Raw genomic sequence first — 57,671 nt, 5'->3', positions numbered from 1 at the left:
AAAATCTGTATTCTGAGCATAACAAGTGCTGGATAAAATTATTAATAGTAATAAAAAAATATTATTCATAATTAGTTGATTGTTAGATAGACTGTACTTCCTTTTATTTCTTTACTTGGATTTAAACCAATTTCTTTTAAATATTTAAAAATTTCAAGCGCAAATTTATTTGGGGAATAATTATTTTGATTTTTATCTTTAAATGGTATTCTAACGTCGTCAAAGATCATTTTTAAATTAGTTGTTCCTTGAATATGATAATTATTGTTAAAAGAATTAGAGGAAAACCATTCCTCTAAAACGTCAGATAGAGCCAATTCATCATTACCAATAGGGCTTGCCATATTATAGATTGAGTTTTCTGCAAAAGAAAAATCTATCAATATTGAACGACCATTTTTAATAATATCAGTAAATTTTAAATTTATTGTAGCGATAAACTCTTCCATACATTTATCCACAGCTTTTGAAATTAGTCTACCAATATCGCCTGTTTCAAATTTCCCAGAATTACTAACTTTGTTAGAAAGAGAATTACCCGTTGAAGTATCATAGGAAGAAATAATAACACTGGCACTAGTGCCAGCGTTATCACTTTTTGTATCAACCTCTGCAACTACATAAATATCACAACCTGCCATTTCAATTATTTTAGATTTAATATCATTTTGGTTATCCGAAGTAAATATTTGATTGTCTTTTGCAGATTTCAATTTACCAACGAAATCAACAGTAGTGTAGCCACGAGTATCAAAACCCTCTTTGATTTTTGTAATAGCAATCCGACTATTAATATTTTCATCTAAAATTGTTCTTAAATCTTCTCCATCTTTTGTGAAGGGAATTACCATTATTTTGGGTAATGGTATTATAGTCTGAGCAAAATTTATTGATGATGATAACACAACAATAAAAAGTGATATTATTATTTTCATAAATTTATTCGGTAGTTATTTCACATTTTAGATTTACACCAGCTTCGGATTTTGTTGAAATAGCTCCACCACCATTAATAACGGTACAGATTGAAAAGTTCTCGTCTTCTACTTTTTCAACGACAATTTGTCCGATTTCTTTTTTTCTAGGGATCTTTTTTCCATCAATCATTAAAGAGGTTAATTCAAAAACTTTTAGAGTGGTTTGTGGTTTTAATCCAATTCCAGTTCCACCAGAAATTAAAACCTTAGTAGCTTCATTTAAAGAGTTTTTTTCTTCGATATTTGCTATTGAAGCTATAATTTTAAAATTGTCTTTTATGAATTTTTCAATATTTGGCTTAATAGCTTTTAAAGCATCATCGTAACCATTCTTTCCTTTTCCCTCTGCAGAAAATTTTTCAGAAGCCATGATTTCTCCTGTTGAAACATCAATGATTTTAATACTAAATGAAATTTTAGCTTTTCTGCTCGGTATTGGAAAACCGCTAATCCCACTAATTTCACTCTGTTTTTCTTCAAATAATGCTTCTGAAACATTGCCAGTCACTATATAGCTTGCACCCATGGATTTTGACTGTTCAACGGTTTGTCCATCAATATAGTCCTCACTTTTTTGAGTTGTTTTTTCGTTTTTAATCAATGCCATTTTTTCTCTCTCAACTAACGTAAACCTTTTTGCATTTAAAAAAGCGTTTGAGACAGCATCTTGAATTGCAATTACATTAACATCTTGGATGTAATTATTTCGATTACTATTACTGTTAGATGTAATATTAAAAGGCATTATTCCGACAATGGTTTTTGTTTGTGAAAAAGCCGTAAGGGTTAATAATATTGAAATTGAGGTTAAGTAAATTTTTTTCATTGTTCTTTTTTATAAGGTGTTTATAATTATTTATGAGTTTTGTAAAGGATTAATAAATGTTCAGTAACATATAATTTATTGTAATATTTGAGGAGCAATATTTAGTTTGTAAATAGACTAAACTTTTTGAAGATTTTATTACGGGAATCCGTAAAGAAATATTTTATATCCAGGTTGTTAATATTGATTAAATGAAGTTAGAATGCTTTGTGTTTTTTAAGATAATGGATTAAAGCATATACAATGGTGAATCCTAAATGAATGCACGATGGAAAAGTACAATATAAGAAGGTGTTTCTTGGAAGTTCCTTCGTACTTCAAATATCAACCCTCGTCAATCTAATATAAGAAGTGAGAAGTATGATATATGAAGGTGTTTCTTAGAAGTTCCTTCATATCTCAAATATCAACCCTCACAAATCTGAAATAAGAGGTTAGAGGTATTATATAAGAAGATGCTTCTTAGAAGTTCCTTCATACCTCAAATATCAGACCTCACAAATCAACCCTCAAACCTCGTAAATCAAATATCATAAATCCATTTTTTAAAGCTATATTTGTGCTCAAAATAGACAATAAACACATTATAATATGTCAGACGATAAGAAAGTAATATTTTCGATGTCGCGGGTAAGTAAAACTTACTCCAGCACGAATAAGCAGGTTTTAAAAGATATTTACCTGAGTTTTTTCTACGGTGCTAAAATTGGTATCTTAGGTTTAAACGGTTCGGGTAAATCGTCTTTATTAAAAATTATTGCCGGAGTTGATAAGAACTACCAGGGTGATGTTGTTTTTGCACCAAATTATACTGTAGGGTATCTGGAGCAGGAGCCGCAACTGGATGAAAACAAAACGGTTATTGAAATCGTTCGTGAAGGTGTTGCCGAAACGGTAGCAATTCTGGATGAGTTCAATAAAATCAACGATATGTTCGGTTTACCGGAAGTATATGAAGATGCCGATAAGATGCAGAAGCTGATGGACCGTCAGGCGGAACTTCAGGATAAGATCGATGCAGTAGGAGCATGGGAACTGGATACCAAACTGGAAATCGCGATGGATGCTTTGCGTACACCGGAGCCGGATACCCCGATTAAAGTATTGTCAGGAGGAGAGCGCCGCCGTGTGGCTTTATGCCGTTTGTTATTACAGCAGCCGGATGTATTGTTACTGGATGAGCCTACCAACCACCTGGATGCGGAAAGCGTACTTTGGTTAGAGCAACACTTACAACAATATGCAGGAACGGTAATTGCCGTAACCCACGACCGTTATTTCCTGGATAACGTTGCCGGATGGATTTTAGAACTGGACAGAGGTGAAGGTATTCCATGGAAAGGAAACTATTCTTCCTGGTTGGATCAGAAATCAAAACGTATGGAGCAGGAAGAAAAAGTTGCTTCAAAACGCAGAAAAACATTAGAACGTGAGCTTGACTGGGTACGTCAGGGAGCCAAAGGACGTCAGACCAAACAGAAAGCGCGTTTACAGAACTACGATAAATTATTGAACGAAGATCAAAAAGCATTGGATGAGAAATTAGAAATCTACATCCCGAATGGTCCTCGTTTAGGAACCAATGTGATTGATGCTAAAAATGTAGCAAAATCATTTGGGGACAAACTATTATATGAAGATTTAAACTTCACCTTGCCACAAGCGGGAATTGTAGGGATTATCGGTCCGAATGGTGCCGGTAAATCGACCATCTTCCGTATGATCATGGGTGAAGAAAAACCGGATAGCGGTGAATTTGTAATTGGAGAAACAGCTAAGATCGCCTATGTGGATCAGTCACACTCGAATATTAATCCTGATAAATCCATCTGGGAGAATTTCTGCGACGGACAGGAGTTAATCATGATGGGTGGCCGTCAGGTAAACTCAAGAGCATATTTGTCCCGTTTCAACTTTGGCGGTAGTGATCAGAACAAAAAAGTATCGACACTTTCCGGAGGAGAGCGTAACCGTCTGCACTTGGCAATGACCTTAAAAGAAGAAGGAAACGTATTGTTACTGGATGAGCCAACGAATGATCTGGACATCAACACACTTCGTGCTTTGGAAGAAGGTTTGGAGAACTTTGCAGGATGTGCCGTGGTGATTTCCCACGACCGTTGGTTCCTGGACAGAATCTGTACGCATATCTTAGCGTTTGAAGGCGATTCTCAGGTATATTTCTTTGAAGGAAGCTTTACAGAATATGAAGAGAACAAGCGAAAACGTCTGGGTGGTGATTTAACGCCAAAACGTATCAAGTATAAAAAACTGATCAGAGGATAATAAAAAAGAGGCTTATTAAGCCTCTTTTTTTATGCATACCGTTATAATGTCTACAATGGTGATATCTTTTCCGGTAATGGTTTTTTTAGCGTAGCAGTTCTTGTTTTCCCGCTCAATTTCAAAACCTGTTTTTTCCAATAGGCCGTTTAAAACAGCTTCATTGTATAGTGAAAAACCTTCCTGTACAAAATCCACACCGGCAAGTGCCCGTTCCGGACGGTAGCCGATATACAGTTTTCCGCCCGGTTTTAAAATGCGGTATATCGCGTTGAGGTAATCCGGCAAAGGTTCCCAGAAATAGATCGTGTTCAACGCAACGATACTGTCAAACTGATTTTCGGCATAGAATGTGTCTTTGGCATCGCCGCATTGCAGCTTTATTTGCTGTTTAGTGATTTGTTCGGCGTTATTTTTAGCCGCTTCGGCACACATTACATCCGAATAATCCAGACCGTACAAAGTAACGTTTGTGTGTGGCTTAAAAAACTCCGGAAAGTGCCTGCCATTGCCAAAACCGATTTCCAGTATGTGATCGTTTTCCTGAATTTCCAGCAGGGCAAATAAATCCAGGTAAAGTTGTTTGTTGGATGTATTCATATCATTCCCGACAGTAATGCCGTTTTCACCTTCCGGTTTGCGTAACTGCCTGCCTGTTTCATTTGGTTGTAGGGGTTTCATAGGTTGTTTTTTAGAACCATAAAAATAAGAGTGACCAAACAGAAGGGACTTATAAAATTCCGGCAAATTTGTATAAGATTTCAGGATATAAAAAAGTCCGCTGTATAGCGGACTTTGTATTTTAAAATTTCATTTTCTGTATTCTTACGGCATTTAAAATGGCGAGTAATGCCACACCAACGTCAGCAAAAACAGCTTCCCACATGGTGGCTAATCCTCCGGCACCTAAAATCAGCACAACGGCTTTCACAATAAAGGCCATGCTGATATTCTGCCAGACGATCTGCCTGGTTTTTTTACCAATGGATATGGCGGTAAATATTTTTGTAGGCTGATCGTTCTGAATGACAATGTCGGCCGTTTCTATCGTAGCATCACTGCCCAGACCGCCCATGGCAATACCGGCATCGGCTAAAGCCACTACAGGAGCATCGTTAACACCATCGCCCGCAAAAGCCAGTTTCAGGTTTTGTTTTTTCAGTTCTTCCACCTTTCGGACTTTGTCTTCCGGTAGTAAATCACCGTGGGCAGCATCAATATTCAGCTCCCGGGCAACAGCATCAACCACCGCCTGTTTATCGCCCGAAAGCATTACCGTTTTAATATTCAGACGGTGCAGGCTGTCAACAGCCGTTTTGGCATCCTCTTTTATTTCATCGGCAATCAGGAAATAACCCGCATATTGCTCATTTATCGCAATAACGATAATGGTATAGGGCGTATTTTCAATAGCGGTATCATAAGCAATACCAAACTTTTTAAGCAGTTTTACATTACCGGCAAGTATGGTTTTACCGTTTGCTTTACCTTTTAAACCGTGTCCGGCAATTTCTTCCACATCGGTAATGGTAACGCCTTTTTCCAGTCCGTTGGCATATTCAATAATGGCAGTTCCAACCGGATGGGTCGATTTCGTTTCGAGTGCTGCGGTGTACTGTATCAATTCCTTTTCCGAAACGGTAGCTGCCACCACCTTTTGCACTTTAAAAACGCCTTTGGTCAATGTTCCGGTTTTATCCATCACGACTGCCTGAATGGAAGCCATTACGTCCAGAAAGGTAGAGCCTTTAAAGAGGATGCCGTTTTTGCTGGCAGCGCCAATTCCGCCAAAATAGCCTAACGGAATGGAAATAACCAGCGCACAGGGGCAGGAAACCACTAAGAAAACCAGGGCGCGGTACAGCCACTCGTTAAAAACATAATCGGACACGAAAAGCATCGGCAACAGGCAGATCCCAATGGCTAAGAAAACTACTATAGGCGTATAGATCTTTGCAAACTTGCGGATAAATAACTCTGTAGGTGCTTTTTTAGCAGTGGCATCCTGAACCATTTCCAGGATTTTGGACAGTTTACTGTCGGTATAAGCGGTAGTTACTTCTACTAAAGCAATCGTGTTGAGGTTGATCATTCCGGCCAGTACCGTTTCTCCCTGCTGTTTGGAATCGGGCTTGCTTTCCCCGGTTAAAGCTGCGGTATTAAACGTAGCCGAAGCGGAAAGCAGTTTCCCGTCCAAAGCCAGTTTTTCTCCCGGTTTTAACTGAATGATTTCTCCAATCTTAATTTCCTCCGCTTTTTTACTGACCACATTGTCATCAACGATTACGGTAGCTGTATCCGGACGCTGATCCAATAAGGCTTTAATATTCGATTTGGCACGGGTTACGGCCAGAGTTTGAAACAATTCGCCTATAGCGTAAAATAACATTACCGCTACACCTTCCGGATACTGTTTGATATAAAAAGCACCCAAAGTGGCAATGGACATCAGAAGGAATTCCGTAAAAATGTCGCCTCTTTTTATCGCGGTGAACGCCTCTTTTAAAACCGGTAATCCCACCGGTAAATAGGCAAGGATATACCAGCCGATGCGTACCCAGCCTGAAAAGACTGCTATAGGGAAATAGTTGTCAATCCCGATGGCAATCATTAACAGCACAAAGGAAAGGATAGCCGGCAGGAACATTTTCCAGCCGCCATCGCCATCGTGACTATGGTCGTGATCATGATCATGATCGTGGTCATGATGTTTTTTTGAATTTACTTTTTCATCAACCGCACAGCATATTTGTTCGGCTTCTGAATGATATTGGTGTTCTTTTTTCATAATTTTCGGTATTATGAATGAGTACTTGGAGTTGTCCTAAAGTTAACAAAAATGTTTCCTTTATGCTTTACAACAACCGTCTAAATTTTCATATCCTTTCGGATCGGCTTTGATATCATCAGCATCATAACCCAATAAACTGATTGCGGTTTTAATGCTGTTTAAATCGGTTTTTTTAGAATTATAAATAACCGTGATCGTCATTTTGGTCTCATCTAATGTAATCATCTGTATTCCTTTGTGGCGGATTAATTTCTTTTCCAGCAAACCGCCGCAGGTTTCACATTGTTTGCAATGATCGCAAACGATAGCAGTTTTTATAACAGCTTTCTGAACCTGGGCTTTGGCCGTTAAAGAGGAAAAGGATAGGAACGCAACTACTAAAATACTTTTTAAAAATGGTCTCATTGTTTAGGTTTTTATCGTTATAAATTAAAGAAATCGTCTTACTTTTTGTTTGTACAGGCTGTATTCCGAAGCATGCTGCTGTGTCAGAAAGACTTCTTCCAGCCGGACCTGTATCTGGATCATAAAATAGGTCATCAACGTGCAGAAGAACGTAATAGCATTCGGAAGAATTAAAAACAACCCGAAAACACTGATAATCATTCCCAGAAAAATAGGATTCCTGCTGATGCTGAATAAACCGTTCGTACGCAGGGTTGTTTTATGCGTTTCATCAATGCCAATGCGCCAGGACGTACTCATCTGATACTGGGCGATTGCAATCCAGATCAGCGAAACGTGAATAAGCACTAAGCCGGTTAGCTGCAGACTGGAATGCTCCAGAAACAGGACAGGTGATGTAAACAGGTAGGTATCGGAACCAAATGAAAACAACAGCACCGCAACAAGCAGCAGTCCGATTAATATTTTCATGACACCGCCGATATAATCGTGAGCCGAATCGCTTTTACCGAAAGTAACCGGATTAATCCCGGTTTGCCGGTATGTTTTGTAAGTAGGCACTAAAAAGCTTACCAGTAAATACAGGACCAAATATAGGGGCAGATAAAATCTGAGAAATGTTATCATTGTCGTTCTTTTTTAGTGTGAATGGCCGCCGCCGCCTTCATTTTTAATTAAATGGCTTTGTAAATAATAGGCACCTTTTAAAACAATTTTAGCCTTCGGGTCTATTTTTTGCAACGGAGTAACCTGGATGTACCCTAACTGGGAAGTACCCGTTTTAATTTCAACCCTTTGGAAATGAAATGTCTTTCCTTCGTTGTCATCATGTTGGTGGCCGTCTTCATGCGAATGTCCTTTTTCGCTGTCGTGGGCCGCTTCTTCATGACCTTCTTCCAGGACAAACATAAATTCACGACCGTCGGCTTTTACGATGGCTTCCACCGGAAGCGACTGTACGGCATTGGTTCCGATGTCGATTAAAGCATTTACATACATACCCGGAATCAGTGCATTTTTTTCATTGTTGATATCGGCATGAACAGCTACCGATTTGGTTTCATTTTCAAAAGCTTTACCAACGCTGAAAATAGTTCCTTTTATAGCGGTATTGTTCTGATTTGTCAATACCAGCTGAACGTTTTGTCCCTGTTTTACTTTGTGCAGATCTTTTTCATATACCAGCAGATCCACATGCAATTTGGAATTGTCAACGATACTTAATATCGGTTTACCTACTTCGACATTACTGCCGATCTTAACATTGATTTCGGTGGTATAACCTGAAATGGGCGCCAATACCGGAACCGAAGTTACCGCAGTATTTCCCGATTGAATGTTCAACACACCTAACTGTTTTTGAAGGGAGTTAAAACGCGCCTTTTCAATTTGATATTCGGCCTTTGTTTTCTGGAAAACCTTTTTCGAATTGACTTCTTCTTCGCTCAGCGTTTTTTGTCGGTTAAACTCCTGACTTAAAAATTCCAGATTGCTTTTTGAAGTCAGGTAAGCCTCCTGTAATTTAGTGAATTCAGGACTTTCTATAGTGGCCAGTACCTGTCCTTTCCGAACATATTGCCCTTCAATAACCGTAATGGTCTTTACCACACCCGGCATGTGCACGGAAACATCCGCCTGGTTTTGCGGCGGCAGTTTGGTATAACCGTTGGCATTAATAACCTCACTCAGGTTTTTTAAGGCATAAGTTCCCAATTCTACATTGGCAGCCTTAAACTGCGCCTCGTTTAGTTCGACTTCTTTGTTAACAGTAGCCGCTTCTTTTCCGGTAGTTTTCTCCGTACCGTGTTCATGACCATCGCCTTCCGTATGGGTATGGCGTAAGGCGAAATAGAGGACAAGGCCGATGATCGTTAATCCGGCAATGTTTAAATATATTAGATTTGATTTTTTCATCGTCTTAATTGTTGATTAGGTATTGAATGTTGATAGCCGTCTGGTTGAAATTATGAATCGCATTGCTGTTGTTCAGCTGGATGTTCAGTGCGGTTTCAATGCTTTGCACATATTCCACATAGGAGATATCGCCATTCTGATAGGCTTTGGTTGCATTATTACTGATTTTCGTTGCATTGGGCAAGGCGGTGTTTTTGTAATAATCCACTAAAGACTGATAGGTTTGCAGTTCCTGGATTTGCTGTTGGAACTGGCTTTTAAGCTGATTTTCCAGATAGGCAGCATTTTTTTTCTGAACATCGATATTCGTTTGGGCTGCTTTTGTTTTAGCGATGGAACTTCCGGCAAAAATAGGCAATGCCAATCCTACCGAGAATGTCTGAAAACGGGGAGAGGCATCATAATAAACCGCCTGTCCGTTTACTTCCTGGTTTCCGGTGATGGACTGAATGGCATAACCGGCAGTGATATCGGGAAATAAGGTTGCTTTTTCCACTTTTTTGAAAGCCTCTGCGATATGTACCTGTTTTGCTGCCAGCTGTATTGCGCTGTTTTGCTTGATCATTGAACTGTCGGCAACACTTAAAGCAGATAAGGCAACAAAAGCAGTATCGGCAGGAGTGAAGTCGGTATCCCGGTTGATCAGCGCTTTTATTCTGGATTTTTCAACCCATATTTTGGCATCATTCTGTTTGATTAACTGCTGCAATTCCTGTTGTTTGGCAATGGCGACGGTTTTTTCCAGCGAATTGGTTTCACCGGTCTGAAACTTTAGTGAAGCAGCTTTGACAAACTTTTCCATCAGCTTGTTTTGGTTTTCCAGCAACTGATTCTGTTTGGTATAATACAGCATCGCATTCCAGGACTGACGGATATTAAAAGTTGTTTCCTGCTTGGTCACTTTCACTTTTAACTGTCCGGCAGCGTTGTTTTCATTCAGCAGGCTCTTTTTGGCGCCATACTGAAACGGATTAAAGCTCTGTGAAATACTGAAACTTTTATCTTTTGCATTCGAATTGATTTGTCCAAATGTACCCGATACTTCTGTTTTGGGAATTTCAAAAGCAGAACCTTTCAGCTGTGCATGCATTTTGCTTTCCAGTTCGGAAGCCTGAATGTTCAGGTTGTTTTTGGAACCCAGTTCAATCGCCTGTTTTAGATCCAGTGGCTGTGCTGTCTGCGCGATGCTTTTTGACGGGAGGAGGAAGAGGCAAAAGGTAAATAGCAAAAGGCAAGAGGCAATTGGCAAGGAGTAAAAAGCAAAGGGCAAGGGGCAAGGGGCAAAGCCGGAACGGGAATAAATAGGATAATTCCGGTTCGTTTTGTGCTCATTGTTTTGCGCAGATTGGTCTTTGTGGATGTTTCTTTGCCAATGGTCTGTTTTTATATTGAATATCTTTTTCATTGTTTAATATTTTTGAGGATTGTTTATCATGTGATGTAGCAATCGTCCGACTTCTTCATTTTTGGATAGTAAGGCTGCTTTTATTTCTTCTTTCAGGTAATTACAGGAAAAGGCAAAATCGATCCAGACGGAAGTTTCGGAATTTTCCATATCGCAATCGGAAAGTTTTGAAACAAAGTGAGCAGGATACTGCCTTTTCCGATAGGCTTCAGCAAGATTTGCACAGACACTTCTCGAACTTCTTCTCACCTGATCGGTCAGCGCATAACGCTCTTCAACCGGAAAAGATTTTGACATTTCAAAAATGTCCATCGCCAGTGAAAAAGCTTTTTTATATACGGTTGTTTCTTTAAAACTTGTCGCTCCCATAAGCCCTGAATTTAAGGTTGTTCATTGTTTTACAATTGCCCTTTGCCAATTGCCCTTTGCCAATTGCTTTTTTGCCAATTGCTTTTTTGCCAATTGCTTTTTTGCCTTTTGCCTTTTGCTTTTCCGCATTTTATCAATTGCCTTTTGCTTTTTCGCCCCTTACACATCCCCTTGCTCTTTGCTAATTGCCTCTTGCTTTTCCCCGATCCCTTTTTCAAAATACAGGTACAGTATCGGCAATACGATTAAAGTGAGCAGTGTAGCGGTAATCAGTCCGCCAATAACCACGGTTGCCAGCGGTTTTTGCACTTCGGCACCGGCACTGGAACTAATCGCCATCGGCAGGAATCCTAAAGAGGCTACGGAAGCGGTCATGATAACCGGACGCAGGCGGACTTTCGTTCCTTCTTTGATACGGTCGTAAACATTGTGCATGCCTTCCGCTTTTAGCTGGTTGAAATAGCCTATCAGCACGATTCCGTTTAATACGGCCACGCCGAAAAGGGCAATAAAGCCTACACCGGCCGAAATACTGAACGGCATGTCCCGAAGCCATAAGGCAAAAACACCACCAATAGCCGATAACGGAATTGCGGTAAATATCAGGATCGATTGTTTAACGGATTTAAAGGTGAAATACAGCAAGACAAAAATTAGCGCTAAAGCAACCGGAACGGCTATTGCCAAACGCTTGTTGGCATCAATAAGGTTTTCAAACTGACCGCCGTAAGTCACGAAATAACCATCGGGAAGTTTTAGCTGTGCATCCAGTTTTGCCTGGATTTTTTCCACTACCGATTTCACATCGGCACCGCGAACGTTAAAGCCAACTACAATACGGCGTTTTCCGTCTTCACGGCTAATCTGCATCGGACCGTCTTCAAAATTAATATCGGCAACCTGCTCTAACGGAATCTGATTTCCGGAGGGCAGTGTGATAAACAGTGCTTTTAAATTGGAAATATCCTGGCGGCTGTCGCTGTCCAGGCGTACCACCAGATCAAATCGCTTTTCGCCTTCATAAACCAGTCCGGCAGCTTCCCCGGCAAATCCCATACGGATCACCTTGTTCAGATCGCCGATTTTTAAACCGTATAAAGCCAGTTTGTCTTTATTGTAACGAACGGTAATTTGCGGTAATCCCGCCACACGTTCCAGTTTGGCATCCGATACTCCCGAAATTCCGTTGATAAGCTGCATGACTTCGTCACCTTTGCTAACCAGCATTTCGATATCGTCCCCGAATATTTTAATGGCAACATCACTCCGCACACCGGTCATTAACTCGTTAAAACGCATTTGAATAGGTTGGGAGAACTCGGTTGTAGCACCTGGAATATCTTCCAGTGCCTTTTCCATTTGTTGCATTAATTCCTCTTTGGTCTTCGCCGATGTCCATTCGCTTTTATCTTTCAGTAAAATAATCATATCGCCGGCTTCGATCGGCATCGGATCGGTTGGAATTTCAGCACTACCGATTTTGGTTACGATCATTTTAACTTCCGGGAATTTGGCTTTTAAGATCTGTTCCGCTTTAGTGGTCGCTTCAATTTCCTGCGACAGCGAACTACCGGAAGCAATGATCAAATGGGTTGCGATGTCCCCTTCATCTAAGGTCGGGATAAATTCGCCTCCCAACGAATTGAAAACGAACAATGCTGCGGCAAATAAGCCAATGGCAACCGCTATAATAGCGCCTTTTACCCGCAATGCCTTTTCTAAAAGCGGGGCATAAAAGTTGTATAAGCCGGTAATTATCCTGTCGCTGATGTTTTTCTTGTGTCCGGTTTCTTTCTTTAAGGCTAAGGAGCTCATCATTGGCACGTATGTTAGGGACAATATAAAAGCACCAAGAATAGCAAATGAAACCGTTTGTGCCATTGGGCCGAACATTTTTCCTTCGATGCCTACCAAAGCTAAAATCGGCAGGTAAACGATCAGGATAATGATTTCGCCAAAAGCGGCACTGCTTCTTATTTTTGAGGCGGCTTCAAAGACCTCTTCATTCATCTGTTTTGTGGTGAGCTTTCCTTTATTGCTCACCTGCAGCCTGTGGATAATGGCTTCTACGATAATGACGGCACCGTCAACGATCAGTCCGAAGTCGATAGCTCCGAGGCTCATCAGGTTACCGCTCACACCGAAAAGACGCATCATCGAAATGGCAAAAAGCAAGGATAATGGAATAACGGAGGCAACGACCAGTCCGGCTCTCCAGTTGCCAAGCAGCAATACCAGTATAAAGATTACGATTAAAGCTCCTTCAATCAGGTTTTTTTCGACGGTACTGATGGCCTTGTTTACCAGTTTGGTACGATCCATAAAAGGTTCGATACTCACACCTTTCGGTAACGACTTTTTAATCTGTTCCATTTTTTCCTTTACGCGGGTAACCACCTGGCCGCTGTTTTCTCCTTTCAGCATCATGACCATACCGCTCACTTCTTCGCCTTTTCCGTCTTTGGTTACAGCACCATAGCGAATACTGCTGCCAATCTGTACTTTGGCCACATCGCGGATCAGGATCGGAATACCGTTTTGGTTTTTAACCACAATTTTATTGATGTCGTCTATACCGTTGACCATACCGATACCGCGGATAAAATAGGCATACGGTTTTTTGTCAATATAGGCACCGCCGGTATTTTCATTATTCACTTCCAGGGCATCAAATATTTCGGAAATGGTGGTGTTCATGCTTTTCAGCTTGTCCGGCTGAACGGCAATTTCGTATTGTTTCAGATAGCCGCCAAGGGTATTTACTTCGGCAACTCCTTTGGTACCAATGAGCTGCGGTTTGATAATCCAATCCTGGATGGTGCGCAGCTGGGTAGCGTCATATTTGTTTTCATATCCTTTTTCGGGAAATACCACATATTGATATATTTCGCCCAAACCGGTACTCACCGGTGCCATTTCGGGGGTACCGACACCTTTCGGGATGGCATTTTCGGCTTCTTTAATGCGTTCGGAAATCTGGGCTCTTGCCCAGTAAATATCCACATCTTCTTCAAAAACAACGGTCACCACACTCAATCCGAAACGGCTAATGGAACGAAGCTCCACAATTTTAGGAATGGGTTTAACCGATTGCTCGATGGGATAGGTGATGAACTGTTCAACTTCCTGCGTTGCCAGAGTGGGCGAACTGGTGATGATCTGTACCTGATTGTTTGTAATATCCGGTAAGGCATCAATAGGAAGCGTATAGGCAGAATAGCCGCCTACAACAATCAGTATCAACGTGAAAAGACCAATAATAAATTTATTATTGATACTAAAATGAATTATTTTATCTAACATTTTGTATATATAATGAATAAGAACAGTAACAGCAAACCGCTGTTGTACTTTGCAGCAATGCTACAACACTTTCTTACCCGATGAAGTTCGGGTTCATTATACTATTTGAGGGGGTTGCCAGATAGTATCATAAAAATCAGAAGTAAATACCGACTGATAGTTTGGCAATTGAATTTCGATTTCGGCAGTAACTACTGAAAGGTTAAAAACAATCTCGGGCGCATAGTTCATGATCTGTGCACCGCAACAATTACAAACACAAAAAGGGGAACACAAATCGTTTTGCTGATCGTGTGTGTGTTTATCGTGGTTCGAAGTTGTTTCTTTTGAGGTTGTGTTATGGGTATGGTTAACGGCTGCATCGGCACAAGGAATACTTGCCAGCAGTACAAAGTAAAAAGATAATATGAGGGTTAACCATTTCACGATGTAAAGATAAAAATATTTTTATTGCGTTGGGTACTCTTTACTTTTTTATGAGAAAATTAATAATAAAACCCCGTAATCCGGGGTTTTGATGCTTATTCTCTAAGGGTTGTTTTATCGGCTAAAGCCATTTTGGCAATGTCGTCTTTGCGTTTGAATGCCACTCCTTTGTGTTTTTGCATATAGGTGAAAAGTTCTTTTGCGGCCTGTACCATTTGGGGCGTTCCGCCAATACGGTCGTGAAAACTTACCGAAAGCTGCCGGCGTCGGAATTCTGATTCGGCATATAACTGGTCGAATTCCATTTTTACCTGGTTCAGAAACTGATCGGCGGAGAAGTTTTTACCTTCTACCAATACAATATCGTTATTGCGCAGCGTGTAAGGTACCACTGCAAAATCTTTGTTCTTTACCTGAATGATAAAAGGTTCGTCACGGCTTAAATCGTCTATATGGTATAAAAATCCCAGTTCCTGCAGGATGTTCAGTGTGTTTTCTCCTCGTCTCAGCCAGTTGGCATTATAACCCACCGGGGTAAATCCGGTTATTTTTTTTACGGCATTAACACCGTCCAGGATGAACTTTTTTTCTTCTTCATATGGCATATTGTATTGGGATGACCAGCTCATGCCGTGTGCGGCGGCTTCGTGTCCGCGTTGCACAATTTCTTTTGCTAATTGCGGATTTTTTAAAACGGCGGTTCCAACCATGTGGGAAGTAACTTTAATACCCAGTTTGTCCCAGTTGTCGAGCATGCGCGGAATCCCTTCCTTATAACCGTAATCATACCAGGTATTGGCAGGCAGGTCCCGGAATCCTTTGTCCAGGTTTTGCGGGAACGGACTTTCGGCATTTTCCGGTTGTCCGCCGGCTTCAAACTGCATGGAGACCGAAACGACCAATCGGGAACCGTCTGCCCATCTGGAGTTGTTGTACTGTGCTGTTGTTTCGGATTGTCCGTTGAGAGCCGAAAAAGCATCCATAGGCTGTACCATGCCGGCAAGTCCTATAAGGCTTCCCTTTTTTATAAAATTTCTTCTGGTTTCCATAATAATTATTTTTTAATAAGCATATCCATTGCAAAAGTGTTGCGGTCTGTAAATTGCAGTAACAGCGCAAAAAACAATACGTGTATCAGCTGGGAAGGAATTGCTTCCCGGTTTTCGATTAAAGCAGTACCGATAAGCAGCAGGATCATCACGATGGCACCCAGTGTTGCTGCAGTTTTTGTAAATAATCCCAATAATAGCAGCAGTCCGATGCCAAATTCGGCTATGGGCAAAACATAACTGAACGGCAGCACTATTATTTGGGGTAACAGGGTGTTTTCAAAACTTCCGGTCATCCAGGAACTGAAAGCGTTAAGTTTTGGCAACCGTACCAGGCCATGTCCGAACATACTTGCCCCAATGGCAAGGCGCAGCAATAAAAAGGCAGTTGTATTCATTGTTATCCGTTTTAGTAGGACAAAGTTCGAACGGTAACAATGGAAAAAACGGTATAATTATGGGAATTAATTGTACTTTTTGGGGTAAAGTAACGGAGTAGATTAAAACAGCAGCGATATCCGGGAAAACAGGCAGGGCATATTATTCCTTTGGATTAGGTAGCAAAGCCTTATAAACAGGACTTATCTTTTTATACTTTTGATAAACTGCTCATTCTGAATCTGAATGGAAAGGACCTCATATAATTTTGCGGCTAATGCAAGAGTGACGTCTTTATCACGGGCTGTATAGGACATGGAATAATAATCATAATTGTCTTTTTTGATTATGATTGTACAGGAAGTTTGTCCCTCTTTCGTTTCTTCATAACATTTTACATCAACGTGATACTGTTTGCAAAGAGTGATAAACGCATCATAAAAAATGACTGTTTCAGCATTCTTAATTTTGGATGCTATGATATTGATCATAGCAGTGTCAGCACCTTCGTTGTTTTGAAATTTCAAAATGGTTTTTTGAAACTCCTGCCGGTTTATTTTTGGAGCAAACGTATCGTTCATAGTATGGAAGCTTATTTGACAAATATATTAATTGTTGCTTAAGTCTTAGGTATCTTAAAAATCGATTGGGTATTTCAGTATATTATTGCCAATATAATCACTAAAAGGGCTAAGAAATATTCTTATAAATTATTGCGTCCGATCAACTGTATTAGTACTAAATTCTTTACATTTGAGTGTTAAATTTTTATATTCCGAACTTATGGAACAGTTAATTCTGGAGCAGCTTTGGAAGCGGGCGCTTTCACCGGAACCAACGGATGATAATCTGTGGAACCAGGAGATAGAAACATTGTATCGCCTGGGAATAAGTATGGAAGAAGCCATACGGTATCTGTATTTTGAAAAACCAGACCTGAACACTTTTCAGGAATGGGTAAAAACGCGTACCAATATCGATATGGATGCTGAAGATGTTACAACAGCGGATGTGCTGACAGCCGAAGATTTACAGTTCTGGGAAGAAAACGGTTATGTGATTGTGAAAAATGCTATTTCCGATCCGGATTGTGAGGCAACCCAACAGGCAATATGGGAGTTTTTAGGCATGCATCCGGAACAGGAGGCAAGCTGGTATAAAAGCCATGACGAACAGCGGGGACTGATGCTTACTTTTTCGGATCATCCGACACTGAATAAAAACCGGCTGTCACCCCGGATCAAAAAAGCTTACGAACAGTTATACAAAACCGACCGGATTTACAAGACCATCGATAAGGTTAGCTTTAATCCGCCGGAAACGGCTCATTATACTTTTTTAGGCAGTCCGCTGCATTGGGATGTAAGTTTGAAATTACCGATCCCGTTTGGCCTGCAGGGATTATTGTATTTAACAGACTGTGGTCCGGAGGACGGTGCTTTTCATTGTGTGCCGGGTTTTCACAACCGGATTGAAAACTGGATTCATGCCCAGCAGCCCGGTAGTAACCTGAGAGAAACAGCACTAAAAACATTACAGCCGGTTCCGATAACCGGGAAAACCGGCGATTTTATCATCTGGCATCAGGCATTGCCGCATTGTGCCAGTCCGAATCACGGAAAAGCACCCAGAATGGTTCAGTATTTGACCTATTTTCCGGAAGATTACCAAACTGCGCCCGAATGGCTGTAGTGCCGTTGGGAGGCTTTAATCGCTTCACGAATAAAAATCACAGGTATTTGCGATTAGTTTTATAATAATTTTAACCTCGCGGAGTTCTTAAAAACATAAATTGCAGTTGAATTCCAATAAAAAAAGAAAAATATGAGCAACATAAAAATACTATGGGTAGATGACGAGATCGATTTGTTAAAGCCACATATATTATTCTTAGAGAAAAAAGGGTATAGCGTTTCAACCTGTAACAACGGGCAGGATGCTATTGATATATTTGATGATGAAAACTTCGACATCGTTTTTCTAGACGAGAATATGCCGGGGTTAAGCGGACTGGAAACCCTTGCGGAAATTAAAGAAAAGAAATCCTCTGTTCCGGTAATTATGATTACCAAGAGTGAGGAAGAATATATTATGGAAGAGGCGATAGGTTCCAAAATTGCCGATTACCTGATCAAGCCGGTTAACCCGAATCAGATCCTGCTGAGTTTAAAGAAAAATCTGGATCACTCCCGACTGATATCGGAAAAAACGACCTTAGACTACCAGAAAGAATTCCGGAAAATTGCGATGGATATGGCCATGGTAAATTCGTATGAAGACTGGATAGAAATGTACAAGCGTCTTATTTTCTGGGAGATGGAACTTGAAAATATTGAAGACCAGAGTATGGTTGAAATTTTGGAAAGCCAGAAGCTGGAAGCCAATTCACAGTTCGGAAAGTTTATCGAAAAGAACTACGAGGACTGGTTTGACCCGAAAGAAGAGGCGCCCATCATGTCTCACCAGTTATTCAAAGAACTGGTGGTGCCGGAACTGCGAAAAAAAGAAATGCCGATACTGTTTGTTGTGATCGACAACCTGCGTTATGATCAGTGGAAGGCTTTTGAAAGTGTGGTGAATAATCATTACAAGCTGGAAAAAGAAGTAAGCTATTATTCGATTCTGCCAACGGCAACGCAATATGCCCGTAATGCTATCTTTTCTGGCTTACTGCCCTTGGAAATGGAGAAAATGTATCCGCAGTATTGGAAAAATGATGTGGACGAAGGCGGAAAAAACCTTTTTGAAGGCGAATTCCTTACCGAGCAGTTAAAACGACTGCGTATCGATATCAAGCAGGAATATTATAAGATTACCAATTTTAAAGACGGTAAAAAACTGGTTGATAATTTTAAAGGATTAAAAGGAAATGACCTGACCACGATTGTCTATAATTTTGTGGACATGTTATCGCATGCCAAAACAGAAATGGATGTGGTAAAAGAGCTGGCTTCCAATGATAAGGCATATCGTTCCTTAACGCTGAGCTGGTTCCGGAATTCCCCTTTACTGGAAATCATTCAACTGGCACAGCAGCAGGGCTTTAAATTGATTTTAACGACCGACCACGGAACGATTAACTGTAAAAATCCTTCCAAAGTGATCGGGGATAAAAATACCAGCCTGAACCTGCGTTACAAAACGGGAAGAAGCCTTACTTATGAAGATAAAGATGTTTATGCGGTAAAAGATCCTAAAAAGATCGGATTGCCGGCAATCAACATGAGCAGTTCGTATATATTTGCTAAAAACGACCTCTTCCTGGCGTATGTGAACAATTATAACCACTACGTAAGTTACTACAGAAATACGTATCAGCACGGTGGTATTTCGCTTGAAGAAATGATCATTCCGTTTCTGATATTTAATCCGAAATAAAGACTAACTGTTTAAGGGATAGCCGCTATCCCTTAAATAGCTATTGTGTAAGAAATTATGTAATGTGATTTCAATAAAATAAGTATATTTGTTTTTTATCGATACCTCTATGCAAATAACCTTCTCATTGGATGAAATCCAAGATGTTGCCAAACAAATATTATCCCGGAACCTGAAAAAAGTAATTACTTTCCATGCCGAAATGGGCGTAGGGAAAACAACCTTAATTAAGGTATTGGTTAAGGAACTGGGTGTTCAGGATATGGCGAGCAGTCCTACTTTTTCATTGGTCAACGAATATGAAGGCAAAAGCGGTGAGAAGATCTATCATTTTGACCTTTACCGGTTAAACAGCGAAGAAGAAGCTTACGATATGGGTATCGATGAATATTTCTATTCCGGTGACTGGTGTTTTATTGAATGGCCGGAAAAAACACCAAATCTGATACCGATTGACCATGCTGCCATTCATATTAAATTACTGCCAAACGGAAAACGTTTTTTAGAGCTGAAAAATTAAGCGGAATTTTTACTTTGTAAGTATTTCATTAAAAATAATTTATCACAAAAAAAGTTGTACTTTAGTGCAAATTATTGCGTAAATCATGTCATTAAGTCCATTTACAAGACAACAATTACTTCCCCAAGAAGAAAAGCTGGAAATAGCGAAACAAAAAGGTGAACTTTTCATCGGAATTCCTAAGGAAGTTTCCTATCAGGAGAGAAGAATTTGTTTGACACCCGATGCGGTTAATTCACTGACCTATCACGGACATCGCGTACTGATGGAAGCCGGAGCCGGAGAAAGCTCCAGTTTTTCAGATAAGGAATACAGTGAAGCAGGAGCGGAGATCACCAAAGACCGCAAGAAAGTTTTCAGCTGCCCGATGATTTTAAAAGTGGAACCGCCTACAATAGACGAGATCCACCTGATGAACCCGCAGACAATCGTTATCTCAGCCATTCAGTTAAAAACGCAGAAAAAGACCTATTTTGAAGCACTGGCGGAAAAGAGGATTACCGCTTTGGCATTTGAATTTATCAAAGATGAAGACGGTTCCTATCCGGCCGTAAAATCGCTGAGTGAGATCGCAGGAACCGCTTCCGTACTGATTGCTGCCGAATTAATGATCAACCAGTCTTTTGGAAAAGGATTGTTATTGGGCAATATCACCGGTGTGCGTCCAACGGAAGTTGTGATCTTAGGAGCCGGAACGGTAGCCGAATATGCAGCCCGTACAGCAATTGGCCTGGGTGCAAGTGTCAAGGTTTTCGACAATTCGATAACGAAGCTGAGACGCCTTCAGAATACTTTAAATCAAAGAATATTTACATCGACCATACAGGAAAAATCATTGCTGAAATCGTTAATGCGCTGTGATGTGGCTATTGGCTGCATGAAAGGAAAAAACCGCGCACCGATTATTGTTTCGGAAACGATGGTGGAGAACATGAAAAAAGGAGCTATCATCATTGATGTGAGTATTGATACCGGCGGCTGCTTTGAAACTTCTGAAGTAACCACACACGAAAAACCAACGTTTATAAAACACAATGTTGTTCATTATTGTGTTCCCAATATCCCTTCCCGTTATTCCAAGACCGCTTCCATGTCGATTAGCAACATCATCAGTCCGTTTCTTTTGCAGATTGCCGAAGACGGCGGTATAGAAAGCGCTATCCGATGCAACAGAGGGCTTAAAAACGGGATTTATTTTTACCACGGCATCTTAACAAACAAGTCGGTTGCCGATTGGTTTTCAATTCCGTACCGGGATATCAACCTTATCGTTTTTTAAAGTAAGTTGTTCTGGGTTAGCCCGAAACAAATGATTACTTTTGCACAAATTAAAAAAATATGAAATTTAAATTCCGTTTAGCCTATTACTTATTTGGATTGTTAATAGGTTCAATGTTCCTTACTTTTTTCTTAAAAGAGAAGAAAGCCGAGTTTTGTTATTTGCCAAATTGCCGAGTTTTAAAAGATTTGAGAAGCAAACCGATCAGTTATTCGGCTGAAACGACTGCTAAATTCAATGAAAAATGGGTGTCGATGGACGATATTAAGAAAACATTGGAGTATGGTGACGTTGATTTTTCAAAAAGTAACAAACCGCTTGACAAAGGTAAATTATACATAGTGGAAGGCAAAAACGCTAATAATGAAAATATTACGGTTTCCATTGTGAACTACTCGGATAAGGTGATTGTAAAAGATGTAAAAAAAGAATAATTTTTTTTCCCGAAAAGCTTGCAGAGTTAAATATCTTGCCTATATTTGCACTCGTAATCAGGAACACAATTACTGATGACAACAACAAAATAGGGCGATTAGCTCAGCTGGTTCAGAGCACCTCGTTTACACCGAGGGGGTCGGGGGTTCGAACCCCTCATCGCCCACAAGAAAACTCAAGCCTCACTAGGATTTCCTAGTGAGGCTTTTTCTTTGGTACAACATTATTTAGTAGCTGTATGCTATTTTATGAAACTGCTTAATCATAACGCTGTAAAATTTATAGAAAAATTAAATATTCAAATGAAATCAAAAATATTAATGTTTATTGTATCTCTTTTAATTGCTGTTCTGGTATTCAATTTTTACGGATATAAAATACTTGGGATTGAAAAGTTCGTTGAAAAAAGAGAAAGTTGTGCTGAATATTCAAACGGTGGTGGTGAAATGACAACAACATATGGGATACTCGAATTTTCTAAAGACGATGTCCTATATTATACAGAGGATTCGAACCATAGGAATAATGGTTATAAAAAATCTTTTAAATACTCAAAGAAAGATAATTACATATATATCAAAAGAAGCACAGAGGATTATATGCTTGTTGATTTTGATACAATGAGAATTGTTGGGGATACATTACGCGGTTGCTGCGGAACGGCATTTATCAAACAATAATGAAGAAAAATATTTATATATTATTTCTGTTTTTCTCTTTTTTATTTTCTTGTTCTACTCAAAAACTAAACAATGATGCGGTAACCAAAAAAGTAAAAGGTACTGTTTCTGATGACATAGGCATTTTACCGTTTGTACAAATACTCGTAATAAATAAAAATACCACAGTTAGAAAAACATTAACTGATTGGGACGGAAATTTTGAAATAGAAGTAAAAAAAGGCGAAATTTTAGAAACTAGCTGTGTAGGTTTCTATTCTGAGCAAATTATAATTACTGATAGTAATGAATATAAAGTCAAGTTAAAATGGAATGACGGAACTAGCGATAAAAAAAGACAACGCGATTTAAAAAGATTGGCAAGAAAAAATGGAGGTTTTTATATTGTTCCAGATTGATGAATAAAAAACTGTACACAACACCTTCTGGCGCGAGCGTTCGAACCCTTCATCGCCTACAGAAATTAAAACATAGCCACTGTATTACAGTGGCTATGTTTTTTATGTAATTTATCGCTTAATTTTTACTTTCTCAAAAAAAGAAAATTCAATTTACCAAAATAGATCAATCGTATTGTCCCTTTTTGTGTATTATTGTAAATGCCTGTGTTTGATTATGTAGTGCATATACATCCATAATAAAGTAGCAGGTATATATAAGTCGGGAAACCATCGCCACTTTTGCGCGACGTTCTCCCAACTGCCGGCTTTGTGTGCTATTTTTGAAGAACAGAAACTAAAAGGCAATTTTTAATGTTAAACTAAAATTTTGTTTATGAAAAATATTTTAATTTTATTTATAGTATTTACTTTCTTTTGTTGCAAACCAAAAAACGAAGATTTTAAATTTTATGAATGTGAATTCCTTTTTTCAGAGGTGGCTGGCAATCCATTTGACAGTATTGATAAATATAATAAGTGGGTTGATAACAAACAAGACGCAATAAATTTGAAAGTCCATTTTAACGATTTAGAATTAAATAAAAGAAATTTGGATAGTCTCTACAAAACAAAAGCTCAATACTTTTTCATCATTGGTGGCGGTGGAATTTGGGTTCAGGCAAAAAATTGTAGAGCCGAAATTAAAAACGATACACTTTTTATAATTTACAAACCTAAATGGAACCGTGAACCAGTAGGCGAAGCCGCATCAACAATGATATGTATGGAATTGGATAAAACAAAATATCCAAATTACAGAGAACTTACAATAGATTATATACAGGAATAAAATGAAACCCCGTTCTGCGAAGTCTCCCGGTTTGGCATACAATAAATAAAATAATGTATTGAAAATAATGAGGGTTCGAAGTCGGGAAACTTTTGCACAGCAAGGAGACCAAATGAGAAATTAACAGCTAAATCAAAAACATAACCTAATGCCAAAAAAATATATAATTACTTTATCGTTTTTAATTATTTCTACTTTTTCATTTGGTCAATTACCAGATAGTAATTCTAAAAAAATAATTGGTTTTGTTTTTGAAAATTCGATTTATGTATATACGCTCATTCCGGTAGTTGAGGCTGATATTATAATAGAAGGAACGGAAAGAAAAACGAAAACGGATACAGACGGAAAATTTGAAATTGAAGCTAAAGAAGGTGAAAAATTGATCGTTACAGGATTAGGAATTAGAACTAAAGAACTTCTAATTGAAACTAAAAATTGTTATAAAATCACTTTAGATACAGATCTGGAAGATTATCCGATTAGTATTACCAGAAGGATCGCTAGAATAAATGCAAAGAAAGCACGCAAGATTGAACAAACTGTAAAACGAAAAACACAAGAGGGTTTTTATGATTGTTTAGATTAAAATACGACACACAACTAATACGAAAGCTTAAATATGAATATCGCTTCTAAATTTTTTATGTTTATAATTATAGTTCTATTTGCTGGATGCTCATCCAATTCACAATCGATCAATAGCATTTCTTATAATTTTGCTGGTGGAGAAACAGGACACTATATAAAAATAGAAATAACTAAGGATTCTATAAATGGAATGTTTGAAAGTCTGAACCAGAGAGTTATAATAAAAGAAAAAACACCAAAAAACACATGGGATTCTTTAACTCATTCAATCACATTAGAAAATTTTAAGGAAATAAAAAGCGGAAAAAGTCTTCTTGAAATAGACGGTACAAATGTTTCTATTAAAGTTGAAACAGATGGAGACAGTTATTCCTTTTTAAACGGAAATATAGACAAGGTTCAAAACAAAAAAGTTTTTCATTTCATGGAAATTTTAGAGAATGAATTGAGCAATATTTACCAAAGAGCAAATCATTAATAAAACCTTCTGGTAACAGCCTGTAACCGCAATCGCAGAGTTTTCCGTAGGTTGACACTTCATTTTCACGAAGTAATTATACTATAGCTGAAAGAACTCAGTCCGTTTGGATCCGTAACTGATGATTACGGCGAAACCTTACGAAAGACTTCCTTGTATATTTTCGAAAAACATCAAAACAGGTAGCAAGTGTTCGATTGTAAGCCCAGAAAATCCACAATCCTTAATTTCTTAGGGAGTATTTCTCTCTAAAAACCTTTTCCCGGGTATAATTCCATATCAATAGAATTCACCGCATGACACATATTTCAGGCATTGAGCTTGTTAGTAAAGCTAAATGAGCCTGTGAACAATATGAGTATGTGGCTTATCTTTTATATTTGTATAAATACTTTATAATTCACTTGAACAAGATACGGCTATGCAAAGAGATGATAAATTGAAGACGATCAGTTACTCGGGAATTTTCTTGTCCTGTTTTGCAGAGGAGAGTGAGAAATGCATCCACGCTACTCCTGAGCATGTATTAGTATACTTATATTCCGGAGAACAGCTTGTCGAAAATGGCAATAAGAAATACCGGATACAGGCAGGTGAGTGTGTCCTGATCCGTCGCGACCATCGTCTTGTAATGTATAAAAACAGCAGCGGTGATGAGTTGTATAAGGGTATATCCCTTACATTCAGTAGAAATGTCCTGCGGGAGTTTTACAGTAAAATGAATAAGTCCGAAATACCGGCCGGTGTAGCGGTAACGGATGAAGTTGTTTTTAATGTAAATCCGCGTCCGGATATAACAAGCCTGTTTCAGTCATTGACACCTTACTTCGATGAAGATGTAAAACCAACGGAAGGTGTGGTGCATTTGAAATTATTGGAAGGCATTTATGCCCTATTAAATAATAATGAAGTCTTTTATCCGATACTGTTTGACTTTACTGAACCGTGGAAAATTGATATTCTGGAATTTCTAAATGAAAACTTTACTGATGATCTCACTATGGAACAAATTGCAGCCTATACAGGACGCAGCTTAGCAACATTTAAAAGAGATTTTAAAAAAGTAAGTAACCTAAGCCCTCAAAAATGGCTTATAAAAAGGCGTTTGGAAGCTGCCTATGACAAACTTAAAGAAGGCAAAAAGGTACAGGATGTGTATGTGGAAGTTGGTTTTAAAAATCCTTCTCATTTTTCAACAGCATTTAAAAAACAATATGGTTTTCCTCCAACAGAAGCCTGAAATGTAACAGGATTGAGCTTTTAAGAAAAGTTATTTGAGCCCCGCAGTAAAGCCACTGCGGGGCTCCTTTTTTAATTTTGCTGATATCAAAAAAGCAATAATGGAACAAACAGCAGGTACCGGTATTTTTGAAAGACTAAAAGCCGGGGAAACCATACCGTCAAACGATCCTCAGATACACAGCCTCCGTGAGGCATCATTCGAAACGAAGAAAATACTCCTTCAGATGAATGCTTCGTCAGATCCGTCTGAGATAAGGAGCTTGTTAAGCCTTATCACCGCAAATGAAATTGATGTTACTTCCGATGTGTTTACCCCGCTATATATTAACTACGGCAAAAACACCAGAATAGGCAAAAATGTATTTATCAATTTTGATTGCGTCTTTTTGGATTTGGGAGGAATTACTATTGAAGACAATGTACAGATAGCCCCAAGGGTCAGCCTGCTTTCAGAAGGACATCCTTTATCGGCGCAAGACAGGCACTCCCTTGTGCCGGGACATATATTAATTAAGAAAAATGCCTGGATAGGCTCGGCAGCTACGATATTACCCGGGGTTACTATAGGCGAAAATTCCATTGTAGCAGCCGGTGCGGTTGTGACTAAAGATGTTCCGGATAATGTAATTGTGGGCGGAGTACCGGCAAAAATTATAAAGACAATTTAAACAATAGCAATAAAATGAAAAAAACAGTATTACTACTGGGAGCAGCCATGCTGATGTTGGGCTCTTGCCAGAAACCTAAACCAGATCAGCAGGAACAAACCGGTAACACAGCAGCAATGGATATAAATGAACACTATACGTTTAAATTGAGCGATAAGGTAACCCGTCAAAAAGTAACATTTAAAAACCGTTACGGGATTGAGCTTACAGGTGATTTATACCTTCCAAAAAACAATACAGAACCGTTAGCCGCACTTGCCATCAGCGGGCCTTTTGGTGCTGTAAAAGAGCAATCATCAGGACTGTATGCGAATCAAATGGCGGAACGAGGCTTCGCAGCACTGGCCTTTGATCCGTCCTATACAGGCGAGAGTGGTGGCGAGCCGCGTAATATTGCATCGTCCGATATTAATACGGAAGATTTTAGTGCTGCAGTAGATTTTCTGGGCATTCAAAAAAACATTGACCGCAACAAAATAGGGATCATTGGTATTTGCGGTTTTGGAGGATTTGCATTAAACGCTACCGCGGTTGACAAACGTGTGAAAGCTGTAGCAACAACAAGTATGTATGATATCCCGCGAGCAGCATCTAAAGGTTATTTCGACAAAGTAACTTTAGCAGAGCGTACAAAAACATTGGAGCAGATGAGCGCGCAACGCTGGAAAGACGCAGAGAAAGGAAAACCGGCCTATGGGCAGTGCCCAAATCCGGAGAAACTGAAAGGTGATGAACCCGAATTTGTAAAAAGTTATTTTGATTACTATAAAACCAAACGGGGCTTTCACCCGCGTTCAATCAATTCAAACGGTGCCTGGACAATCACCAGTCCGTTTTCTTTAATGAATTTGCCAATACTGACATACATTACAGAAATTTCCCCGCGGCCAGTATTAATCATAGCAGGTGAAAATGCACACTCCCGTTATTTTAGTGAGGACATCTTTAAATCCGCTTCCGAACCCAAAGAATTAATGATTATTCCTAATGCTGTACACGTGGATTTGTATGATAAAATTGATGTAATCCCTTTTGAGAAACTGGAATTATTCTTCAAAAATAATTTGAAATAACAGCACTTCAAATAAAATCAGATACTGTATTTATCTTAAAGAATGTCCATAAAGGTTAAAATATTAATCAGGTGTTCGGCTGTAATTCCCGACACGAACAAAAAAACTCCTTAAGTACTGAAGGAGTTTTTTGTTTGGGGATATTTTTACCGGCTTATAAATCCATATTGCCGGATTTTGTATGTTTCAGAACGTTGTCATAAATTTTATTCAGCAGGTTTTGTCTCATTTTTGAATTTCTTTGGTTCAGCAGTATTATGATCCCCCAGTTTTTAGCCCTGTTGTAGCAGATAATGGAAGACTGCCCCATAGAATCACCCGATTTTAAATAAATGGTGTTTGCATCATCCGTGAGGATGTTGGTGCCCAATCCCATTTCCCGGTTTTCATCTTTATAGAAAATCTTTTCGGTAATCAGAGCCGCTTTACCGATTGTATTTTCGGTGTTTAAAGCCGCTTTTAAAAACGTAACCATATCTGAAGCACTGGACTTTATTAATCCGGCTGCTGCTGTAATATTCCATTTCATGAATTCCTGAGTTCCGCCATTCGGATTATGGCCAACTGTACGGTTTTTGACATTAAAATCTTTAGTTAAGGTATTGGTCATTTGTAGCGGCTCGATTATTCGGGCTCTGATAATTTCATCATAACTTTTGCCATACACTTTTTCTACGATTTGTCCGAGTAATGTATATCCAATTGTAGAATAACGGTAACGGCCGTAGTCTTTAAGTTCGCTGCAATTATTGATTATAGTAGCCAGTGTTTTTTGGGTTACGCTATTTACGGGCTGTTGCGGATCTAGTTCTATTAACTTTCCAAAGTCGATATCGGGTAAACCTGATTGATGAGACGCCAAGTCTGAAATCTTTATCCTGTTTTTAAGATTTTTATGCAATACATATTCTTTTGGAAGGTAGCTGTCGATATAATCATCTGTTTTTATTTTATGATCAATAACTGCCTGTGCGATTAAATTTGAGGTTAAAATTTTAGTAATCGAGGCAATTTCAAATATAGAATTCTTATTAATTTCAATCGGGCTTTCGGCATTCAGATTGCCATAGGCAGTATAGTATTCCGTATTATTCTTGATAAAACCAACACTGATACCTACGTCAGGATTTTTTTGATAATTATCCTTTATTATCGAATCAATTTTTTTGGAGATGTCCTGTCCGAAAGAAAAAGTGCCTGTTAATAATAGCACTGCTAAAAAGTGTAATGAAGTTTTCATAGTATCGTGTTTTTAGGTTAAAAAATATTTCGATACAAATGTGTGGAAGAAATCAGCGCTATGCGACCGAATAAAAGTAGTCGGACGCATTTGTTATAAAAAAGGAGTACGAATATTTTAAAAAACAAGTACGAGTAATTACAAAGTGTTGTATTGTAATGTTTTATGATGAGATTTAGGCGTGTAACCGGTAAGTTTTTTTAAACCGCATGAAAGGTAGATTTGGAATTAAACGCAAAACGGTATTGTATAATGAGCTATATTTTGTTGTTTTTATGGTGTTATTTTTATGATTTCCGGAATCCGTCAGATATATGAATATACATATCTTTACTGAAAAAAAATTACAAGCGCTCATGTCAGGTCGAAAACTTCTCGGGATTGTTTTGATTACTCTTTTTGCTGTCAGTATGGTTGCACAACCTACTAAAAACGTTTTATTACAAAAAGGCTGGGTGGCACTTGTTAAAGACAATGATGACGAAGCCTTCCGTTATTTTTTTCAGGCATACGAAAAAGCAAAAGATGATAAAAGTGATGAGGATAAAGCAGAATCCTTATTGTATTTAGGAATCTGTACGTATGGTTCCAACCTCGAAAAAGGCTTGCATTATGCGTTGCAGTCGTTAAATATTTATAGCCGTCTGGAAAAAAAACATCCCGTAAAATTTGAAATCGGCAGAAGCAAATGCCTGCAGCTGATCGGGACGATTTATACCCGCCAGGGAAAATTTAAGGAAGCCATTCCGCTTAGCCGGGAAGTGGTTAGTATATTGACCAATCATGACGATAAAAGCGGCACTTTAGGCCTGGCTTATACAACCCTTGGAAGTTTATACGATTCCGGGAAAATATCCGATTCAGCAGCCTATTTTTACAAACTGGCCTTAGAGGATTTCGAAAAATCGGATAATGTAGCCTATCTGCCCACTACTTATATCCGCATAGGTGAACTGGAACTTAAAAAGCAAAACAGCAGCGCAGCATTGCAACATTTTAAAAAAGCGCTGGATGTTGCTGTCCGTTCCGAAAATGACCAGGCACATGTATCGTCTTTAAATGCTTTGGGAGAATGGTACCGCAACGCAAATAATCTGAAAGAAGCACAGCATTATTTCCTGGAAGCCAATAAAATTGCGGTTATCCTTTCGGACAAGACGTTCGAAATGAAAACACTCGAACAGCTGATCGGCTTATACGAAAAACAGCAGCATTTTGCGGAAGTTTCGAAACTTCAAAAAAGGGTAATGGCCATCAAAGAAGAATCCTATTCTCTGGAAAAAGCCAAAATAGGGAAGAGTCTTGAAGTACAATTTGAAACAGCCGAAAAGAATAGAAAACTGGCTTTAATTTCCCAGGAAAAGGAAATCGCAAGACTGACCAATTATTTACTGGCGGTTTGCATCGTTGTCCTGCTGGTCGTTTTTATAACAGGATATTACTACCTGAAAAACAGAAACAAGCGCGATAAACAGCTGCTCAAAACAAAAGAAGCTTTAGTGGAAGCACTGGAACAGCAAAAAGAACTGAAAGAAATCCAGTTTAAGAATGATCTGGACCACAAGGAAAGTCAGCTGAGCGTAATTACGCTTCAGATGCTTCAGAAAAATGAATTGCTAAACGAGATTAAAACAACTATTGAGCTGCAGCAGCCCTTGTCGGAACAGCAGCTCGTAAAAATGGTAAACCGCCATTTTGAACAAAAAAATAACTGGGAGGATTTCAATCTTTATTTTGAAAGCATCAACAAAAATTTCTACACCCGCTTAAAGCAAATCTATCCGGAAATCAGTGCCAACGATTTAAAGATTTGCGCGCTGATCAAACTAAACCTGTCGATAAAAGAGATGGCTTCCATCCTGAATATTTCTCCCGACAGTGTCAAAACTGCCCGTTACCGCCTGCGCAAAAAACTCCAGATGAATGCAGACGATAACCTGACCAATTTTATTCTTTCGGTATAAAAATCGGAATTGTCTACCTGATTTCTACAGGTATTTCCGGGTTTGTCTACCTTTTGTCTACCTTGATTTTAGTGACTTTACAGCTGTTTCCTGATAATTTTGAAACGGTTCCTCCAATTGCGACCATTGCTTTGGAAGGAATAAGAACCCGTATTAAAATCAGGAATGTAATTACCGGGAATTGCTATTGGTAAGAAGCACAGCATCTTTTTCAAAAGCAATTTTCAAAGCCCTTTAAAGATGAATAAAAAAAGACTTTTAATTTTCGGAATCATCCTTTTGTTCGGTTTAGGATCATTTTATATCTACAACAAGGTACTGTATAAAGAAGGCCGGAATGTTGGCCAGGAAACTTCCGCTTTTGTATTGCCAGCTTCCGGGCTGATCAGCCAATATAAATCGGATGTAGCGGGATCGGATAAAAAATACCTGAACAAGACCATTGAAATAGAAGGGAAGATTACCGAAATCTCCGATTCAGCCATTACGCTGGACAGTACCGTTTTTTGTGGTTTTGATAAAAAAGTAAACCCCAAAAATCAAAACGGCAAGGTGAGGATTAAAGGAAGATGCATTGGTTTTGATGAAATGTTTAACGAAGTAAAATTTGACCAATGCATAATTTTAGAATAACCATGAAACCTATTTATTTCCTTATGATGACCCTTTTTTCCGGGTTTGTCGCAAATGCCCAGGAAGACCTGCTTTCCGGTCTGGATGCCACTCAGGCAAAAAACACCAATGTTACGGCGGTCTTTAAAGGCTTGCAGATCATTACGCTCCAGTCTACAAAAATGGCCGCTAAGAAAGAATTTTATTTTGTGGTTTCCCATCGCTTCGGAACGGTAAAAGACGGAATTTCGGAGTTTTTCGGATTTGACCATGCGACCACAAAAATAGGCGGGATCTATGGAGTGACCGACTGGCTTTCTGTTAGCGGATCGCGCCACACGCTATCGAAAATGTATGAAGTGGGCGCAAAATACAGAGTGTTACGGCAAAATGACGCTTTCCCTTTTGAAGTGGTAGGCTATAGTACCATTAATATTAACAGCCTTCTGAAAAAAGAAGACTATCCCAAAATTGAATTTTCAGACCGACTGGCATTTATCCACCAGCTACTGGTTTCGAGAAAGATCTCCGAAAAACTGTCCGTTGAGCTGGCGCCGTCATTCATACACAGGAATTTATACAATCCGGAAATTGAGAACGACAACCAGTTTTCCATTGCGTCCGGAGGAAGAATGAAACTAACCAAAAGGCTTTCGCTTAATATGGAATATGCCTATAATTTCAACAAACCCGGTTTTTACAGCAATCCGTTGTCTGTAGGCCTTGATGTGGAGACCGGCGGTCATATTTTCCAACTATTGTTTACCAATTCGCAGTCCATGACCGAAAGCGGTTATCTGACCAATGCAGCCGGTAATTGGAGTAAGGGAGATTTCTTTTTTGGATTTAATTTATATAGAGTTTTTTAAGATGAAAAAAATAGCACTGTTCGTAACAATCATACTCTTTTCGCTGACCAGCTGTGATTCGGATACTTACGAAGATCTTCAGGAACATACGGTAATTGTTGGAAAAGTAACCTACACGGCACAAGTGAAAGCAATCATTGATGCCAATTGTATCAGCTGCCATTCCGCTGCCGGAAGCGCTTCTTTCCGCCCTATGACAACTTACCCGGAAGTAAAGGCAGCTTTTGAAACAACCAATCTGGTGAGCAGGATTCAAAGACAAAACGGGGAATCCGGACAAATGCCCCAGACCGGAAGAATGCCTCAGGATAAAATAAATACGATTATCCAGTGGGGAACAGATGGTTTATTAGAAAACTAAACACTTGTAACGATGAAAAAGAACTTTTTTTTAATGCTTTTGCTGCTGACTTCCATTTCGTTTTATGGACAAAAGTATATTACCAAAACAGGAAATTTAAAATTTGAAGCCTCTGTAGCCTCGTTTGAGGAAGTTGCGGCCGAAAATAAAAACACTTCTGCCGTTTTAGAAGCTTCCACCGGAGAGGTTGCCGTTTTGGCACTGATGAAAGGTTTTCGCTTTAAAGTAGCGTTGATGGAAGAACATTTTAATGAAAACTATATGGAATCCGATAAATTTCCAAAAGCAACCTTTAAAGGAAAAATTGAGGATTTTGATCTTGAAAAAACGGTAAATGCAAAAAGCTGCCGGATTTCCGGTGATTTGACCCTTCACGGTAAAACCAGAAAAATTACGACCACGGCAAAAATAACCAGGTCCGGCAATACGATAACCCTGGCAGGGAATTTTGAAGTTACGCCGGCAGATTTTGCAATAGAAATTCCGGGTCTGGTACGTAAAAAAGTGGCCGATAAAATTCAGGTCACTTATAATTTACCCTTAACGAACAAATAACCATGAAAAGAATACTCTTGTTTTTCCTGTTGGTTTCGGCATTATCTAATGCCCAGGACAAAGAAAATAAAGACGTTTTTAATGTCGCACGATTTGGTACTGTAGAAGAAATGAAACTGCTGGAAGCTAAAAAACAGGATACGATAAATGCCGTAAATCCGGGCGGATTTACCCCGCTGATCCTGGCCTGTTATAAAGGCAATAACGCCGTTGCAGCTTACCTGATCCCAAAAGTGAAAAACATAAATTTCAACACGGCAAACGGTTCGGCACTGGCGGCAACCTGCATGAAAGGGAATGTTGCGCTGACCAGATTGCTTTTGGAGAACAAAGCCAATCCGAATCTTGCCGATGTGTCCGGAATAACACCTTTGCTTTATGCGATTCAATTTAAGAATAAAGAGCTGGTGGAACTGCTGCTAAAATTCAAAGCCGATAAAAAACAGGCCGATAACAGCGGTAAATCACCGTTTGAATACGCTGTTTTTACTAAAAACGAGGAAATCATTAACCTATTTAAAAACTAATATACAACAATGAAAAAAACACTACTATTGTTATTTTGGAGCATTTCCGCACTAAGTTCTTACGCACAGACAAAATCTACCGGTGTGGTCAATTTAATGGCTGAAATGACTGCTAAACTGGACTTGAACAATACTACTTCCACGGCGACATTAACGCTGACCGGGCCGTCTGACCGCTGGTTTGCCTTACAATTCGGGGCATTTAGCCAGGGACAGGGAATGGAAGCCGGCCAGGATGTTGTTTACTTTAACGGAACAACGCTGATTGATGCCGTTCACAATGGCATTGGTTCTGCGCCAACAGCCGATACCAATAACTGGAACGTTACTTCCAATACCGTAGCGTCTGGAACGCGTACCATCGTGGCTAACCGTGCATTCAATACCGGATCGTCCAATGATTATACATTTGTCTATCAAAACGGAACGATTGATTTCGCGTTTGCCAAAATGAGTTCGGCAAGCTTTTCACTGGCTTACCATGGTGGTGGAAACAGAGGATATGTGATTGGAGTGCCTGTTACAACCGCTTTGGCTGTAGGCGAATTTGAAAAGGCAAAAGTGGCGTTATTTCCAAATCCGGCAAACAATACTTTTTCGATCCAATCAAATGAGGCTGTTCAATCGGTGATTGTGTATGATGTAAACGGAAAACAATTGGCAAAATTTACCAACCAAAAAGAAGCCTTAAATATTGCTGCTTTACCGGCAGGTCTATATTTTATAGAAATTCAGAATACTGAAAATCAGACCTTTTTTGAAAAGCTGATCAAAAAATAAGCAACTTTTTGAGCGTACCAATCCATTTGGTACTGCGAAGGTTATCAATAACGGCACGCCTGTTTCCGGAATACTCAAAATTCCGGAGACAGGCGTTCCCGCTATACGGATCAGCTGCTATACAGAAGTTCTTTTTTAAAATAAAGCTGTTGGTGTTGGCTGTCCTCATTCGCCTGTTCGTCAAAATGGAATTCCCGGTAGTCAAAAGACTGTAGTATTTCCTTTAGAACCGTGTCTTTTTCAAAGACCTTTATCCAGATCAGATCATGCTTTCGCTGAGCGGCAATCGCTTCGGCACGTTTAAGCAGCAGCGATAATTCTTCCGAATTGAAATAAACAACCTGCTCAATACCCATTGGTTTATTCGCTCCGGTATTTTGATTGTAAAGCCTTGAAGAATTAAGCTTCATAAACGATAGTGGTGTTTCCGCTTCATGAACCATCAGCATTTCAACCGAAAAATCATTCTGTATCCTGATGAGCTTTTGATGGGAAAGATTTTCGGCAACATATTTTTCACCGGATGCTTTGTCCCCTAATACAGCAGTATAGAAACCGATGGCTTTGTTTTCCATCCAGAGGGCATTTTCGATTAATAGCACGACAAATTTTACAACTTTAGACATATTTATTCCTATTGAGCTACGCTGCTAAACCGGCATTTATTGCGGCATTGCAGCATATATTATCAGGTAACAAAACTGCATTTATCCGGGGTGTTTGTAAAGAGCCGGATTGCCTGTATGTTGGTCAAAAAGGCGGTAGTGTCAAGCGGTATTAGGATTCCGTGCGATAGGCTAAAGGAGAAAGACCGGTATGCTTCTTAAAAAATTTCCCGAAAACCGATTGATTGGAAAAATTCAGGACATCACTAACCTGATTGATTGTTAAGGATTTGTTTTGTAACAATACTTTTGCTTCCAGAATAATAAGATCATCAATCCAGTCCTTTGCCGTTTTGCCGCTGTTCTTTTTAACGACTTCCGACAGGTATTTACGGGTTACATGCAGGCGGTTGGCATAATAACCGACAGCGCGTTGTTCCAGGAACTCCTTGACAAGAATTGCTTTGAATTTTTCAAATAACGGGTTCTGTGCCGTATGATGCGGAATGGTTTGTTTTAGCGTGTCGAGTTCGTATATCAGGATATACAGGTAGCTCCTTAAAATAGCCGGTTGATGGGGATATGTACCGTTAAGTGCGGCTTTGATCTGGTTAAAAATTGGCTCAAATTTGGTAACAGCCGTTTTGTCGAGCGCTGATACATGCATCGTGTCATTTTCAAAAAAATCAAATTGGGTCAGGAAAAAAACATTAGCCTGACTTTCAAGAAAAAACGGCGCTTTAAAAAAGATAATGTCAATCAGGATTTCCTCACTGTCTTTGCTAAAGCTTCGGATAACGGACGGGCTTAACGTGATGATTGCCGGTGCATGGATGACCGTTTTTGAAAGCCTGGTCTGCATCACGATACTGCCTTTTCTCAGAAACTCCACCGCATAACTTTCCGCCCGGTACGGTTCGGTAATATAAGGATGATCCTGTGCCTGAATATAGAAATAGTCGTCTTTATTGCTGACAGTAGTAAACAGACTCTTGTGATGTTCAAGGGAGTAGGTCGTAATTTTGTTCATCCGGGAGGCTTCTTTATTTGCATTATTGCTTCAATAGCTTTTTGAAACAGCTGTTTTCGGGGCGTTAATTGATATTCAAATATAGCTAATGATGCGGATATGACACCATGCTTTAACAGTAAAAAAGCAACGGTTCATTTTAAATCCGGGATTGCAAAAGGACCTGTTATGGCAGTATTATGCAATGAAAGCACTTTTTATATTTATATTTTCCTGCTACTTTTGTTTGATTTCCGATTATTCTCAAAAAAAATGTAATTCCATGGATCAGGATAAATTTATTTTCTGTCTCGAAGCGGTTCCCGATGTCGAAACGGATACGACCACAGCAGTGTTTAAAAGTCTGGAACAGTTAGCGCTGGAGCAGGGTATTGCCAGCATCCACAAAACCTGCGATACTATTGAAGGTCTGGAAGAAAGCCTGAATGCACTGCTGTATGAGGATCATTATTTTAAGGATTATGAAATCATTTATTTAGTGATGCAGGGCGACGGAAACAACATTTGCTTAAACGACTATTACTATAGTTTTGAAGAAATAGCAGAACTCTTTGAAGGAAAAATGACCGGTAAGATCGTGCATTTTGCCAATACAAAGACGTTGGATTTAAGTGAGGAAGAAGCCCAATACTTTTTAGACATTACAAGGGCAAAAGCAGTTTCGGGTTATGGAACGAAGTTCAGTAAAATGATAAGCGATAAACTGGACAATGTTTTCTTTAGCCTGTGTCAGGATGAAGATGATGTAACTGAAATCGTGGAAGAATTGCATGAAAAGCATTATGCACTTTGCAAACTACTCGATTTTAGGCTGTACTACTAATGGAATTGTTTATTTTTATTGGAAAGTATCGTAATATGAATTTTAACCGCTAAGATGGATAACAAAAAACAGGACCTTTCCGATTTTGATGGTTACGAAAAGACCGCCTATCATTATAAGGTAAGGCGTAACAACACCTTCGGCATTCTTTCGAACGACCTGGAAACGATCATTCCGGCGGATTATGCAGAGATCATTTACAGGAATAATACCGGTATCTTTTTTTGCAGAAAGGAGCTTTTTAAAAGTAAGGACACCATTTATTATTGTTTTGATAAAAACGGTTCCTTTTTAAAAGAACTGCGTTATTCACACATCTGGTTTGATTATTTCAGCAATCAGGATTATTATCTGTTTAGCGAAGCAGATAGTGATTTTGATACCTTTTATTTTGATCCCAAAAATGAAATGACGGGAGAATTCGGTTTGATTGACGCTAACCTGGAACAGCGGCTACCGGCCCGATACGGATGGATCAGTATTCACAATAAGGATTATATTCTTTATAAAGGCGACAATTTTGAAATGCACACACCGGAAGACGAACATAAATTCCGGTCGGTTATAAATTATTATACACTAACCGGCGGGAAATGGGGTGTTATGGATACGGATCATAAAATTAAAATTCCATTTGAGTACGACTGGATTTACGGTACCAGAAACGAACAGGTTTTTGTGGTGAACAAAGGAGGCGCCATGACCTATCTGGAGCAGGTGCAGGATGATAACGGAACCTGGTTTGTTGAAGGCGGAAAATGGGGAATCGTCGATTCTGAAAACAAAACTATAATACCCGTACACTATAACCGGATGAGCTTTTATGAGGATAAAATACTGCTACAGGAAGATTCGGATAAAAAAGCTACTCAAGCATCTGTAGATTTGGAAAAAAACTATATTAGCTATGTGTTATAATGAAAAAACTATAGGATCATGCCATTTTTTGAATAACAGATTAGTGATAAACATTAAAAAATAAAGATATGAAATTAGGAGCCTTTTCAATGAGTCTTAGTGTAAAAGACATTACTGTTTCCAAACAATTTTATGAAGAACTGGGATTTAAGGTTTTTGCCGGAGATCTGGAGAAAAAATACCTTATCATGAAAAATGAGAATGCACTGATCGGTTTGTTTCAGGGCATGTTTGAAGGCAATATTTTAACTTTTAACCCGGGTTGGGATGAAAATGCGAATACGATGGAACAATTTGATGATATCCGCGTTATTCAGAAGCAGCTAAAGAGCAAAAATATTGCGTTAATGGCAGAAGCCGATGAAAACACTTCCGGACCGGCCAGCCTGATGGTAATGGATCCGGATGGCAATGTCGTGCTGCTGGACCAGCACATTTAAACGCCGGCCGGATATAACGAAAACTACAAAAGTGTTTCCGGGAATAGAAAAATGTACTTTGTCTGTTTCCGGAAACACTTTTAATTTACAACCCACAGGAAGGACAATAAGCTGCTGCTGTAAAGGGATGGCTATCAGGAGAAGTCTATAAGAAATGTAAATCAGTAACGGTTACGATCAGTAATAAAATTACTATTAAGAAATGGTAAATTTTAAATAATTGATAATGATTTGTTCTTTTTATTGCAATAATTTAGAAATTATAGTGAATCCTTTATAATAAAATATATCTTTACGCGTTATACACACAGATAATATTGACTTCCTCTTATACTTATTTAATTTGGAAAACAGTAATATGTAGTATTTGTTTTACTATTCTGCACAAGCAGATTTAATTTTTCCAAATTATGAAATCGTACTCCGTACAAGAAATCAATGCAGTACTTCGGGGAAGTATCATAGGCGATACCACTCATAGTATTTCCTCACCCGAACAGCTGGAACTGGCTGATCAAAATCAGATATCGTTTATCGGACATAAAAAATATGAAAAATTCTGGATGGCTTCCAAAGCTTCTGTAGCGGTGGTCAATAATGAAATTTCTATTGAGCCCGGTGAGAACCGTGTTTTTATTAAAGTTCAGAATGCCGATTTAGCCATGTCGCAGGTATTGGAGCTTTTTGCAAAATCGGCTCCGGTTTTTGACAATCCGATACATGATACAGCGGTTATCCACCCGGATGCCATTCTTGAAGAAGGAGTAAAGGTCGGGGCAGGTTGCTATATTGGTGCCGGCGTTGTTATTGGTAAGAATGTTACGATTTATCCTAATGTAACCATCCTGGATGAATGTACCATTGGTGCTCAAACCATTATATGGTCGGGAGTGGTTGTCCGCGAGCGTTGTCATATTGGCGCTTGCTGTATTCTGCATCCCAATGCGACTATAGGAGCAGACGGTTTTGGTTTCAGAGCCTGTCCGGAGCGTGGTTTGGTAAAAATTCCGCAAATCGGAAATGTAGTTATTGGCAATGGTGTCGAAATTGGTTCCGGTTCCTGTGTAGACAGAGGGAAGTTCAGTTCAACCATTATTGGTGATGGCTGCAAAATAGACAATTTAGTACAGATAGGGCATAACAGTGTGTTGGGTAAATTCTGTATCATGGCCGGCAATAGCGGTCTGGCAGGTTCCGTAACATTGGGCAATGGTGTGATTATTGGCGGCAGTGCCTCGATAAAAGACCATGTTACCATTAAAGATGGTGCCGTAGTGGGAGCAGGTTCCGGGGTAACCGGCGATGTGGAAGCTGGAATAACGGTATTGGGCTATCCGGCGGTTGAAGCCAGAAAAGCCCTGAAACAATGGGCAATATTGAAAAAAATGGCCTCTCAGTGCGGTTAACCGGCCAGTTGATGATGGGTAGCCGGAGTGGCTTATTCCGTGCTGCTTTTTAGTAAAAATCCGACAGAATAATTATGATTTGTTTAGTATTTGCGAAATAATAAAATGATTAATTTTGGAAAAAATCAACCATGAAAAAAGTAATATTAACGTGTTGTGCACTCTTTTTGTTCAGTTTCCAGAATCAGGCGCAGCATAAAGACAAACCACTTTCAACCGAAAAAATGACTACGATGAACACTGAAAACATTTACCAGTTTAAAGTAAAAGATATCGAAGGTAAAACTTTTGATTTTGCGTCCCTGAAAGGGAAAAAAGTGATGGTCGTAAATACCGCGTCAGAATGCGGATTGACACCACAATACGAGCAACTGCAAAAGCTGTACACGGAATATAAAAACAAGAACTTCGTGATTATCGGATTTCCGGCCAATAATTTTGGTGCTCAGGAACCGGGAAGCAATAAAGAGATCGCTACGTTCTGTTCTAAAAATTACGGTGTGACTTTTCCAATGATGGAAAAAATATCCGTAAAAGGGGAGGACATGCATCCGTTATACCATTTCCTGACCGAAAAAGCGAAAAACGGTCTGGAAGACAGCCAGGTGGAATGGAATTTCCAGAAATACCTGATCAATGAAAAAGGACAGCTGGTTAAGGTAATCCACCCGAAAACATTACCGGACAGCCCGGAAGTAGTAAACTGGATTAAAGGTTAATTACGATAAAAACAAAAAAGAAAAGCTCCCGCAACGGGAGCTTTTTTATAGCATTAACTGTAGAAATGCCGTATCCAGCCACCGGTCAAATTTATAGGCATTCTCCTTTAGGATGCCTGCCATTTCAAATCCGGATTTTTGGTGAAACAGGATGCTTCCGGTATTCTCTGTATCGATGACCCCGATCATGGTATGTTTGTTTTGTGCTTTGGCTATCGCGATCAATTCGGCCAATAATAGTTTTCCGATACCTTTTCCGGTATGCTGCTGATCGATATAGATAGAATGTTCAACAGTGTATTTATAGCCCTCTTTAAAGCGGAAAAAACCATAGGTACCAAAACCTACAGCCACATCGTTTATAACGGCTACCAGGAAAGGAAAATCGTGTTTTCTTTTGTCCTGTATGATGATTTCCTGTTCCTGTAGTGTTCTGGGTTCATAATCGTATATGGAAACACTGTTTTTGATTTCATGATTTATGATTTCAAGGACATACGGCAAATCGCTGTCTGTAAAGGGTCTGATGGATATATTCATGGCTGTGTTTATACCATCAAAGATATAAAGTTTCACACTTTTTTTGAAAGAAATTGATAATAGAACACTAAATTTGTTTTGCGTTTTTGAGACGCTCAATTTAAACTTCAAATATAAAATGTCGTATCCTAAAATACCTTTGGCACAAAGTATTATTGAAATTTGTAAAGCCAAAGGATTACTTGATATTATCATCTCTCCGGGTTCCAGAAATGCACCTTTAACAATAGGGTTTGTCGGAAATAAAGAATTTAACTGTTATAGTATTGCCGATGAACGCTGTGCTGCTTTTATGGCAGTGGGTATGGCGCAGCAGTTAAAGCGTCCGGTTGCCGTGGTTTGCACTTCGGGCTCGGCACTGCTAAACTATTATCCGGCAGTTGCGGAAGCGTTTTACAGCCAGTTGCCTATTGTTATCATATCGGCGGACCGTCCTACTTCAAAAATTGATATTGGCGACGGACAGACCATTCGCCAGCGTAATGTTTATGCGAACCATATACTGTACAGTGCCAATCTTACCGAGGAAGCTTCGGAAGCAAATGATCTGGAAATTAATGAAGCCATCAATCAGGCTATTGTTAAAAAAGGCCCGGTTCATATCAATGCGCCTTTTGAAGAGCCTTTATATGAAACGGATGAGGTGGCTACGGTAACAACACAGGTTTTGCCTCCGGTGCCGCTACCGGAACAGCTCCCGGATTTAAAACCTTATACGGAGCAATGGAACAAGGCTAAAAAGAAACTGATTTTAGTTGGTGTCAATGACCCGGACAGTATCGATCAGGCTATTATTGACCGGCTTGCGGCTGATGCTTCGGTAGTGGTGATGAAAGAAGCAACATCGAATTTGCATCATCCTCATTTTATCGGCAATATCGATACCATTATTACTCCGTTTACAGAAGATGATTTTAAAGCGTTTCAGCCTGAAATTTTAATTACCATTGGCGGTATGGTTGTTTCCAAAAGGGTAAAAGCCTTTTTACGAAAATACAAACCGGAAGCCCACTGGCATATCGATACTTTAAGGGCTTACGATACTTTTGGCAGCCTGACCAGACATTTTGAATGCACACCCAATACGTTTTTTAACGAATTTTTACCGGGTACTGCGGCAGTTGCCAGTGATTACCTGGAAAATGCCGTAGCGCTTAAAGCCTTGCGGGAAGTCAAACACCAGGAGTATAGTGCCCGGATTCCGTACAGCGATTTTAAAGTATTTGAAACGATACTGTCGGCATTACCGCAAAACAGCCAGTTGCAAATCAGTAACAGTTCGGCTATCCGTTATGCACAATTGTTTGCTATCGACCCGTCTATCGAGGTTTTTTGCAACCGCGGCACCAGCGGAATCGACGGTAGTACTACTACAGCTATTGGAGCAGCTGTTGCCAGTAAGAAAGAAAACATCCTGATTACCGGAGATATCAGCTTCTTTTATGACAGTAATGCACTTTGGAATGCCTATATCCCTAAAAATTTTAAAATCATTCTGATCAACAATCAGGGCGGTGGTATTTTCAGGATTTTACCCGGACATCAGGAAACGGAAGTATTTAATACCTTTTTTGAAACCACCCATAACTTTACGGCGGAGCAACTGGCTTCAATGTATCATTTTAAATATTATCAGGCTACAGACCTTGAGGCACTAGAAACGGTGCTTCCGGAAGTCTTACAGGAAAATTCGCAGCCTGTACTGTTTGAAATTCATACGCCAACAACAGTAAATGACAGTGTATTATTGGAATATTTCAAAAACTTAACATAGAATTCAAGAAAATAGTTTTGAAATGGGGCTTGTTTTGGTTTTATTTTGTTAAATTTGAAAGAGAGTAAATCATTTATATAACACAAAATAATTTATATTATGAGTAAAAGAGATGAATTAATTGCAAAATACGCAGCGGATTTAAAAGAGAAGTGTGGCGTAACTCCCAACATGGATTTATTAACAAAAGTAACCATCGGTTGCGGTCCGTCCATTTACAATGCGGATTCTTCGACGGTTTCCGGAACTTCCGAAACGGAGCTGGCTACCGTTAAGAATAACTTCTTAATTAAAAAATTAGGATTAAAAGACGGCCCGGATCTGGATAAAGGTATCGATAGCGTAATCGAAAAGTACGGCCGTTCCAATAAAAACAAATACAGAGCGGTTGTGTATTACTTATTAACGGTACATTTCAAAAAAGAAAGCGCGTATAAATAAAAAGCACCATTACTATAAAATAAAAAAGGCAGATTGTACAATCTGCCTTTTTTATTTTATGTTTATCCTGTTGGAAATTACTTAAATAAGTCCATTCCCGGAATATTAGGCATGCCGTCTTTTGCCACAGCACCCAATTCTGCCTCATTTACATTTGTTGCTTTTTCGATAGCTTTGTTAATAACAAGTACCAAATAGTCTTCCAATTGCTCTTTATCTTCTAATAAAGCATCGTCAACCTGTATCGATTTTATTTTGCGGTTAGCCGTTAAAGTTACCTTTAAAAGCCCGTCATTACTTTGCTCATCTATTAAAACCGTATCCAAACGTTTTTTAGTCTCTTCAATTTTCTGCTGGGTTTCTTTAAGTTTCCCCATCATACCCATTATGTCTCCAAACATGTTAATAAAATTAATAGTTAATGTTACTGCAAAATTATTAAATTGCAGAGTGATTAGTAAAAAAAACTAAATGAAAAATCAAATTATTTTGAGCTGTGTTTGTCTTATTTTTGTAACGGGAAACGCACAAAATAAAAAACCGAATATGGTAGAAAAAATAACGCCGCCTAAAGCCGCTGTTAAACCCAAGCAATTGGAGAAGCACGGAGATATCAGAACAGATAATTATTATTGGTTAAATGAAAGAGAAAACCCTGAGGTAATCGATTATCTGAAAAAAGAGAACGAGTACTATCAGCAAATGACAGCACATACAAAACAATTCCAGGAGGATTTGTTTAAAGAGATGAAGTCAAGAGTTAAGGAAGACGACAGCTCCGTTCCGTATCTTTATAATGGGTATTACTATATAACCCGCTATGAAAAAGGAAAAGATTACCCGATACATGCCCGAAAAAAAGGATCTTTAGACGCTAAAGAAGAAATTTTGTTTGACTGTAATGAGATGGCCAAAGGACATGCTTATTTTCAGTTGAGCGGCATCAGTATCAGTGAAGACAACAAATGGTGTGCTTTCGGAGTGGATACGGTATCCCGAAGAGAATATACCATTCAGATTAAAAACCTTGAAACCGGAGAGATCCTTCCGGTAAAATTAGAGAAAACAACCGGTGGTTCCACATGGGCAAGTGACAACAAAACCTTGTTCTATACCCGTAAAGATCTGGTAACACTTCGTTCCGATAAAATTTACAAACATAAATTAGGTTCAGAGCCTACGGATGATAAAGTGGTTTTCAATGAAAAAGACGATACATTCTCTGTTTTTGTCTATAAAGAAAAATCAAAAAAATACATTGTTATCGGTTCTACAAGTACGCTGACTTCCGAGTTCAGTATACTTAGAGCAGACAGCCCTGATGGCGAGTTTAAAGTATTCCAGCCGAGAACAAGAGGTCTGGAGTATAGTATTTCGCATTATGGCGATAGTTTCTATGTGGTTACCAATAAAGATAAAGCAACCAATTTTAAACTGATGAAAACGCCGGAATCGGCTACCGGTAAAGAAAACTGGAAAGACCTGATTCCGCATCGCAAAGATGTTTTACTGGAAGATATCGAAATCTTTAAAGATTATCTGGTGGTATCCGAGCGTTCTAACGGACTTAATAAAATCAGAATCATGCCGTGGAGCGGAAAAGGGGAGTATTACCTGCCTTTTGAAAGCGAAACCTATACGGCTTATACCACAACCAATGTAGACTTCAATACAGATGTGCTTCGTTACGGCTATCAGTCAATGGCGACACCATCATCGGTTATCGACTTTAACATGAAGACTAAGGAAAAGGTTGTCCGTAAGGAGCAGGAAGTTTTAGGCGGTAAGTTCGATAAAAACAATTATATCGAAGAACGCGCCTGGGCAACGGCTCAGGATGGTACTAAAGTGCCTATTTCCATTGTTTACAGAAAAGGAATTAAAAAAGATGGCAGCAATCCGTTCCTGTTATATGCTTACGGTTCCTATGGTGCTTCTATGGACCCTTATTTCTCCTCGATTCGTTTAAGCCTGCTGGACAGGGGATTCATTTATGGCATCGCACACATCAGAGGTGGAGAAGATTTGGGAAGAGAGTGGTATGAAAACGGAAAACTGCTTAAAAAGAAAAATACATTTACTGATTTTATCGACTGTTCAAAATTTGTAATTGACAGTAAATATACATCAGCCAAACACTTATATGCCGAAGGTGGTTCTGCCGGAGGACTGTTAATGGGCGCCATTGTAAATATGGCACCGGAACTGTATAACGGAGTAATCGCACAGGTTCCTTTTGTGGATGTGATGACAACGATGTTAGACGATACGATTCCGTTAACAACAGGAGAATATGACGAATGGGGTAATCCTAACGATAAAACCTATTATGACTATATGTTATCCTATTCGCCGTATGACAATGTGAAAAAACAAAAATATCCGAATTTATTGGTTACAACCGGGCTTCATGATTCACAGGTTCAGTACTGGGAACCGGCGAAATGGGTTGCTAAACTGCGGGTTATGAAAGCAGGAGACAGCCAGTTGTATCTGGATACCAATATGGATGCCGGTCACGGAGGTGCTTCCGGACGTTTTGAATCCCTTAAAGAAGTAGCGAAAGAATATACTTTTTTATTAGATTTAGAAGGAATTAAAAAGTAGATAAATTTTTTTTGTTAAATTTGCAGAGTTCTGAGGTTACTTAAATCTTTAGGTAATATCGACCTCGACTAATTTATATTTTATGAAAGAAGACATAAAAGCCTATAATAATGTATTGGAATTAATAGGAAATACACCCCTAATTAAGCTCAATAAAATTACAGAAGGATTAGAAGGTAATTTTTATGCTAAAGTAGAAGCTTTCAATCCGGGTCATTCCACAAAAGACAGAATCGCTGTATATATAATTGAAGAAGCGGAAAAAAGAGGAATCTTAAAGCCGGGCGATACAATTATAGAAACGACATCCGGAAATACAGGATTCAGCTTGGCAATGGTAAGCATTATTAAAGGTTATAATTGTGTTTTGGCCGTGAGTTCAAAATCTTCGAAAGATAAAATTGATATGTTACGCGCCATGGGAGCAAAAGTTTATGTTTGTCCCGCTCACGTTTCTGCCGATGATCCCCGTTCTTACTACAATGTTGCAAAACGTTTGCACGAAGAAACCAAAGGATCGGTTTATATAAACCAGTATTTTAATGACCTGAATGTAGATGCACATTACAATACCACCGGACCGGAAATCTGGGAACAGACTAACGGAAAAATAACCCATCTGGTAGCCTGTTCGGGTACCGGAGGAACGATTTCCGGAACAGCACGCTTTCTGAAAGAAAAAAATCCGGATATCAGAGTTCTTGGTGTGGATGCTTTTGGTTCGGTATTGAAAAAATACCACGAAACAAAAGAGTTCGACAGCGAAGAAATCTATCCATACAGAATAGAAGGTTTAGGAAAGAATTTAATTCCGTCTGCAACCGATTTTGAAGCAATTGACAAATTCACGAAAGTGAATGATGAGGAAAGTGCCCACACGGCGCGTGAGATTGCCAAAAAAGAAGGATTGTTTGTAGGATATACTTCCGGAGCAGCAATGCAGGCCATCAAGCAATTTGCCGAAGAAAGCGAGTTTACCCAAAACAGCAATGTTGTGGTAATCTTCCCGGATCACGGTTCCCGCTATATGAGTAAAGTATTTAGCGATGAATGGATGAACGAGCAGGGATTCTTTGACAGCGTTAATGCAGAAGAAGTACAAAAAATAGAATTTATCAAATAGCGGATTCCGCTAATACGAATAAAAAGGCTCCGGAACATCCCGGAGCCTTTTTATTTTAACGATTATGATAATATTTCAGGCATTAAAATATTGAATAACTAATTCTATTTTTACCTTTGTGGCTTATAAAATTTCTATTACAGAATATAATGATTGAGATAGGGAAATACAATACACTAAAAATTGACCGTGAAACGAAAGTCGGTTTGTTTCTGACAGATGGAACAACAGATATTTTATTGCCGAATAAATATGTTCCGAAAGCCTATGCAATAGGTGAGGAGCTGGCTGTTTTTGTGTATCTCGACCATGAGGAACGTCCGATTGCCACCACTTTGGAACCGTATATCTTTTTAAACGAATTTTCATTGCTGCGGGTGAACTATACCAATAAATTCGGTGCCTTTATGAATTGGGGCATGGAAAAGGATCTGTTTGTACCGTTTAAAGAACAGGCGCGTCCTATGGAGCAGGGAAAACGGTATCTGGTGTATATGTATCTGGATGAAAAAACAAACCGTTTGGTGGGTTCCAGTAAAACCAATCAGTTTTTAAACAACGAAGAAATCACGGTTGAAAAAGGTGAGGAAGTAGATCTTATTATTTCGCACATCACAGAAGTGGGTATCAACGTGATCATTAATGAAAAGCACAAAGGACTGCTATATAAAAACGAAGTTTATGACGATTTCAGAACCGGTGACCGTATTGTAGGCTATATCAAAAATATCCGTCCTGACGGTAAAATTGACGTGTCGGCTACCAAACTGGGATTTGAAAAATTAGAACCGAGTTCCCAGTATATTCTGGATGAATTAAAAGCCAGCCGCGGTTTTCTGCGGTTAAATGACGACAGTCATCCGGAAGACATTAAAACGGTGCTTAAAATGAGTAAAAAGACCTTTAAAAAAGCGATTGGTGTTTTATACAAGCAAAAGCTCATTGAAATAAAAGAAGATGGAATTTATCTGGTAAAATAAAAAAAGGGAGAACATTGTTCTCCCTTTTTTTATTGTGGTAATTTTTCCGGAGCCGGTTCCCGGTAAATTACTGAAGTTATGCTTCCCAGGAAAGCTTCTAAAGCATCAAGCTCTCCTTTGTTTAAGTCCAGTTTTTGCAATAAAGGCGACGTTTTTGGAAACAATTTATCGTTTACCTGTTCGCCTTTTGGTTTTAGATTCGGCATCCCCATATTGTACAGGTTCAGCACCCCTCTGATTTCCGGGAATAAACCATTGTGCATATAAGGCCTGGTTTTCATTATTTCCCGTAAAGAAGGCGTACGGAATTTCCCAACATCTTCTGTATTCTTAGTAATGTTATAACGGCCCAGATCTTCATATTTTCGGCCGTAGTAAGTCAGTCCTGCATTGTGGAACTGGTTATCGGAAAACAAAGCAGAATTGTGGCAGTTAATGCATCTTGCTTTGGTTCTGAAAAGGTGTAAACCTTCTACTTCTTTATTGGAAAGCTGCGTACTGTCGCCTTCAATAAATTTGTCAAAGCGGCTTTTGCGGCTCACCACCGTACGTTCAAAAGTAGCGATCGCTTTAAAGATCTTCTCTTCGGTAACTTTTTCATCACCAAAAGCCTCTTTAAAAAGCGGCTGGTAGCCTTTTATCTTTTTAATCGTTTTTACGGCAATATCCATGTGATTGTTCATCTCTTTGGTATCGACTATCGGGAATTTTGCCTGTTCTTCCAGGCTGGCTGCCCGTCCGTCCCAGAAAAAGATGGTGGAATAGGCCACGTTGATAATCGGTTTTGAGTTTCGGCTGCCCGGAGTTCTGTCGTGACCGTGGGAAACTCTTTTTCCGTCGCCCCATCCCAATTCCGGATCGTGGCAGGAAGCACATGAAATTTGTCCTGATTTTGACAATCGCGGATCAAAGAACAATACTTTGCCCAACTCTCTTTTTGCTTCAGAATACGGATTTTCGGCAGGGAAGGGAACTTTTGGCAAAACCCCTAAATCCTGGAAATTGATAACGGTGCTGTCCACATTGGCTTTTGGCCATTTGGCCATATCACCACCGCTGTATATTTTTTTTAATTCAGATATGGAATAGTATTTTTCATCGTCTGTATGGTTTTGTAAAGAAACCAGGCCTACGAATAAAAAACTGAGGAAGGTTAGTCCAATAATCTTTTTCATGCCTAATAAATTATAGAGATTCCGCCATTAAAATAGCTGCTTTCTGTGGTATTAAAATCGGTTGTATAGGTTTTGTATTGATCCCCTAAAGCAACCAGTGTGTTATAATTGGCAAAAATACGTAACTTTTTAGTTTTTGAAAGACTATAAAAGTATTGTGCCATAATATTCGATTGTAATTTCGAAGTCGCATCAAAAGCCTGATCCGGTCGGATTACATTGTCTGCAAATGAAGTGTTGGAAGAAGAAATAGGAATAAAAACTAATTTTTCATCCAGCGCCATATAATATTTCACTCCAACAGACAGGTTTATTTTGTTTTTTTCCTTAGCCAGTATGTCTTTATTAAAAGAAGTCTGGATTTCCAGCGTGTTCAATAGTTTGTCGGTATTACCCAAAAGGTCGATATATTTATGTTTGATATAGTTGGCTCCCAGTTCAAAAGCATAAACAACACGATCCTTGTCTTTCTTTATCACGCCATTACTGAAGGTAAAAATATCCAGGTTCATCCGGTAATTCTGACCGTTTTCGATCACTGAAAAATTATCGCCTTTTTGTCTTTCATATCCAAAAGCGGCTTTATAATCGACTTTTTCACCGTCATAGAAATAGTTCAGCTCTCCGGTATGTGCTATAACCCTGTACATATACATTTTCAGTTCATCATCGATATAGACATAGCCACGGGCATTTTTGCGATAAAAGCTTTCCAAGGATTTGTTGTATTTATAGGTGGCGCTTACCTTGTTTCTGCTGTTTTGGTATTGATAGCCAAAACCGAAGTTTTTATCGATAGTATTAAAAATATACCTGTTATAGGAGGAGTTAAAAATGATCCGCCCATAACCGGATGCAAAACGGGTGAATGTTTCCGGATAGGCCGGAGCATTCTGGGCATCATTCACGTAAGTGATGTTTGAGGTTTCCGTTTTTTTGGCAATACCTGCGCTAACAAACAAACTGTTATTGTTGAAATTGTAACCGGTTTGCAGCTCTCCGCCATAGTTACTCTGTTGAATTTCCGGACGCGGATCGATGGTTCTGTAACTTTTTCCGTTTTTATAGAAAGCTTTGGCTCCTAAAAGAATATTGCTGTCAAACTGATAAGCAAATCCGCCATCTAAATTATAATTCTGAATATCCCAGTCTCCTTTTTTAGGGGCGAAAAAATAATTTGGAGACAAAACATTCTGGTTTTCCGTTCGCTGGGTAGAGAAGTTGTAGCCCAGACCTTTTTCGGCAATTTTATTGAATGTAAAACCGCCAAAAAGGCGTAATCTCGGTTTTACATTATAGATTCCCTGAGTAGAAAAACTATATTGTGTGGTTCTGTCTGCCGTTTGAACGCGTTTTAAATTCAGATTCTTCTGACTGAAATCAATTTGAGTCAGCGTAAAATCATTTAAATGCTGGGTGGTATAGAATAACGGGTTTTTCCAAAAATGCTGTTGTACATCGTTGTAAAACAAATTCTGTTGTACCGATAAACTATCAGTGAGTTGCGCATTTGCTGCACAACTCACCAATAGTATAAAATAGAATATTACTTTTTTTGAAGTCATATTATAATGGTTCTTAAAAATATAAGAAACGTTTTAAGATTTAACTGCTGTAACGGGTTACAGACTAGTTTGCAAAACCTTTAGGATTTGCTTTTTGTTTGATGAAATCGTTAGAAGAATTGTTAGTATCTTCTAAGATTTTACGACCATTAACGATAGTTTTTGTTTTTCTGATTACCGCCTGCGAGTTGTAGGCAGCATCACAGTTAATGAAAGAAGCATCTACTTCTGCCTGTAACATTTTCGGACGCTGGCTGCTTGGGTTGTAGTGTTGTAATTCTACACCGTCAATGATTTTAACCTTTGGAATCTGAATGAAAAACTTGGTTGTATTGATAATGTTTGTTACAGAAGGATCTGAAAAATTAGGGTAAGCATTTAAATTTTCTTCACGGAAAATTACAAAACTGTCTCTTCCTAAGTTGTCCATTAAGAAATCTTTATTCGGGCTGCTGTATCCTTGTCTTCCCCAGTAGGCGATATTCATATCTTTAACAGCCGGGTTTTGGATGTCGTAACGATAAACCTCTTCACCAAGTGATAATCTGTAATCTCCTAAATATACTTCAAATTCAGCATTGCTTAAATCGACTGTCAAATCAGGATTCTGTACCGTTAACGGTTCATTGCTATTGTCTACTAAAGGCGCTTTATGGTTGATTCCCGTTTGGGCAATTACAATACTTTCTCCCGGTAAAATCGGGTATTCTGTTCCGTTTCCAGGTACTTTGATCACATAGTCAGCATAAACATAATCTGTATTGGCAGCAGATCCGGAAGTCATTCCAATTGACTTGCTCCAGTCGAACTGTCCGTTAGACAGGGTGTAAGAAGCTGAAGTAGTGGATGTTTTTCCGTAAAGCTGACCGATACACAAACCGTCTGCATAGATCTTCTCGTTAGAGTTGTTGTAGATCTCAATAAACTGATCTCTGAAAACAGCCCCCTGTTGTGCATGAGAACCGGCATAGTAGATTTGTTTGATTACCAGATCACCAATTCGGATTGTTTTTAGTTTAAGTTCGGTACCGCTTACATTTGCGTTTACGATAACCTGCTCCTGAGCACCGTTAAATAAAACCGATGGCGTTTCCGGAGTATAACCGAACTGTGTATTGAATTCAGCACTGGTCAGGGTTTTTGTAGCCGTAATGTTATAGGTTCCCGGGATGATCGCATTAAAGGTAGCCACACCACTGGTATTGGATTGTACCGTATATGTATCTCCGGTATTGGTATTGGTTAAAATAACAGCACCCTGTTGTACTGCTTCACCATTAAATGCTGTTGTATCATATTTAAGATTTACCGAAAAATTAACGGGTTGTAATCCATTATTTCCATCTCCGAAATCGTCATCTGAACAAGATGAAAAAGCTAGAGCCGCACTAAGTAATAGAAGTATTTTTTTCATGTAAGTTATATATAATTAATTATTAAAATTGATATTCTATTTTGGTTCCGAACGATAACTGTACCATATCGGATTTTGTTCTTTTTGTCGGAATGCCGTTGTCTATAACATCTTCCGTTTGTTTTAAATCCAGGAAGTTGTTGGCATAAAATGAAAAACGGAATCCGTTTTTAAAGTCTTTCGATACCCGCAAATGGAAATTGTGATATACTTTTTGCAGGGATCTGTCTCTTTCCGGATAGTTTTGTACCAGTACTCCTAACAACGGGTGGGTATCTCTTTCGGCTTCCGGAATGATAAACCGGTTCAGGTTTTCATCGATATAGCCCAACAGTCGGTTACCGCTTTTATAGGTATTGTTTTCAATGATAAAGTGTTCGCTTCGCACCGCAATAACCAATCCGATTTTAGGTAAATGGTAATTGATGTTAGAGCCCAGACGGAAACTTTTATAATTCTCGGAATATGGTGCCAGAATCGCAAATTTTTCCGTTCTTGGCGTTGTGCCGGCAATCTTTTCATAGAAATCACGGTTATCGGTGTTCACCGTTTCCGTATAGCTTCCCTGAATGTCAAACGTGACATTTTTAAAAGGTGTTTTTTCAAAACTCATAAAGAATTCCACACCCTTATCTTTTGATTCCATTTTGTTTACCAATCTGTTTTGCAGGTAATAAAAAGGAGTATAGCCTGTTACCTGATAGGTTGGCGTCTGGGTTCCGTTAAACTGTATGTCCAGGTTTGCCATGGCTCTGGTAGTCGGAATTCCTTCATTGGTGATTCCATCATACATCTTATTATAAAAACCGGTAAAGTTCAGGTTTCCGAAAGGCAGTTTATAATCAAAGCCTAATTCCGAACGCATACTCTTTGTAGGCTTTAAATCTTTGTTATCGGAATAATCAATATAGGTCTGAACAATTCCTAAATTGTAGTAACCCGGGTAACGATAATCTCCTAAAACGGCATCATAATATCTTGGCCCGGTATAAATCTGGTTTAAAGAAGGCGCTTTCGAAGTGATACCAAATCCGCCGCGGATTTTAAAGTTATCATATTGAAAATAACTATTGATTCGGGGTGCCAAAGTGGAGAAACCGTATTGGTTATCGTAGCGTAAACCGCTGTTTATGTATAAAATACTGTTTTCCCAGTTGCGGGTAATATTGTCTTCTGCATATAAGGAGTACTGATATTCGGCACGGATATTTTCGCCATAGTTATACGGACGGAAACCTTGTCCGGATCCACCGTTTGTAGAAGCGAATGTGCTGATCATCGTTTCCGGACTTCCCAAACGCCCGCGGCCTTTGTTGTCGCTGGTACGGAAAGAAGTACCCATCAGTACCGAATGCGACCAGTCGCCGGTGTTAAAACTCTTATATAAGTCTGCAGACAGGAAAGAAGAGACCGGAATACCTTCTACGGCTTTTACAGAAGTATAACTTGGTAATGTGTACGTTCCGGTATAAACACCTTCCTCTGTACTGGTTCCTACAATACTACCGCCAATGTTCACAAACTTTGATTCATAGGTGTACTGATCACTGTATCTGAAATTAAAATTCACATCCAGGTTGTCGAAAAAGCTCGTATCCTTAAACTTCCATTTGAAGCGGTTGGAAACAGACAGGTCTTTCTTTTTATTTTTTACAATTTTATCGTCGGTGTCTTCTTCTTCATAATTCACATTATCGTTATTAAAACCATAATCAACAGAAAAAGAGTTGCGGATGTTTTTGTTTTTGCTCGCCCAGCTCCACATTAAATTAGTCGTGATACGTTCGTATTCGGTATAGGAAACTCTCGGCTCGGCATTCGATTTTAAATAATTTACCGATAGATTGATAAAGCCGATCTTGTCGCTGGCTTTAAAACCTTTGGAAAAACCATATTCGGTAGTACCGTCTCTTAAAGAAGTGTACACGCGGTAAGGAGATTTTCCGGCTTTTTGTTCAATTTTAATCAATCCGGAAGTCAGATCCCCGTATTTAGCAGAAGGAACTCCCTGAACCACTTCGATCTTTTCAATATTATCGGCTGGAATTTCTCTTAAATCGGCACCAAAATTGGCATTGGAAAAATACCCGTTAAAACCGGAGGAAGAGGAGGGATCGCCAAAACCTAACTGGTTCGGTGAGAACGGCACACCATAATTCCCGGAATAGGACTGCATGTTTTCATTGTTCGAAATGGGAATACCATCCACAACGATTGCCGTACCAAACGATTTGTTTCCAAAAGCAGCATTGGCCACCAGGGATGGCTTAACGGTCCGGAAAGCAATTGGTTTGAACTCATTAAGATTAAAATTCGTAACCGCCTGGCCAGGTAATTGCTCCAGTACTTCATTAAGGGAGAAAGCCTGTACCTGTTCGATTACTTCTTTTCCGATAGTGATCTCGGAGAATTTTTTTCCTTTTCTTGCCGTTACGACCACTTCATCCAGTCGCAAGTCACGGTTTTGAAGGTAAACGGTAAGCTTGGTGTTTAAGTTTTCTTTTTTGTAGGTAACGGTCATTTCCTGCTTACCCAACAGTTTGAAACTGATACTAACATCTTTCGAAGCCGGCATACGCAGTTCAAATGAACCGTTATCGTCTGTAATGGCCCAGTCATTCGTTTCCGGGTTCAGTACGAATACACTTTGCAATGGTTTTTTAGTGTCTTTATCCAGAACCTGTCCGGTTATATGTTTTTGTGCATATAGCGTATTAATGCCTAGCAGTAGTATAATGTATAAAAACCTCACGTCTATCAAATATCTTAATATGGTGCAAAAATACCATCATTATTTTATTTAGACTAATAATAGATAAGAATAAGCAGTATTTATGGCTTTTTTTTAAAGAATTAACAACAGAATCTTAAATATTCCCTTTCTTTTTGAGTTTAAAACAAGATAATTAAAAAATATAAGGATTATATTTTCATTTTCTCTTTTTGATAGTAGCAGAATAGGCTATAAAATGTTAAATATCACAAAATTAAAGAATCATTTCGACTTTTATTGTAAATTTGTATATACAAATATTGTATAGTAATGAATAGACTTGATTTTATTAAAACTATAATTGGAGGAGCAGGTATGGCAACATTATATCCATTTTACAACTGGACACAGGATTTAAAAGAAGAAGATGTGAAACTTCCGGTGTTATTTATCGGTCACGGTTCACCGATGAACGGTATTGAAGACAATGAATTTTCACGCACCTGGACCAAAATGGGGCAGGACATTCCGAAGCCGAAAGCTGTGATTGTTATTTCGGCACACTGGTTAACGAGAGGTACGCACATTACTGCGATGAACCATCCGAAAACGATTCATGATTTTGGTGGTTTTCCACAGGCATTATTCGATGTGCAGTATCCGGCACCAGGAAATCCGGAACTGGCGAAAGCAACGTCCGGCCTGATCACCACTACCGATGTTGGTTTGGATCACGACTGGGGCTTGGACCACGGCACATGGACCGTTGTACGGCACATGTATCCCAACGCGGATATCCCGGTTTTGCAGCTGAGTATCGACTATAACAAACCCCCGCAATACCATTATGACCTGGCGAAACAACTGGCGAGCCTGCGTAAAAAAGGCGTACTGATTATCGGAAGCGGTAATATGGTGCATAACCTTCGTATGGTCGCCTGGGATAAACTGGCGGAGCCGGAATATGGCTATGACTGGGCTGTGGAAATGAATACCATCTTTAAAAACAAGATCGCCGACGGTAACCACAAAGCACTGATTGATTATGAAAAACTGGATAAGTCGGCAAAATTAGCCATCCCAACGCCGGATCATTATTACCCGATGCTGTACACACTGGCATTACAGGACAGTAAAGACGAAACAAGCTTTTTTAATGATAAGGCAGTGGGCGGTTCCTTAACAATGACTTCCGTAAAAATAGGATAAGACCCGAAAAGAAAAAGGGAGAATGATTAATATCGTTCTCCCTTTTTTTATATGTTGTTTTTCAAACTTCAAACCTCACAAATCACACTTCATAAATCAAATATCTAACCTCATAAATCACACCTCCAAACTATTCCTCCATCTCTTCTTTGCTGAATTTGAAAGGATAATCCCCGAAATGCGGCGCTAATTTTTTAGTCTGATAGGTTTTTTTGCTGTATTTGTTCGACAATGCAATAATGGAAACGGTGTCTTTTCTAAGGGTTACCAGAGAAGACGTGTTCCCGTGCCACCAGCCGTTGTGGAAGAAATATTTCTGACCGGTTTCAAACTCATACATACGGACACCCAAACCGTAATTTTTGGTTCCTTTACGCTCATAGCTGTAACCTTTATACATTTCGGCTTTCATTTCTTTGCTTAAGAAATCGTCATTGTAGGTAGCGATGTCAAATTTTAAAATATCACGCGGGGTGGAATAAATATTCTTATCGCCATAAACCTGGTCCAGGAACTCAAAGGCAAGACGCAAATAATTTCCTTTATAGGATTGGCTCACATTATCTTTTTTCTCCAGATTATTAAAAACAAAAGTATGCTTCATGCCAAGCGGATCGAAAATCATTTCTTTCATCACCACCGGATAGCTTTTACCGGTTACTTTTTCGATAATTAAAGCCAGTAAGGCATAGTTGGTATTACAATAGCCAAAACGGGTATTGGGCTGTGATTCCAGACCGATGGGTTTGGTCGCTAATAAATCCAGTACATCCTGATTTGTCAGCGTCTTTTTCTTATCCCACACCCCTTTATCGGCAGTAAAATAAGCATAATTGCGCAAACCGCTGCGGTGGCTCAAAAGCATTCTTACCGTTGTTTTTTCATACGGAAAAGCCGGTAGCAGACTTTTTACTGTCTGGTCCAGTTTTAATTCCCCTTCGTCAACCAGTTTTAATACGGCAACAGCTGTTAGCATTTTACTAACGGAGGCAATATGGATAGGCGTGTCTGCCGTTATTTTGTCGTTTTTCTCTTTATAGGCATATCCGCTGTAGTTTTCATAGATAATCTGCCCGTTTTTGGCAACAAGGAAACCGCCGCTGTAATCGTTACTGTTGAAATGCTTGTTGTAAAAACGCTCCACATAAGCTTTATTGTCAGAAGCATATTTGGCAGAGATTTTAGGTAATTTGATCTCAAAATTACCGGCTAAAAGCGCAGTATCGTTGGTACTGTTATCGGAGTTTCTGGAGTTATCTTTTTTATTGCACGATAATATTAGTAATATAGAAAATAGGGGGATATATTTAGTCAGTTTCATTGAAAAGTGTTCCTTGTAAAATTTTGGTAAAGGCAAATATAAATAACCCAAATTGTTTTTAAAATCCTAAAAGGAATTAATTTCTGTTAAATTTTCAACACATAAAAAAAGCCTGTAATTACTTACAGGCTAAATTTCACTTTTTGTCCCGTCCTGAAATAAGTTGACACAAAATCGACTTATTATGAAAGACACAACAACAACGCGAGTTAAGCGTACTCAAAAGGATTATAATATGGCTTTTAAATTAGCTGTAGTTT

Annotated in this window: 57 protein-coding genes and 1 tRNA gene (1 of these 58 running past the window's edge); 33 read left to right on the top strand and 25 right to left on the bottom strand. The window is 39.1% G+C overall.

From position 1 onward, the window contains the following. The 3 genes in view from BGO42_RS06205 to BGO42_RS06195 are tightly spaced (at most 4 nt apart) and all read right to left on the bottom strand, a layout consistent with a single transcriptional unit that may run on beyond the window. On the bottom strand, positions 1-69 hold the 5' end (the start) of the coding sequence (locus BGO42_RS06205; RefSeq protein WP_273246643.1) for a hypothetical protein. Its footprint begins 828 nt before the window's first position; only the first 69 of its 897 coding nucleotides appear in the window; the start codon lies at positions 67-69; its stop codon lies beyond the left edge, outside the window. A 2-nt stretch (positions 70-71) separates the two neighbouring features. Beyond that, positions 72-935, bottom strand: coding sequence for a DUF6175 family protein (locus BGO42_RS06200; RefSeq protein WP_273246642.1), 864 nt, complete (start codon positions 933-935; stop codon positions 72-74). Between the two features lie 4 nt (positions 936-939). Then, positions 940-1,803: a CsgG/HfaB family protein gene (locus BGO42_RS06195; protein WP_273246641.1), complete on the bottom strand. Its 864-nt coding sequence runs from the start codon at positions 1,801-1,803 to the stop codon at positions 940-942. Between the two features lie 591 nt (positions 1,804-2,394). Here BGO42_RS06195 and ettA point away from each other — a divergent pair. Continuing rightward, the gene (gene ettA, locus BGO42_RS06190; protein ID WP_177734629.1) at positions 2,395-4,089 is read left to right on the top strand and encodes an energy-dependent translational throttle protein EttA; all 1,695 of its coding nucleotides are present in this window, start codon (positions 2,395-2,397) and stop codon (positions 4,087-4,089) included. 15 nt (positions 4,090-4,104) lie between these two features. Here the strand turns inward: ettA and BGO42_RS06185 are convergent, their stop codons facing one another. The 12 genes from BGO42_RS06185 to BGO42_RS06130 all read right to left on the bottom strand — a co-directional run bounded on the left by BGO42_RS06185 (position 4,105) and on the right by BGO42_RS06130 (position 16,707). Next, positions 4,105-4,767, bottom strand: coding sequence for a class I SAM-dependent methyltransferase (locus BGO42_RS06185; protein ID WP_273246640.1), 663 nt, complete (start codon positions 4,765-4,767; stop codon positions 4,105-4,107). A 121-nt stretch (positions 4,768-4,888) separates the two neighbouring features. Next, positions 4,889-6,874, bottom strand: coding sequence for a heavy metal translocating P-type ATPase (locus BGO42_RS06180; RefSeq protein WP_273246639.1), 1,986 nt, complete (start codon positions 6,872-6,874; stop codon positions 4,889-4,891). A gap of 60 nt (positions 6,875-6,934) precedes the next feature. Next, the gene (locus BGO42_RS06175) at positions 6,935-7,282 is read right to left on the bottom strand and encodes a heavy-metal-associated domain-containing protein (protein WP_273246638.1); all 348 of its coding nucleotides are present in this window, start codon (positions 7,280-7,282) and stop codon (positions 6,935-6,937) included. 24 nt (positions 7,283-7,306) lie between these two features. Beyond that, on the bottom strand, positions 7,307-7,909 hold the full coding sequence (locus BGO42_RS06170; RefSeq protein ID WP_273246637.1) for a methyltransferase family protein: 603 nt from the start codon (positions 7,907-7,909) through the stop codon (positions 7,307-7,309). A gap of 12 nt (positions 7,910-7,921) precedes the next feature. Next, complete coding sequence (locus BGO42_RS06165; RefSeq protein WP_273246636.1) at positions 7,922-9,196, bottom strand: efflux RND transporter periplasmic adaptor subunit; 1,275 nt, start codon at positions 9,194-9,196, stop codon at positions 7,922-7,924. Positions 9,197-9,200: 4 nt separating this feature from the next. Beyond that, positions 9,201-10,601, bottom strand: a complete 1,401-nt coding sequence (locus tag BGO42_RS06160) for a TolC family protein (RefSeq protein ID WP_273246635.1) — start codon at positions 10,599-10,601, stop codon at positions 9,201-9,203. A 3-nt stretch (positions 10,602-10,604) separates the two neighbouring features. Continuing rightward, on the bottom strand, positions 10,605-10,970 hold the full coding sequence (locus BGO42_RS06155) for a four helix bundle protein (protein ID WP_177734622.1): 366 nt from the start codon (positions 10,968-10,970) through the stop codon (positions 10,605-10,607). A gap of 159 nt (positions 10,971-11,129) precedes the next feature. Continuing rightward, a complete protein-coding gene (locus BGO42_RS06150) occupies positions 11,130-14,273 on the bottom strand; it encodes an efflux RND transporter permease subunit (protein WP_273246634.1) in 3,144 nt (1,047 codons plus the stop codon). Between the two features lie 96 nt (positions 14,274-14,369). Continuing rightward, on the bottom strand, positions 14,370-14,699 hold the full coding sequence (locus tag BGO42_RS06145; RefSeq protein WP_273246633.1) for a DUF6660 family protein: 330 nt from the start codon (positions 14,697-14,699) through the stop codon (positions 14,370-14,372). Positions 14,700-14,794: 95 nt separating this feature from the next. Further along, the gene (locus tag BGO42_RS06140; RefSeq protein ID WP_273246632.1) at positions 14,795-15,748 is read right to left on the bottom strand and encodes a polysaccharide deacetylase family protein; all 954 of its coding nucleotides are present in this window, start codon (positions 15,746-15,748) and stop codon (positions 14,795-14,797) included. A 5-nt stretch (positions 15,749-15,753) separates the two neighbouring features. Then, a complete protein-coding gene (locus BGO42_RS06135) occupies positions 15,754-16,146 on the bottom strand; it encodes a DoxX family membrane protein (RefSeq protein ID WP_273246631.1) in 393 nt (130 codons plus the stop codon). A gap of 183 nt (positions 16,147-16,329) precedes the next feature. After that, positions 16,330-16,707 carry a hypothetical protein gene (locus BGO42_RS06130; protein ID WP_273246630.1) on the bottom strand — a complete coding sequence of 126 codons (378 nt, stop codon included), beginning with the start codon at positions 16,705-16,707 and terminating at the stop codon, positions 16,330-16,332. A 202-nt stretch (positions 16,708-16,909) separates the two neighbouring features. On the opposite strand from BGO42_RS06130, the gene BGO42_RS06125 reads away from it, so the two are divergent. The 14 genes from BGO42_RS06125 (at position 16,910) to BGO42_RS06060 (ending at position 27,700) form a co-directional block, all read left to right on the top strand. Further along, entirely contained in the window at positions 16,910-17,818 is a 909-nt protein-coding gene (locus BGO42_RS06125; RefSeq protein WP_273246629.1) for a phytanoyl-CoA dioxygenase family protein, read from the top strand. Positions 17,819-17,950: 132 nt separating this feature from the next. Then, positions 17,951-19,504, top strand: coding sequence for a T9SS response regulator signal transducer PorX (gene porX / locus BGO42_RS06120; protein ID WP_177734617.1), 1,554 nt, complete (start codon positions 17,951-17,953; stop codon positions 19,502-19,504). A gap of 109 nt (positions 19,505-19,613) precedes the next feature. Then, entirely contained in the window at positions 19,614-20,024 is a 411-nt protein-coding gene (tsaE, locus tag BGO42_RS06115) for a tRNA (adenosine(37)-N6)-threonylcarbamoyltransferase complex ATPase subunit type 1 TsaE (RefSeq protein ID WP_273246628.1), read from the top strand. Between the two features lie 85 nt (positions 20,025-20,109). Further along, positions 20,110-21,303 carry an alanine dehydrogenase gene (locus BGO42_RS06110; protein WP_177734615.1) on the top strand — a complete coding sequence of 398 codons (1,194 nt, stop codon included), beginning with the start codon at positions 20,110-20,112 and terminating at the stop codon, positions 21,301-21,303. A 59-nt stretch (positions 21,304-21,362) separates the two neighbouring features. Beyond that, positions 21,363-21,737, top strand: coding sequence for a DUF4258 domain-containing protein (locus BGO42_RS06105; RefSeq protein WP_177734614.1), 375 nt, complete (start codon positions 21,363-21,365; stop codon positions 21,735-21,737). Between the two features lie 92 nt (positions 21,738-21,829). After that, positions 21,830-21,904, top strand: a tRNA-Val gene (locus tag BGO42_RS06100). Between the two features lie 82 nt (positions 21,905-21,986). Then, positions 21,987-22,418: a hypothetical protein gene (locus BGO42_RS06095; RefSeq protein WP_273246627.1), complete on the top strand. Its 432-nt coding sequence runs from the start codon at positions 21,987-21,989 to the stop codon at positions 22,416-22,418. Further along, positions 22,418-22,816: a carboxypeptidase-like regulatory domain-containing protein gene (locus tag BGO42_RS06090; protein ID WP_273246626.1), complete on the top strand. Its 399-nt coding sequence runs from the start codon at positions 22,418-22,420 to the stop codon at positions 22,814-22,816. Before BGO42_RS06095 ends, BGO42_RS06090 begins: the two co-directional genes overlap by 1 nt. Positions 22,817-23,192: 376 nt before the next feature. Continuing rightward, complete coding sequence (locus tag BGO42_RS06085) at positions 23,193-23,648, top strand: hypothetical protein (protein WP_273246625.1); 456 nt, start codon at positions 23,193-23,195, stop codon at positions 23,646-23,648. 148 nt (positions 23,649-23,796) lie between these two features. After that, positions 23,797-24,237, top strand: coding sequence for a carboxypeptidase-like regulatory domain-containing protein (locus BGO42_RS06080; RefSeq protein WP_273246624.1), 441 nt, complete (start codon positions 23,797-23,799; stop codon positions 24,235-24,237). Between the two features lie 33 nt (positions 24,238-24,270). Then, a complete protein-coding gene (locus BGO42_RS06075) occupies positions 24,271-24,717 on the top strand; it encodes a hypothetical protein (protein WP_273246623.1) in 447 nt (148 codons plus the stop codon). 421 nt (positions 24,718-25,138) lie between these two features. Further along, positions 25,139-25,957: an AraC family transcriptional regulator gene (locus tag BGO42_RS06070; protein ID WP_273246622.1), complete on the top strand. Its 819-nt coding sequence runs from the start codon at positions 25,139-25,141 to the stop codon at positions 25,955-25,957. A gap of 100 nt (positions 25,958-26,057) precedes the next feature. Beyond that, the gene (locus tag BGO42_RS06065) at positions 26,058-26,627 is read left to right on the top strand and encodes a sugar O-acetyltransferase (RefSeq protein WP_177734607.1); all 570 of its coding nucleotides are present in this window, start codon (positions 26,058-26,060) and stop codon (positions 26,625-26,627) included. A gap of 14 nt (positions 26,628-26,641) precedes the next feature. Then, complete coding sequence (locus BGO42_RS06060; RefSeq protein ID WP_273246621.1) at positions 26,642-27,700, top strand: alpha/beta hydrolase; 1,059 nt, start codon at positions 26,642-26,644, stop codon at positions 27,698-27,700. Between the two features lie 154 nt (positions 27,701-27,854). Here the strand turns inward: BGO42_RS06060 and BGO42_RS06055 are convergent, their stop codons facing one another. After that, a complete protein-coding gene (locus BGO42_RS06055) occupies positions 27,855-28,940 on the bottom strand; it encodes a serine hydrolase domain-containing protein (RefSeq protein ID WP_273246620.1) in 1,086 nt (361 codons plus the stop codon). 356 nt (positions 28,941-29,296) lie between these two features. Here BGO42_RS06055 and BGO42_RS06050 point away from each other — a divergent pair, with 356 nt between their 5' ends. From BGO42_RS06050 to BGO42_RS06020, 7 genes are all read left to right on the top strand, one after another. Next, positions 29,297-30,904, top strand: coding sequence for a tetratricopeptide repeat protein (locus BGO42_RS06050; protein ID WP_273246619.1), 1,608 nt, complete (start codon positions 29,297-29,299; stop codon positions 30,902-30,904). A 240-nt stretch (positions 30,905-31,144) separates the two neighbouring features. Beyond that, complete coding sequence (locus BGO42_RS06045) at positions 31,145-31,537, top strand: OB-fold protein (protein WP_273246618.1); 393 nt, start codon at positions 31,145-31,147, stop codon at positions 31,535-31,537. Then, on the top strand, positions 31,519-32,385 hold the full coding sequence (locus tag BGO42_RS06040; protein ID WP_502686359.1) for a DUF5777 family beta-barrel protein: 867 nt from the start codon (positions 31,519-31,521) through the stop codon (positions 32,383-32,385). Before BGO42_RS06045 ends, BGO42_RS06040 begins: the two co-directional genes overlap by 19 nt. Before the next feature lies 1 nt (position 32,386). After that, the gene (locus tag BGO42_RS06035) at positions 32,387-32,746 is read left to right on the top strand and encodes a cytochrome c (protein WP_273246617.1); all 360 of its coding nucleotides are present in this window, start codon (positions 32,387-32,389) and stop codon (positions 32,744-32,746) included. Between the two features lie 12 nt (positions 32,747-32,758). After that, on the top strand, positions 32,759-33,301 hold the full coding sequence (locus BGO42_RS06030; protein ID WP_273246616.1) for a YceI family protein: 543 nt from the start codon (positions 32,759-32,761) through the stop codon (positions 33,299-33,301). Positions 33,302-33,303: 2 nt separating this feature from the next. Continuing rightward, complete coding sequence (locus BGO42_RS06025) at positions 33,304-33,828, top strand: ankyrin repeat domain-containing protein (RefSeq protein WP_273246615.1); 525 nt, start codon at positions 33,304-33,306, stop codon at positions 33,826-33,828. 9 nt (positions 33,829-33,837) lie between these two features. Further along, positions 33,838-34,608 carry a T9SS type A sorting domain-containing protein gene (locus BGO42_RS06020; RefSeq protein ID WP_273246614.1) on the top strand — a complete coding sequence of 257 codons (771 nt, stop codon included), beginning with the start codon at positions 33,838-33,840 and terminating at the stop codon, positions 34,606-34,608. Positions 34,609-34,718: 110 nt separating this feature from the next. Here the strand turns inward: BGO42_RS06020 and BGO42_RS06015 are convergent, their stop codons facing one another. Beyond that, positions 34,719-35,234: a hypothetical protein gene (locus tag BGO42_RS06015; RefSeq protein ID WP_273246613.1), complete on the bottom strand. Its 516-nt coding sequence runs from the start codon at positions 35,232-35,234 to the stop codon at positions 34,719-34,721. A gap of 151 nt (positions 35,235-35,385) precedes the next feature. Beyond that, positions 35,386-36,243, bottom strand: coding sequence for a helix-turn-helix domain-containing protein (locus BGO42_RS06010; protein ID WP_273246612.1), 858 nt, complete (start codon positions 36,241-36,243; stop codon positions 35,386-35,388). A 262-nt stretch (positions 36,244-36,505) separates the two neighbouring features. Between BGO42_RS06010 and BGO42_RS06005 the strand changes: the two genes are divergently transcribed. From BGO42_RS06005 to BGO42_RS05985, 5 genes are all read left to right on the top strand, one after another. Continuing rightward, on the top strand, positions 36,506-37,066 hold the full coding sequence (locus tag BGO42_RS06005; RefSeq protein WP_177734596.1) for a DUF6642 family protein: 561 nt from the start codon (positions 36,506-36,508) through the stop codon (positions 37,064-37,066). Positions 37,067-37,120: 54 nt separating this feature from the next. After that, complete coding sequence (locus BGO42_RS06000; protein ID WP_273246611.1) at positions 37,121-37,984, top strand: WG repeat-containing protein; 864 nt, start codon at positions 37,121-37,123, stop codon at positions 37,982-37,984. A 68-nt stretch (positions 37,985-38,052) separates the two neighbouring features. Continuing rightward, the gene (locus BGO42_RS05995; protein ID WP_177734593.1) at positions 38,053-38,424 is read left to right on the top strand and encodes a VOC family protein; all 372 of its coding nucleotides are present in this window, start codon (positions 38,053-38,055) and stop codon (positions 38,422-38,424) included. Between the two features lie 410 nt (positions 38,425-38,834). After that, complete coding sequence (gene lpxD, locus BGO42_RS05990) at positions 38,835-39,830, top strand: UDP-3-O-(3-hydroxymyristoyl)glucosamine N-acyltransferase (protein ID WP_177734592.1); 996 nt, start codon at positions 38,835-38,837, stop codon at positions 39,828-39,830. Between the two features lie 131 nt (positions 39,831-39,961). Continuing rightward, complete coding sequence (locus BGO42_RS05985) at positions 39,962-40,549, top strand: glutathione peroxidase (protein ID WP_177734591.1); 588 nt, start codon at positions 39,962-39,964, stop codon at positions 40,547-40,549. Positions 40,550-40,594: 45 nt separating this feature from the next. Here BGO42_RS05985 and BGO42_RS05980 read toward each other — a convergent pair whose 3' ends face one another. Further along, the gene (locus tag BGO42_RS05980) at positions 40,595-41,089 is read right to left on the bottom strand and encodes a GNAT family N-acetyltransferase (RefSeq protein WP_273246610.1); all 495 of its coding nucleotides are present in this window, start codon (positions 41,087-41,089) and stop codon (positions 40,595-40,597) included. A 118-nt stretch (positions 41,090-41,207) separates the two neighbouring features. On the opposite strand from BGO42_RS05980, the gene menD reads away from it, so the two are divergent. Together menD and BGO42_RS05970 are read left to right on the top strand one after the other, a co-directional pair. Next, positions 41,208-42,863, top strand: coding sequence for a 2-succinyl-5-enolpyruvyl-6-hydroxy-3-cyclohexene-1-carboxylic-acid synthase (gene menD, locus BGO42_RS05975; RefSeq protein ID WP_273246609.1), 1,656 nt, complete (start codon positions 41,208-41,210; stop codon positions 42,861-42,863). A gap of 99 nt (positions 42,864-42,962) precedes the next feature. Further along, a complete protein-coding gene (locus tag BGO42_RS05970; protein ID WP_273246608.1) occupies positions 42,963-43,304 on the top strand; it encodes a DUF2853 family protein in 342 nt (113 codons plus the stop codon). A 77-nt stretch (positions 43,305-43,381) separates the two neighbouring features. Here BGO42_RS05970 and BGO42_RS05965 read toward each other — a convergent pair whose 3' ends face one another. Continuing rightward, on the bottom strand, positions 43,382-43,705 hold the full coding sequence (locus BGO42_RS05965; RefSeq protein ID WP_177734587.1) for a YbaB/EbfC family nucleoid-associated protein: 324 nt from the start codon (positions 43,703-43,705) through the stop codon (positions 43,382-43,384). Positions 43,706-43,850: 145 nt separating this feature from the next. Here BGO42_RS05965 and BGO42_RS05960 point away from each other — a divergent pair, with 145 nt between their 5' ends. From BGO42_RS05960 to BGO42_RS05950, 3 genes are all read left to right on the top strand, one after another. Beyond that, complete coding sequence (locus tag BGO42_RS05960; RefSeq protein ID WP_394353023.1) at positions 43,851-45,911, top strand: S9 family peptidase; 2,061 nt, start codon at positions 43,851-43,853, stop codon at positions 45,909-45,911. Between the two features lie 82 nt (positions 45,912-45,993). Then, positions 45,994-47,034, top strand: coding sequence for a cysteate synthase (capA, locus tag BGO42_RS05955; RefSeq protein ID WP_273246607.1), 1,041 nt, complete (start codon positions 45,994-45,996; stop codon positions 47,032-47,034). 149 nt (positions 47,035-47,183) lie between these two features. After that, a complete protein-coding gene (locus tag BGO42_RS05950) occupies positions 47,184-48,014 on the top strand; it encodes a CvfB family protein (RefSeq protein WP_273246606.1) in 831 nt (276 codons plus the stop codon). A gap of 29 nt (positions 48,015-48,043) precedes the next feature. Here the strand turns inward: BGO42_RS05950 and BGO42_RS05945 are convergent, their stop codons facing one another. From BGO42_RS05945 to BGO42_RS05930, 4 genes are all read right to left on the bottom strand, one after another. After that, positions 48,044-49,189 (bottom strand): cytochrome-c peroxidase, encoded by a 1,146-nt coding sequence (locus BGO42_RS05945; protein ID WP_273246605.1) that lies wholly within the window; start codon positions 49,187-49,189, stop codon positions 48,044-48,046. Between the two features lie 2 nt (positions 49,190-49,191). After that, positions 49,192-50,754 carry a DUF6850 family outer membrane beta-barrel protein gene (locus BGO42_RS05940; protein WP_273246604.1) on the bottom strand — a complete coding sequence of 521 codons (1,563 nt, stop codon included), beginning with the start codon at positions 50,752-50,754 and terminating at the stop codon, positions 49,192-49,194. 64 nt (positions 50,755-50,818) lie between these two features. Beyond that, positions 50,819-52,168 (bottom strand): DUF4876 domain-containing protein, encoded by a 1,350-nt coding sequence (locus BGO42_RS05935; protein ID WP_177734581.1) that lies wholly within the window; start codon positions 52,166-52,168, stop codon positions 50,819-50,821. Between the two features lie 22 nt (positions 52,169-52,190). After that, positions 52,191-54,920 carry a TonB-dependent receptor gene (locus BGO42_RS05930; RefSeq protein ID WP_273246603.1) on the bottom strand — a complete coding sequence of 910 codons (2,730 nt, stop codon included), beginning with the start codon at positions 54,918-54,920 and terminating at the stop codon, positions 52,191-52,193. 336 nt (positions 54,921-55,256) lie between these two features. Here BGO42_RS05930 and ygiD point away from each other — a divergent pair, with 336 nt between their 5' ends. Further along, positions 55,257-56,090: a 4,5-DOPA-extradiol-dioxygenase gene (gene ygiD, locus BGO42_RS05925; RefSeq protein ID WP_273246678.1), complete on the top strand. Its 834-nt coding sequence runs from the start codon at positions 55,257-55,259 to the stop codon at positions 56,088-56,090. 130 nt (positions 56,091-56,220) lie between these two features. Here the strand turns inward: ygiD and BGO42_RS05920 are convergent, their stop codons facing one another. Next, on the bottom strand, positions 56,221-57,411 hold the full coding sequence (locus BGO42_RS05920; RefSeq protein ID WP_177734578.1) for a serine hydrolase domain-containing protein: 1,191 nt from the start codon (positions 57,409-57,411) through the stop codon (positions 56,221-56,223). Between the last annotated feature and the right edge of the window lie 260 nt (positions 57,412-57,671).

Source organism: Flavobacterium sp. 40-81 (genome assembly GCF_001898245.1).
Lineage (GTDB): Bacteria > Bacteroidota > Bacteroidia > Flavobacteriales > Flavobacteriaceae > Flavobacterium > Flavobacterium inviolabile.
This window is presented reverse-complemented; position numbering and strand designations above follow the sequence as displayed.

Bases quoted from the DNA above. Each gene is read 5' to 3' on its own strand.
- porX (WP_177734617.1), top strand. From the start codon at position 17,951: ATGAGCAACATAAAAATACTATGGGTAGATGACGAGATCGATTTGTTA.
- BGO42_RS06125 (WP_273246629.1), top strand. From the start codon at position 16,910: ATGGAACAGTTAATTCTGGAGCAGCTTTGGAAGCGGGCGCTTTCACCG.
- BGO42_RS06075 (WP_273246623.1), top strand. From the start codon at position 24,271: ATGAATATCGCTTCTAAATTTTTTATGTTTATAATTATAGTTCTATTT.
- BGO42_RS06105 (WP_177734614.1), top strand. From the start codon at position 21,363: ATGAAATTTAAATTCCGTTTAGCCTATTACTTATTTGGATTGTTAATA.
- BGO42_RS05970 (WP_273246608.1), top strand. From the start codon at position 42,963: ATGAGTAAAAGAGATGAATTAATTGCAAAATACGCAGCGGATTTAAAA.
- BGO42_RS06200 (WP_273246642.1), bottom strand. From the start codon at position 935: ATGAAAATAATAATATCACTTTTTATTGTTGTGTTATCATCATCAATA.
- BGO42_RS06185 (WP_273246640.1), bottom strand. From the start codon at position 4,767: ATGAAACCCCTACAACCAAATGAAACAGGCAGGCAGTTACGCAAACCG.
- BGO42_RS06110 (WP_177734615.1), top strand. From the start codon at position 20,110: ATGTCATTAAGTCCATTTACAAGACAACAATTACTTCCCCAAGAAGAA.
- BGO42_RS05950 (WP_273246606.1), top strand. From the start codon at position 47,184: ATGATTGAGATAGGGAAATACAATACACTAAAAATTGACCGTGAAACG.
- BGO42_RS06195 (WP_273246641.1), bottom strand. From the start codon at position 1,803: ATGAAAAAAATTTACTTAACCTCAATTTCAATATTATTAACCCTTACG.
- BGO42_RS06140 (WP_273246632.1), bottom strand. From the start codon at position 15,748: ATGGAAACCAGAAGAAATTTTATAAAAAAGGGAAGCCTTATAGGACTT.
- BGO42_RS05995 (WP_177734593.1), top strand. From the start codon at position 38,053: ATGAAATTAGGAGCCTTTTCAATGAGTCTTAGTGTAAAAGACATTACT.
- BGO42_RS05965 (WP_177734587.1), bottom strand. From the start codon at position 43,705: ATGTTTGGAGACATAATGGGTATGATGGGGAAACTTAAAGAAACCCAG.
- BGO42_RS06095 (WP_273246627.1), top strand. From the start codon at position 21,987: ATGAAACTGCTTAATCATAACGCTGTAAAATTTATAGAAAAATTAAAT.
- BGO42_RS05960 (WP_394353023.1), top strand. From the start codon at position 43,851: ATGGTAGAAAAAATAACGCCGCCTAAAGCCGCTGTTAAACCCAAGCAA.
- BGO42_RS05985 (WP_177734591.1), top strand. From the start codon at position 39,962: ATGAAAAAAGTAATATTAACGTGTTGTGCACTCTTTTTGTTCAGTTTC.
- BGO42_RS05980 (WP_273246610.1), bottom strand. From the start codon at position 41,089: ATGAATATATCCATCAGACCCTTTACAGACAGCGATTTGCCGTATGTC.
- BGO42_RS06000 (WP_273246611.1), top strand. From the start codon at position 37,121: ATGGATAACAAAAAACAGGACCTTTCCGATTTTGATGGTTACGAAAAG.
- BGO42_RS05940 (WP_273246604.1), bottom strand. From the start codon at position 50,754: ATGACTTCAAAAAAAGTAATATTCTATTTTATACTATTGGTGAGTTGT.
- BGO42_RS06045 (WP_273246618.1), top strand. From the start codon at position 31,145: ATGAATAAAAAAAGACTTTTAATTTTCGGAATCATCCTTTTGTTCGGT.
- BGO42_RS06080 (WP_273246624.1), top strand. From the start codon at position 23,797: ATGCCAAAAAAATATATAATTACTTTATCGTTTTTAATTATTTCTACT.
- BGO42_RS06055 (WP_273246620.1), bottom strand. From the start codon at position 28,940: ATGAAAACTTCATTACACTTTTTAGCAGTGCTATTATTAACAGGCACT.
- BGO42_RS06175 (WP_273246638.1), bottom strand. From the start codon at position 7,282: ATGAGACCATTTTTAAAAAGTATTTTAGTAGTTGCGTTCCTATCCTTT.
- BGO42_RS05935 (WP_177734581.1), bottom strand. From the start codon at position 52,168: ATGAAAAAAATACTTCTATTACTTAGTGCGGCTCTAGCTTTTTCATCT.
- ettA (WP_177734629.1), top strand. From the start codon at position 2,395: ATGTCAGACGATAAGAAAGTAATATTTTCGATGTCGCGGGTAAGTAAA.
- BGO42_RS06050 (WP_273246619.1), top strand. From the start codon at position 29,297: ATGTCAGGTCGAAAACTTCTCGGGATTGTTTTGATTACTCTTTTTGCT.
- BGO42_RS06020 (WP_273246614.1), top strand. From the start codon at position 33,838: ATGAAAAAAACACTACTATTGTTATTTTGGAGCATTTCCGCACTAAGT.
- BGO42_RS06090 (WP_273246626.1), top strand. From the start codon at position 22,418: ATGAAGAAAAATATTTATATATTATTTCTGTTTTTCTCTTTTTTATTT.
- BGO42_RS06070 (WP_273246622.1), top strand. From the start codon at position 25,139: ATGCAAAGAGATGATAAATTGAAGACGATCAGTTACTCGGGAATTTTC.
- BGO42_RS06085 (WP_273246625.1), top strand. From the start codon at position 23,193: ATGAAAAATATTTTAATTTTATTTATAGTATTTACTTTCTTTTGTTGC.
- lpxD (WP_177734592.1), top strand. From the start codon at position 38,835: ATGAAATCGTACTCCGTACAAGAAATCAATGCAGTACTTCGGGGAAGT.
- BGO42_RS05945 (WP_273246605.1), bottom strand. From the start codon at position 49,189: ATGAAAAAGATTATTGGACTAACCTTCCTCAGTTTTTTATTCGTAGGC.
- BGO42_RS06030 (WP_273246616.1), top strand. From the start codon at position 32,759: ATGAAAAAGAACTTTTTTTTAATGCTTTTGCTGCTGACTTCCATTTCG.
- tsaE (WP_273246628.1), top strand. From the start codon at position 19,614: ATGCAAATAACCTTCTCATTGGATGAAATCCAAGATGTTGCCAAACAA.
- BGO42_RS06130 (WP_273246630.1), bottom strand. From the start codon at position 16,707: ATGAACGATACGTTTGCTCCAAAAATAAACCGGCAGGAGTTTCAAAAA.
- BGO42_RS06040 (WP_502686359.1), top strand. From the start codon at position 31,519: ATGCATAATTTTAGAATAACCATGAAACCTATTTATTTCCTTATGATG.
- BGO42_RS06005 (WP_177734596.1), top strand. From the start codon at position 36,506: ATGGATCAGGATAAATTTATTTTCTGTCTCGAAGCGGTTCCCGATGTC.
- BGO42_RS06015 (WP_273246613.1), bottom strand. From the start codon at position 35,234: ATGTCTAAAGTTGTAAAATTTGTCGTGCTATTAATCGAAAATGCCCTC.
- BGO42_RS06150 (WP_273246634.1), bottom strand. From the start codon at position 14,273: ATGTTAGATAAAATAATTCATTTTAGTATCAATAATAAATTTATTATT.
- BGO42_RS06180 (WP_273246639.1), bottom strand. From the start codon at position 6,874: ATGAAAAAAGAACACCAATATCATTCAGAAGCCGAACAAATATGCTGT.
- BGO42_RS06025 (WP_273246615.1), top strand. From the start codon at position 33,304: ATGAAAAGAATACTCTTGTTTTTCCTGTTGGTTTCGGCATTATCTAAT.
- ygiD (WP_273246678.1), top strand. From the start codon at position 55,257: ATGGCAACATTATATCCATTTTACAACTGGACACAGGATTTAAAAGAA.
- capA (WP_273246607.1), top strand. From the start codon at position 45,994: ATGAAAGAAGACATAAAAGCCTATAATAATGTATTGGAATTAATAGGA.
- BGO42_RS05920 (WP_177734578.1), bottom strand. From the start codon at position 57,411: ATGAAACTGACTAAATATATCCCCCTATTTTCTATATTACTAATATTA.
- menD (WP_273246609.1), top strand. From the start codon at position 41,208: ATGTCGTATCCTAAAATACCTTTGGCACAAAGTATTATTGAAATTTGT.
- BGO42_RS06035 (WP_273246617.1), top strand. From the start codon at position 32,387: ATGAAAAAAATAGCACTGTTCGTAACAATCATACTCTTTTCGCTGACC.
- BGO42_RS06060 (WP_273246621.1), top strand. From the start codon at position 26,642: ATGAAAAAAACAGTATTACTACTGGGAGCAGCCATGCTGATGTTGGGC.
- BGO42_RS06135 (WP_273246631.1), bottom strand. From the start codon at position 16,146: ATGAATACAACTGCCTTTTTATTGCTGCGCCTTGCCATTGGGGCAAGT.
- BGO42_RS06170 (WP_273246637.1), bottom strand. From the start codon at position 7,909: ATGATAACATTTCTCAGATTTTATCTGCCCCTATATTTGGTCCTGTAT.
- BGO42_RS06160 (WP_273246635.1), bottom strand. From the start codon at position 10,601: ATGAAAAAGATATTCAATATAAAAACAGACCATTGGCAAAGAAACATC.
- BGO42_RS06165 (WP_273246636.1), bottom strand. From the start codon at position 9,196: ATGAAAAAATCAAATCTAATATATTTAAACATTGCCGGATTAACGATC.
- BGO42_RS06155 (WP_177734622.1), bottom strand. From the start codon at position 10,970: ATGGGAGCGACAAGTTTTAAAGAAACAACCGTATATAAAAAAGCTTTT.
- BGO42_RS06010 (WP_273246612.1), bottom strand. From the start codon at position 36,243: ATGAACAAAATTACGACCTACTCCCTTGAACATCACAAGAGTCTGTTT.
- BGO42_RS06065 (WP_177734607.1), top strand. From the start codon at position 26,058: ATGGAACAAACAGCAGGTACCGGTATTTTTGAAAGACTAAAAGCCGGG.